Source organism: Vreelandella titanicae BH1 (genome assembly GCF_000336575.1).
Taxonomy (GTDB): domain Bacteria; phylum Pseudomonadota; class Gammaproteobacteria; order Pseudomonadales; family Halomonadaceae; genus Vreelandella; species Vreelandella titanicae.
Window position 1 is genome coordinate 343520 of sequence record NZ_AOPO01000002.1, and the last position, 57311, is coordinate 400830.

Consider the following 57311-nt stretch of genomic DNA (forward strand, 5'->3'; position numbering starts at 1 on the left):
AAACGCACTTCTATCGGTGCCTATGACTCCCACGCATGCACGCACCCGAGGATTTAACCAGTCGCACTGGTTGGCCGAACATCTCAGCCGCCAGCTTGGAATTCCAATGGTGTCGGCCAAACGGATAAAGGATTCCCCCTCCCAGCGCACGTTGAACCGCCGCCAACGGGCTGCCAACCTGGCGGGTGCCTTTGTCTTTGAATCACCGCCTCCGGCGCATTTGTTAATAATCGATGATGTGGTCACCACCGGATCCACAGGCAACGCATTAGGGCGCGCTGCGCTGGAGGCAGGTGCCAAACGTGTTGATATTTGGGCGGCCGCACGGACACCGTTAGGTAAGGATTGATAGAATAGTCTTTTCGCTTATTCATTAGCTCTTTCGCCAACCCAGGAGTGGCCTATGTCACACCCGTTTAGCTCTCTTTCGCCTGATTTAGTGATGTCTGCAGTGGAGTCGCTGGATATTTGGCCTGCAGGCGAGCCTTTTGCGCTAAATAGCTATGAAAACCGTGTACTGCTATTTCGCGATGACGATGGCAAGAACTGGATTGTTAAGTTTTATCGGCCTGATCGTTGGTCAGACAGTGCGATTCAGGAAGAGCATGATTTTCTGCAGGAGCTGGTAGATCAACAGGTGTCGGTCGTTGCCCCTTGGCGTGATAAGGCGGGGGCGTCTTTACACTATTTTAAGGGCTTTCGGTTTACGCTGTTCCCCCATTGCCCCGGCCAGGCGCCAGAGCTTGATAATCCATCGCACCTATTTGCCATGGGGGAGTTGCTGGGGCGGTTGCACCAAGTGTCAGCTAAAAAAACCTTTCAGCATCGCCCGCGTTTAGAAATGGCGAGCGGTATTCTTGATGCTCAGCAGCGCGTGCTGGCCAGCAATTGGATGAGCCGTCATCAGCGCCGGGCCTATGACCGTGTGATCGAAAAGGTTCACCAGCAGCTCCTAAAACATAATGTGCCCGCCAGCAGCATGATTCGCTGCCATGGCGACTGCCATTTGGGGAATGTGCTGGGGCGTGACGAGCAGTTTACCCTAGTCGATTTTGACGACTGCACCATGGCGCCCGCCATGCAGGATATTTGGATGCTACTGCCCACCGATGACCCGCAGGGATGGCGATCGCAGTTAAGTGAAATTACCGAAGGGTATGAAGAGACGTGCCCGTTTCCTAGCGAGCAGATGGCGCTTATCGAGCCGCTTAGGAGTTATCGGCTGATCAGGCACTCAGCGTGGCTGGTATCACGTTGGGAGGATCCCGCTTTTCCTCGGGCGTTCCCCTGGCTGGCGGATAGTGGCTACTGGGATCAGCATATCCGCCAATTAGAGCAGCAGTGCCTGCAGTTAGAGAACCCACGCTGGCTGGCGTAATGAGCTTTCAGCCCACCACTGACTTGTTATGGCGATATTAGAACAAGGTCAATCAGGCACGGCTTCGTCGCGCGGCACAGGGTTGGCAATACCTTCTCCGTCTGCTTGGCGACGCTGTTCGTTAAGCTCTGCAGACGGATTGTCCAGTTCTTCAATCTCTACGGGTTGATCCAGTGTGAGAAGGAATGTCTGACCAGGGGAGAGTGCGCACTGTGAACCTTCGCAGGCGATACCATATTGGCCATCTTCGCCATAAGCGCTGGCGCTAAATTCGCCAGTGAAAATATCGCTGTCAGCGTCGTGTGTTTCAATACAGGTCGCCTCTTGGGTGGTAACGCGAATGCGCTCATCAACCCGTTGCGCCCTGCCTACGATAACGCAGTATTCCGGTAAAGAGTGTGAGGCGCTAGCAGCCTGAGTAGGGTGTAGCAAAATATCGTTAAGGCGCGTTTGGTTTGATTCAAACGCAAGCTCTTCCACAACCTCTACGCCGACGGTTGCTTCATTGGGCAGCGAAAGTGTAGCGTCTGCAGCGGTAGCCAAGAGCGGTGTAGCAAGAAAGGGGGCTGCAAGGGCAGTTAACCACAAAGGCGTTGGCTTGAATGACATGGCGAGCTCTCAATGTTGGCGCCTGCAATAAAGGCAGTTAAATAAAAACGCTTTATTATATCACAGGCATTGGGGGGACAAATTGAGTGGCGCGGCGCTCTGACGCAGTTCAAGGCTGCGCAAAAAAGCCCCTGAGTGAGGGCCAGCAGTTTTCGTACAAAGCCTGGGGAGCCACAGGCAGCCTAGATGCGGTAAAATGCACTCTTTGCTTAATACTCATTGTGCAGTGCTTTTTTAAAGTATACCTTTTGTACAATGAAGGTGGTGGATGATGCTGATTAATGTCCTCCTAATAATGATGTTACTTTTTCATGCGCAAAAGGGGATGACCTTGGTGACCACCTGGAAGCGATTGCGCATCGTTTTTGAGATAGCTATTGATGAGGCTAAATATGTCCGATGATATCGCCGAGCACTACCGCCAGATAATCTCAGCACTTGGCGAAGACCCCGCCCGGGAAGGTCTGCGAGATACGCCTAAACGTGCGGCCAAGGCCATGCAGTTTCTCAATGCGGGCTACACTCAGTCATTGGACGACATTATCAATGGGGCGGTGTTTGAGTCGCAAACGGATGAGATGGTGTTGGTAAAAGACATTGAGCTCTACTCAATGTGCGAGCACCACCTGTTACCGTTCATAGGCAAATGCCATATCGCCTATTTGCCTAACGGCAAAGTGTTGGGGTTATCTAAATTTGCCAGAATCGTCGATATGTATGCTCGCCGTATGCAGATTCAGGAGAACCTAACCCGCGAGATTGCAGAGGCGGTGCAGGAAGTGACCGAGGCAAAGGGCGTTGCTGTGGTTATTGAAGCGCGGCACCTCTGCATGATGATGCGTGGCGTGGAGAAGCAAAACTCCAGCATGACATCGTCTGTCATGCTGGGTGGATTTCGTCAAAACCAAGCAACCCGGCAAGAATTTTTAATGCTCATTAGCTAACGTGTACGGTTGTCATTGACCGATTATGCACGCCGTAAATTTGGTTTAAAGGGGTGTTTCGTCTTAGCATGAAGACGTTAATGAGCCTACAAGGCCATCATTTTTGGTCAGGAGCCTGTCATGGAAGCGCTTAAAGAAACACAGCTATATTGCCCCTTTGCCTATATTGACGGCAGTTGGGTCGCGGCAGATAGCGGTGAGCAGATCACGGTATTGAATCCGGCCACCGGTGAAGCGATTGGCGATATACCTCGCTTGGGTAAAGCCGAAACCGAGCGGGCCATTGATGCGGCGGACGCTGCGCTACCGGCTTGGCGGGCGTTGACTGCTCAAGAACGCGCTGACTTGCTGATGAAGTGGCACGACCTGATGTTGGAGCATCAGCAGGATTTAGCCATGCTGATGACATTTGAGCAGGGCAAGCCACTTAAAGAAGCCGCGGGCGAAATTGCCTATGCAGCCAGCTTCTTACGCTGGTTTGCCGAAGAGGCGCGGCGCGTTTATGGCGAAACGATTCCCGCGGCTAACGCCAATCAACGCATTGTGGTTGCCAAGCAGCCAGTCGGTGTTGTTGGTGCGATCACGCCCTGGAATTTCCCTGCGGCGATGATTACCCGTAAAGCCGGGGCTGCATTGGCTGCTGGCTGCACGATAGTGGTGAAGCCCGCTAGCCAAACGCCGTTTTCCGCAACAGCCTTGGCGCTGTTGGCTGAGCGGGCAGGCATCCCACGCGGTGTCTTTAATGTGGTGCCAGGTAGCGCTAGCGATATTGCCCAAGCGATGACCCAATCTCCCAAAGTGCGCAAGATCACCTTTACGGGTTCGACTGAAGTGGGGCGCAAGCTGATGGCCCAAGCGGCGGAACATATCCAAAAAATATCGCTAGAGCTAGGCGGCAATGCGCCCTTTATCGTGTTTGAGGATGCCGATTTAGACGCCGCTGTGGAAGGCGCCATGGCCGCTAAATTCCGTAACGCCGGGCAAACCTGTGTCTGCACTAATCGCTTCCTGGTTCAGTCCAGTGTAATTAACGCCTTTTGTGAAAAGCTGGCTGTTGCCATGAACAGCGAGCTGCATGTGGGTGATGGCACCAAGCCCAATATTAATATTGGGCCGCTTATCGATGAAAATGCTGTTAAGAAAGTCAGTGAGCATGTGCAGGACGCCATTGATAATGGCGCTGAGCTGCTGTTAGGTGGGCATCCGCACCCGCTGGGCGGTAATTTCTTCACGCCTACGCTGATCAGTTTTGCCACTGACAAGATGAAGGTGGCCCACGAAGAGACCTTTGGCCCGCTAGCTGCTGTCTTCCCGTTTGATGATGAAGAGACCGCTATTGAGATGGCCAACGATACCCAGTATGGCCTGGCGTCTTATTTCTACTCCCGTGATCTTGCGCGCGTATGGCGTGTCGCCGAGGCGCTGGAGTACGGTATGGTGGGTATTAATACTGGCGCCATTTCTAACGCTGCTGCGCCCTTTGGTGGGGTAAAAGCCTCGGGCCTAGGCCGCGAAGGTGGTCATCAGGGCTTGGAAGAGTATCTGGAAACCAAGTATCTGTGTATTGATCTGGGCTGAAAGGCTCAATATTGGCTAGAAACTCGATATTGAGTCGATAGGCAGTGATTGATTAGCGTTTATTGATGATAGTAAGAAAGCCCCTTAGGCATGCTCCTATCAAAAGAGCGCCTAAGGGGCTTTGTGTTTCTAATCTGGGTTATTTAGCGGACTTAGTGGCGGAAGTGGCGCATACCGGTAAATACCATGGCAATGCCTGCTTCGTTGGCGGCGTCGATCACTTCCTGATCACGCATGGAACCACCGGGCTGAATAACCGCGGTAATACCTGCCGCTGCGGCAGCATCGATGCCGTCACGGAAAGGGAAGAAAGCATCAGACGCCATCACCGAGCCGGGAACCGAAAGGCCTTCGTCTGCGGCCTTGATGCCTGCAATTTTAGCCGAATAAACACGGCTCATTTGACCCGCGCCAACGCCCACCGTTTGGCCCTCTTTGGCATACACAATGGCGTTGGACTTAACGAATTTAGCTACCCGCCAAGCAAAAGCAAGGTCACGCAGTTCCTGCTCGCTGGGAGCGCGCTGACTGACCACGGTCAATTCGTCGCGGGTGACCATGCCGTCGTCGCGCTCTTGTACCAGCAAACCGCCGTTGACGCGCTTAAAATCCAGCGCAGGCTGCTGCTCGCCGGGCCAGTGAGCGCTGACGTCCAACAAGCGTACGTTTTGCTTATTTGCCACAATGGCGGCCGCTTCGTCGCTGACGCCTGGGGCAATAATCACCTCGACAAACTGGCGGTCAACAATCGCCTGGGCGGTTTCGGCGTCCAATGGCTTATTGAAAGCGATAATGCCGCCAAACGCGCTGGTAGGGTCGGTGGCAAAGGCTTTGTCGTAAGCGGCTAAGGCGGTGGCGCCAATGGCGACGCCGCAGGGGTTGGCGTGCTTAACAATGACGCAGGCCGTCTCACTAAAGGCTTTTACGCACTCAAAGGCGGCGTCGGTATCGGCCACATTGTTATACGAGAGGGGTTTGCCCTGAAGCATTTTTGCCGTGGCAACGCTGGGTTCGCTTGCCTGGGGGGCAACGTAGAAAGCTGCCTTTTGGTGCGGGTTTTCGCCGTACCGCATATCCTGCTTTTTCTCGAGCTGCAGGTTAAAGGTGCGTGGGAACGCTTCATCAGCGGCATTGACCTTACGGCCTAGGTAGTCAGCAATCGCGCAGTCATAACCGGCGGTGTGCTCAAAGGCTTTAACCGCTAAGTCAAAGCGCGTAGCGCTACTGACCTGACCATCTTGGGCGGCCAGCTCGCCCAGCACTCGCGCGTAGTCATTGCTATTGACGACGATCGTGGTGTAGGCGTGATTTTTGGCGCAGGCGCGAACCATGGTGGGGCCGCCGATATCGATATTCTCGATAGCATCTTCAAGTGTGCAATCGGGCTTGGCTACCGTGGCGGCAAAGGGGTAGAGATTGACCACCACCATGTCGATCGGCGTGATATCGTTCTCAGCCATGACTGCATCATCCTGGCCGCGACGAGCCAAGATGCCGCCGTGAATTTTCGGGTGCAGCGTTTTAACGCGGCCATCCATGATTTCGGGGAAGCCTGTGTGCTCAGACACTTCTTTCACGGCAATAGCATTTTCTTGCAGTAGACGGAAGGTGCCACCAGTGGAGAGGAGTTCAACACCGTGCTCAGTGAGGCCCCGAGCAAATTCCACAATGCCGGTTTTATCAGAAACGCTCAGCAGGGCGCGGCGGACGGGAGTGGCGTTGCTGTCAGTCAGGGAAGGATTATCAGCCATGAGAGGGGTATCAGCCATTAGAGTGCTCGTGTGCAGAGTCGAGAATTAAAAACAACAACGCCCCTGGTTATGGGGCGTCACCTTCGATAAGTCCGTATAGCTTGAGTTTTTTGCGCAGGGTGCCACGGTTTAGCCCTAGCGCATCGGCGGCACGGGTCTGATTGCCGTCGGTGTGCTCCAAGACGCAGGCAAGTAAAGGCGCCTCAACTTCGGCCATCACCATGGCGTATAGATCGGTCGCCTGGCTGCCATCTAAATGTTCAAAGTAGCGTCGCATGGCCGTTTCCACTGCCTCCCGAAGCGGCTGCGGCGGTGAGTTGGCTGCAGGATCCGCTAGCGTGCCTGCTAAATGGGAGTAACTATCGCTGGAGCCGACATCATTGGAATAGCTATCGCTTGAATAGGTGTCGCTAGAGAGAAGATCGCGTTCGGTCATGCAGCATGGTTTCCTTTGGCTAGCAAACGCGAGGCGGCGCCGGGGGCCATCGCGTCGTTGATCCAATCAAATTGCGTTTCAGGTGACGCTAACGCATTGAACTGCTGCTTAAGCGCGCGCTGTTGGGGCGGCGTAAAGCGTTGGTCATCGCTGAGGTACCAGCCGACATGCTTGCGCGTGATACGTACACCCATGGTGGTGCCATAGAACTCATGCAGCGCCTCAACGTGCCCATGGAGCACTTGGTGACGCTCCGAAAGACTTGGCAGTGCCATCCGCTCTCCATGCTGGAGGTAGTGGCTGATCTGTTGAAATATCCATGGGTTGCCCTGCGCAGCGCGGCCTACCATCACGGCATCAGCGCCGGTATAAGCGAGTACCTCGGCGGCTTTTTCCGGACTTGTTATGTCGCCGTTGGCAATCACCGGGATCGATAGGTGCGACTTAATCTCGGCAATTGTGTCGTACTCTGCTTTTCCAGTATAGCGCTGCTGGCGATGACGGCCATGTATCGCTAACGATTGAATGCCGGCTGACTCGGCGAGCCGGGCAATGCGCAGGGCGTTGTTGGATTCGGCACACCAGCCCGTGCGTATTTTTAGCGTCACGGGTATATCAACTGCTGCCACTACTGCATCGAGAATTTCGGCCACCAAGGCTTCATCTCGAAGGAGCGCCGACCCTGCCGCCTTGTTACATACTTTTTTAGCTGGGCAGCCCATATTGATATCGATAATCTGGGCGCCCAGCTCGGCATTCAAGCGCGCCGCCTGGGCGAGCATTTCAGCGTCGCCTCCGGCAATTTGCACCACTCGCGGGTCAGGTTCACCGCGGTGATCCATGCGCAGCTGCGATTTGCGAGTATGCCACAAACTAGGGTCTGAAGTGACCATTTCGCCCACTACCCAGCCAGCCCCAAGCCGCCGACATAGCTGGCGAAAAGGTCGGTCAGTGACGCCAGCCATGGGCGCAAGCATTACTCGATTAGGTAATGCAAACGGGCCAATGCTGGCAGGTAGTGTGGTTAACGTCATGGCGTCAGACTTTGTTGGTTTTAAGCTATGGGTGCAGTGCTAACGGCGAGTAGGCGTTTCAAGGAGGCGTATGATACGCCTACTCGGTGGTGGGGTGAAGGCCAATTGCCGCTTTAACGTGGACGCAAGCCACTAAGCCGCACCCAGCCTTCGCGAATCACCGGTTCATCCATAGCAATGCCTTGCGCTGCATAGGCCTCGTAAACCTCATTGGCCTGGTTTGCCAACACCCCCGATAGCGCAATGCGCCCACCTGGCGCCACGTGTCCGGCAATCATTGGCGCTAGTTCGACCAGCGGCCCCGCTAAAATATTGGCGGTTACGATAGGATAGTCACCGCCGTCGCTTAACTGCTCAGGGTAGTAGAGGTTTAGGTTCGACTCGGCAATACCATTCCGTTCGGCGTTGTCTCGGCTGGCCTGCAGCGCCTGGGGATCAATGTCGGTGGCGTCGGCGTGGCTAGCGCCCAGTTTGAGCGCGGCGATAGCGAGAATGCCAGAACCGCAGCCCACATCCAGTACGGTTTGCTGAGCTAGGTGACCGGTTACGGCCAGCTCATCCAGCCACTCAAGACACAGCGCTGTGGTGGGGTGCGTACCGGTACCAAAGGCGAGGCCCGGGTCGAGTATCAGGTTAACGGCGTCGGCCTCGGGTGGTTCGTGCCAGCTGGGTACAATCCACAGGCGTTGACCCATGCGCAGCGGCGTGAAGTCATCCATCCACTCGCGCTCCCAATCTCGATCAGCGAGCAGCTCATACTCGATGGTCGGGCAGGGCTCTCCAGGCATCTGCTCTGACCAGGCGGCCTCGATACGCTCCAGCATGCTCTCGACCCCCTCCAGGTCATCGTATAAGCCGGTAAGGATGGTATCTTCCCACAGCGGTGTGGTGCCACGCTCTGGCTCAAATACCGGATCATCGTGGGCATCCTGAAGACCAATAGCCGTTGCGCCTTCGTCAAGCAGTAGTTCTTCTAGGAACTCTGCCTGTTCGGGGGCGACGTGGGCTTTGAGTTGAAGCCAGGGCATGGAGGTTCTCCGCAAGGCGAATTAAAGACAAATACAGTACAGACACATGAAGTAAAGACAAGGACGGGGTGGACATGGCCACCCCGCTGGGTATCACACAGTGCGCTGGAAAGCGCTTGGCTGCTGCATTAGCTGCCGAGTTTCTTTTCCAGGTAGTGAATGTTGACACCGCCTTGACGGAAGTAGCTGTCGCGAACCAAATCCTTTTGTAAGTCGATATTGGTTTTAATGCCTTCCACCAGCAGCTCGTCGAGGGCGTTACGCATCCGTGTCAGGGCTATTTCACGATCCGCGCCCCAACTGATCAGCTTGCCGATCAGAGAATCATAGTGCGGCGGCACGGTGTAGCCGGTATAGAGATGGGAATCCATCCGCACGCCGAGGCCACCGGGTGCGTGGAACAGCGTTACCTTGCCGGGAGACGGCATAAAGGTGCGCGAGTCTTCGGCGTTAATACGGCATTCGAAGGAGTGGCCGTTGAGCTGCACATCTTCCTGGCGAATCGACAGCGGCAGGCCTGAGGCAATACGCAGCTGCTCTTTGACGATATCCACGCCAGTGACCATTTCGGTGACCGGGTGCTCGACCTGAACGCGGGTATTCATCTCGATGAAGAAGTATTCACCGTCTTCATACAAGAATTCGAAGGTGCCCGCACCACGGTAGTTGATCTTGATACATGCCTGGCGGCACGCTTCAAGCACCTGGGCGCGGGCGTCTGGGTCAAGGCCTGGTGCCGGGGCTTCTTCAAGCACTTTCTGGTGACGACGTTGCAGCGAGCAGTCGCGGTCATAAAGATGGATCGCGTTACCCTGGCCGTCGGCTAATACTTGTACTTCGACGTGGCGCGGCTTCTCAAGGAATTTTTCCATGTAGACCGTGCCGTCACCGAAGGCGGCGTGGGCTTCAGTGCGAGTAACGGTAATCGCTGAAAGCAGATGGCCTTCAGTGTGCACCACGCGCATACCACGACCGCCGCCGCCAGAGGCAGCCTTAATGATCACCGGGTAGCCAATGCGACGTGCCGTGGCGAGATTCGTTGCGTCATCATCACCCAAGGGACCGTCTGAGCCTGGCACCGTGGGAACGCCCGCTTCCTTCATCGACTGGATGGCGCTGACTTTGTCGCCCATCAGACGAATCGTCTCGGCGCGGGGGCCAATAAAGGTAAAGCCTGAGCGCTCAACCTGTTCAGCAAAGTTGGCGTTTTCAGACAAAAAGCCATAGCCGGGGTGAATGGCGGTCGAGTCGGTGACTTCGGCTGCACTAATTAGGGCCGGAATGTTTAAGTAAGACTGCGCTGACGATGCCGGGCCAATACACACGGCTTCATCCGCCAGGCGAACGTGCATCAGTTCACGATCAGCTTTGGAGTGTACCGCTACGGTTTTGATGCCGAGTTCTTTACAGGCCCGTAGGATACGGAGGGCAATCTCGCCGCGGTTGGCGATAAGTACCTTGTCCAGCATGGGAGAGTCCACCCGTGTTGAAAATGAAAGATTAAGCGATAACGATCATGGGTTGATCGAATTCTACAGGCTCGCCATCTTCCACCAGGATGGCTTCCACTACACCGTCACGGTCAGCTTCAATCTGGTTCATCATTTTCATGGCTTCAATGATGCATACAGTGTCACCTTGTTTGACGCTATCGCCGACTTCCACAAACGATTTGGCGCCCGGCGCTGGGCTGCGGTAGAAGGTGCCTACCATGGGAGAGTTGACTGCCTCGCCACGGTAGCTTGCGCCCTGAGGCTCTGCTTCAGCAGCCGGTGCTGATGCTGGAGCGCCCGCTGCGGGGGGAGCAGGCGCATAGCCAGGTTGCTGCGCATATTGCGGCATCGGCTGTGGCTGCCACGAAGCGCCATTAGGGTGACGGCTGATGCGGACTGACTCTTCGCCTTCCTGAATTTCAATCTCGCTAATATTGGACTCTTCGAGTAGCTCAATCAGTTTCTTAACTTTGCGGATATCCATGGCATAGCCCCATCAATGTCATAAAAGGTAGTCACAAAGCGCGCGAGCATAAGTGCAGGAAGCTCTTTATGGCGCGTACGTTGCGCAGTAAACCAAATTTAAAAATGAAGAGAACGCTGCATGTTAGCGAACGTTACCCCGTTCTCACCGTTAAAAAAGCAAGTTTTTAGCTAATATGGGAGCGGAGTTTGCCGAAAAAGTGCCAGGATGTCCAGCAACTGCCTACGCCAACGTCCAAGCCATCATGTAGTTAAGAATTAAACAACTGTTTGACGATGTTCGCGTCAGAAAGCGGCTTTAGTGCCTCAATGAGTAGCCAGCATAGGGTTTGAGCTTAGCTATTTGCTAGCCACTGGCTAACTGACTCCAGATGTTCGCGCAACTGATCGGCGGTCACTTCGCCTTGAATGCGTGCATCGCGAATCTCCTCACCCTGGCTGAAAAAGAGCAGGCTGGGTGGGCCGAAAAGATTATATTGGTTGAGCAACTCGCGACTTTGAGAGTCCGTGCGGGTGACGTCGGCGGCGATCAAGGTGTAATCATTAAGCGCTGCGACGACCTGCGGGTCGGGGTAAACATCCCGCTCCAGCAGCTTGCACGAAATACACCAGTCGGCGGTAAAGTGGACAAAGACGGGCTGGTTGGCGTCTTCAGCTTGTGCAATAGCCGCATCAAGCTCAGTTAAGCTGTTTACCTCGATGAAGTCGAGTGCTTCTGCCTGAGGTTCGCCGGAAATGCTGGAGGTTGCCGCAAGGGGGCGCAAGGGGTTACTACCCCCCTGAGCGGCGCCAATCACCAACACTATCCCCCAAGCTAGCAGCATAAGCCCCAGCGTTTGGCGTGCCCGCGGCCACCCCTGCGGCTGATTGAAATTCAGCGCCCCAAGTGCCAGTGCCGTGCCGATCGCAAGGGCTGCCCATAGCAGCAGCGCAATAGGCGCGGACACTAAACGCTCGACCATCCAAATCGCTACGCCCAACAGTAAAAGGCCAAAGGCAATTTTTACGCCGTTCATCCAGGCGCCGGAACGGGGCAGCAGCGTGGCGCCAAAGGTACCGACCAAAAGCAGTGGCACGCCCATGCCCATGCCCAGCGCAAACAGCACCGCGCCGCCCATCGCGGCATCCCCTGTTGAAGAGATAAACACCAGCGCGCCGGCCAAAGGCGCCGTTACACAGGGCGATACCACCAATACCGAGAGGGCGCCAGCCAGCGCTAGGCCGGCCGGGCCACTGCGCTGAGCGCGTGCCTGCCAAGCGTCAACACGGTTGGCTAAACGAGGCGACAGATTGAGGTTAAATGCCCCAAACATGGCCAGGGCAAAGAGCGTGAAGAGTACTGCAAAGATGATCAATACCGGTGCTGACTGCAGTCGCGCCTGAAGATTAAGCCCGGCGCCAAACAACCCCATTAACACCCCGACCAGGGCGTAGGTCAGCGCCATGCCGAGCACATAGCTTAACGAAAGGGCAAAGGCGCGGGGGCGTGTGGGGTTCTGGCCAACCACGATCGATGACAAGATTGGAATCATCGGCAGCACGCAGGGGGTAAAGGTAAGCCCCAGGCCGGCAATAAAAAACAGCCCCAGCGCCAGTGGTAGGCTAGCATCGCTAATCAAGGCGCTAAAGCGGCTATCTTCGCTTTTGGGGGCGGCGAAACCATTCTGTTCAGAGGTGTTAGCGGCTGAAGTGTTGGCTGCTGGACTAGATGCCGTACTATCGGCTTGCCAATCGGAAAACTGGCTGGGGGGTTGGGTTTCGCTGGCCTCTAGGGTTGTTTGCTCTGGAGGGTAGCAGAGCCCGGCATCTGCGCAGCCTTGAAAGGTCAGGGCAATATTGAGCGGGCCTGAGTAGGGTGCTTTCAGCGGTACTTCAAACACTACCTGATCGCGGAACACATACACATCGCCCATAAACTCATCGTTGGTAAAGATGCCTTGGGGGATAATGGGGTCGCCGAGACTGACATCCTCCGTTTGGCTGACTACCGCGAACTGGTGGCGATATAGGTAGTACTCATCTGCGATATCCATGCCGATATAGAGCGTATCGCCATCATGCCAAGCAGTCGGCTGAAAGGCTTCCATAACCGGCAAAAATTCGTCTTGGTTGCTAGACGATGAAAACCATTGGGCGTTTGCACTTAGCGGTAGCAAGCCAAGAAAGAAAATCAATAATGTAAACAGGCTCAGGCGTTTAAGAGATAACACGGTGCGTCCTTAATCAATGGCATCGCAATGAAAGGCTAGGGCCTGTTGATGTTTCATCGCGAACCGCGTTGAACCATAAAGCGCGCCAGACAAGGCGCAAAACGCGGGGAAGGGTGGTTCCCTTTTCAAGTTTTGCAACGCCGTATGGCGCGCTTTATGGTGCAACCCGTAGGGCTGGGCCCGTTTTTACCCTCGGCGGCGTTAGTCGTCGTTCATTTGGAATCACCAAACGTCTCTCCTCCTGCCTTGCCGCGAATAAAAATGGGCACCAGCGCGGCCGTGAGTGAAACGTCAACAGGCCCTAACAGCATACCGCAACCTTTAGTCCTTGGCGTATACGCTGCGGTGACGTGACGCGGCCCCTAACAGTGACTTAATCCTGCAGCTATAAAAAGACCGCCCGAAGGCGGCCTTGTATCCCCATTGGCGGCAAAAAACTCACCGCAATGCAATGGTTACGCTTTTTGATAGGCGGTAACGGACTTCTCGATCGCCTTGCGAGCAGCGTCTGCGCCTTCCCAGGACTCGACTTTTACCCATTTACCTTTCTCAAGATCTTTGTAGTTCTCGAAGAAGTGCGCAATCTGCTGGCGCAGTAGCTCAGGCAGGTCGGTAACTTCATGAATATCGTCATAGAGCGAGCTTAGCTTGGCGTGAGGTACGCAGATCAACTTCGCATCTTCACCGGCTTCGTCGGTCATGTTCAGAATGCCTACCGGGCGCGCGCGAATAATGCTGCCAGGTTGAACCGGGTGCGGGGTAACCACCAAGGCGTCCAGCGCATCGCCATCGTCGGCGAGGGTATGCGGGATAAAGCCGTAATTGGCGGGGTAGAACATGGGAGTGGCCATAAAGCGGTCAACGAGTAGCGCGCCCATGTCCTTATCAATTTCATATTTGATCGGGTCGTGGTTGGCTGGAATTTCGATCACCACGTAAACGTCGTTGGGGAGATCCTTTCCAGCAGGGATATTATCGAAGTTCATCGTTGATTCCTTGGTAGTGCTGTGGCTAGAGTCGTGCCGTGGTTAGGCAAACGTGTCAGAGTCGTTTATGGCGGAGAATTATACGAACATGACTGCACGATTACCAATGCGACATAGGTTGTTCGTGGGTGATCATTCATATGTCCTGCCATTTGGACGAATACGATAGAGACGTTTGGTGGGCATCGTTTCTGTTCCGCTGCGTGTATCATAGCGCTATTGGTTGGCAGTGATGTCCCTCGATCGAGTCGGCAGCCTAGGAGGATGACTTGTCGCACGCCCAGTTGCTCATTAGTTATGGTCAAGCGTTTGTCGCGCCCGATCGGCGCCTGCATCGCAGCTCAATGTCAGTTCGCTTTCCTGAAGCGCCGCTGCTTCGCGCCAAAGGCGGCTGTGCGGTGATCAGCGACTCCATTTCACGCAATACCATGGCCAAACAGGCCGGTGATATCAGCGTGCGCGGCTTCCTGGCCGATTACTTCTCCACCCCCGATCACTGGGACGTAAAAACCTCTGCCACCCGCGTACTGCGCGCGCTTAATAGCTGGTGCTACAGCCAAAGCCAGCATGTGAAAGAGGGGAGTTTTGTTTCATCCATGTCGGCGATGGTGTTTCGTGGCCGTGAAGCCCACCTGTTCCATATGGGGGATACGCTGGTCTTTCGCTTACGGGGTGCCGAGTTTGAACAGCTAAGCCGCGACCATGTGACTGATTTAGGCGGCTATCGTTACCCTTCACGGGCACTGGGTCTGGATGGCAGTGTCGATATCGATTACACCCACATTGCGCTTAAGCAGGGCGATCTGTTCCTGTTTACTACCCAGGGCGTGCGCGGCACGCTGCTACCTTCCGACTATGTGCGCTTGATTCGCCAGGATGCCAGTGATCTGGATGCCGCCTGCGAGCGGCTAGCTGATGAGGCGAAGCAGCGCGCCCAGGAGCGTGGCTATGGCGGTGATCAGTTCTGCTTTCAGCTGGTACGTATCGATGAATTACCCGATGAGGTCGCCGAGCACCCGGGGCAGCTCTACGGTGATCTACCCATTCCCCCTGAGCTGGCGCCGGGTGAGCGTTTAGATGGCCTGGAGGTTCTCGCCGTGCTATCGCGAACGGCGCAGTCGCGGGTGTACCGTGTCCGTGATGTGCATAGCGAACGGGAAATGGTCATGAAAGCGCCCAGCCCCGAGCTCTCGTTGCGCAATGCCTATCTTGAGCACTTTCTGCTCCAGCAGTGGGTAGTGGAGCGGGTTAACTCGCCCTTTGTGGTTAAGGTGATGGAGCCATCTCGGCCACGACGCTACCTCTATTATCTGATGCAGCATATTGAAGGCGAGACGCTGCGACAGTGGGCAGAGCGCCATCCTCAAGCCAGCTTGACCCAGCGCCTGGACATTGCCAATCAGTTGGGTAAAGCGGTGCAAGCGCTGCATCATCGGGACATTATTCATCAGCAGATCAATCCCGATAATATTTTGATCGACCCACATGGCAAGCTCGTGCTCACCGATTTTAGTGCCTGCCATATGCGTGATGGGGAAGGGCATCGCCACTCAGGTGAGTTGCTCAGGCAGATTGGCTTTAACGAACACAGCGCACCTGAGTATGCCTTGGGCGACAGCATCGGTCGGCGTAGTGATCAGTACTCGCTAGCCTCCACTACTTACTGGCTTTTGACCGGCGCGTTACCTTACACACTGACACCCAACAGGCTGCGCAGCCATACCGACCTCGAAGAGTTGACCTATCGTAGTGCGCGAACAACCAATCCTGAAATCTCCCAGGAATTAGACGATGCACTACGCCGCGCCTTGGATCCACAAAGGGCGTTGCGGTTTAGGCGTATGTCTGAGTTTTTGCATGCGCTTAGGGTGCCGCTCGGGCGGCTGCCCAATCGGGAAGAGAGCCGCCAGGAGCCGCGGCGTTTCTGGCAGGGTGTGGCGGGAATTCTGTTATTGCTGTTAGTGCTTTCCTGGTTGCTACGCTAACTCCAAGTAGTAAAGGTGGATAAATAAGATTATGTCATTGCGAGGAGCGAAGCGACGCGGGAATCTAAGTGTATTGTGGCAGCCAACCCCGAGATTGCTTCACTGCGTTCGCAATGACATAAGGGTAGGTCATTGCGAGGAGTGAAGCGACGAAGCAATCTCAGTTCGCAATGACCGGTGATCCGTTAACCGTTTACAGCGTAAAAATGGGCAACTTGCGTTCTGCTTTGGCCAGTTTCAGTTTGGCGACTTTGGGTAGGCCATTCTCGAACGGTGGGAAGTCCTCGCCCTGAATCAGCGGTGAGAGGTAGTCCCGGCAGGTCTGGGTAATGGCAAAACCGTTTTCGCTGATAAAGTCCCGGGGCATAAACTTCTCTTGGTTGGCCACCTGGGAGAGCGGGGCAGAGATCACATCCCACTGGTAGGGCGCCTGAGAGATGCGGCGAATGGCGGGCATCATGGCGTTTTTACCCGCCAGCGCCAAGGTTACCGCTTCGCGACCCACCGCATAGGCTTGTTCAACGTCGGTTTTAGACGCCAGGTGACGCGCCGCGCGCTGCAGATAGTCGGCCACTGCCCAGTGATACTTGTAGCCCAAATCCTGCTTGATCATACCGGCAAGTGTTGGTGCCACGCCGCCAAGCTGGCGGTGGCCGAACGCATCGGTGTTACCTGCATCGGCCAGGAAAGTGCCATCTTCGTAGCGAGCGCCTTCAGAGACCACAATAACGCAGTAGCCATACTGTTTAACGCTCTCTTCAACCCGCGCCATGGCGGCCTTACGGTTAAAGGGGATTTCCGGGAAGATAATCATATGCGGCGGCTCGCCTTCGGCTTCGCCGGCTAAACCACCTGCAGCGGCAATCCAGCCCGCGTGGCGGCCCATCACTTCGAGCACAAATACCTTGGTGGAGGTAGCGCACATGGAGGCGATATCCAGCGATGCTTCCAGCGTTGAGGTGGCAATATACTTGGCTACGCTGCCAAAGCCCGGGCTGTTATCGGTAATCGGTAGGTCGTTATCGACGGTTTTAGGCACGTGGATAGCGGTCAGCGGATAGCCCAGCTTCTCGGAAAGTTGAGAGACCTTTAAGCAGGTGTCGGCGCTATCGCCGCCGCCGTTATAGAAAAAGTAGCGAATATCGTGGGCTTTGAAGACTTCGATCAAGCGCTCGTACTGGGCACGGTGGGTGTCGATGTCTTTGAGCTTATAGCGGCAGGAGCCAAAAGCGCCGCCCGGCGTATGGCGCAGCGCTGCAATTGCCTCATCACTCTCCTGGGTAACGTCGATAAGGTCTTCCGTTAAGGCACCGATAATGCCGTTATGACCGGCGTAAACCTTGCCTATTTGATCGGGGGCTTGACGGCAGGCTTCGATAACGCCGCAGGCGCTGGCATTGATCACGGCGGTGACGCCACCTGATTGGGCGTAAAAGGCATTATGCTGGGCCATGGAAACGTCTCATCTCCTAAAAACGGATAGTTTTAATCGATATATTTATCACCGCCAAATACCCGCTACCCGGCATTGTCGGTGCTAAACCAGATTGCTGTAATGGGGCGAAGTTTAGCGTAAAGCCCAGTTCTCTGCATCAGCGGCTACGTTGTTGACGGCGAGGTGTTAATCCGCACCATCCATCTCTTGCTCGCGCTGGGCAAGCTGCCAGCCACCCAGGTCTTTATAGCGATTAACCATCGCGCAAAACAGTTCGGCAGTGCGCTCGGTGTCATAACGAGCGGAGTGAGCGGCTTTGTTGTCAAACTCGATGCCTGCGGCACGACAGGCCCGGGCAAGTACCGTTTGACCATAGACCAGGCCTGCAAGGGTGGCGGTATCAAAGCTTGAGAATGGGTGAAAAGGATTGCGCTTAATGCCGCAGCGATTGACCGCCGCGTTCAAGAAGCCTTGGTCGAACGCCGCATTATGGCCGACTAAAATAGCGCGCGTGCAGTCGTGGGCTTTGATCGATTTACGAATCGGACGGAAAATTTCGCCCAGCGCTTCAGACTCGCTCAGCGCCACCTGGCGACGCAGGGGGTCGTCCAGGTTGATACCGGTAAAATCGAGCGCAGACTGCTCTACATTCGCCCCTTCAAAGGGCTGAATGTGGTAGGCATAGGTGGCATCAGGAAGCAGGTTGCCCTCCGGATCCATGGTCAGCGTGACGGCGGCTATCTCGAGTACAGCGTCGCCTTGGGCATTAAATCCCCCGGTTTCTAAATCAACGACCACAGGCAGGTAACTGCGAAAACGTTGGGCCATTAATTCGCGGGCAATAGCCTCGCTCATGCAGCTCTCCTTGGTTTAAAGCGAGTAATAGTAAAGCGAGTCATCAGTCAACATCAGCGGCAAACCACCGCTTTGAATGGGGAGATTCTAGCAGCTTTAGCCCCCAGGCGTCGTTGACGGTATTCGCTGGGCATTGAGAACGCTATACTCAACGTCAGTCTCAACGGTTTACTCCAACGAGCTATCAAATACGAGCTATCACATTCGCCAGGCGCTAGTGGCAAGTGTAGTTTTTACTAATGAATATCTTATGGTCAACGAGGAGCAAAGAATGTCCGATGTCAAAAAGGTTGTGCTGGCATATTCAGGCGGCCTGGACACATCCGTTATCGTTAAGTGGTTGCAAGAAACCTACAACTGCGAGGTAGTGACCTTTACTGCCGACATCGGTCAGGGCGAAGAAGTCGAACCGGCGCGAACTAAAGCGCAAGCGCTTGGCGTGAAAGAGATTTACATCGAAGACTTGCGTGAAGAGTTCGTGCGCGACTACGTCTACCCGATGTTCCGCGCCAATACTATCTATGAGGGCGAATACCTGCTGGGTACCTCTATCGCTCGTCCGCTGATTGCTAAGCGGTTGATCGAAATTGCCAATGAAACGGGTGCCGACGCTATTTCCCATGGTGCTACGGGTAAAGGCAACGACCAAGTGCGTTTCGAACTTGGCGGCTATGCCCTGAAGCCCGGCGTAAAAGTGATCGCCCCTTGGCGGGAGTGGGATTTAACTTCCCGCGAAAAGCTAATGGCGTATTGCGAAGAGCATAAAATTCCGGTCGATTTTTCTAATAAAAAGAAAAAATCGCCCTACTCAATGGATGCCAACCTGCTGCACATCTCCTATGAGGGCGGCATTTTGGAAGATCCCTGGGCCGAAGCTGAAGACGATATGTGGCGCTGGAGTGTCTCTCCTGAAGCCGCGCCCGACCAGCCCACCTATGTTGAGCTGACGTTTGAAAAGGGCGATATCGTGGCCATCGACGGCGAGCCGTTGAAAGCCCATGAAGTGCTCGAAAAGCTCAACAAACTGGGTGGCGACAACGGTATTGGCCGTTTGGATATTGTTGAAAACCGCTACGTGGGCATGAAATCTCGTGGCTGTTATGAAACGCCAGGGGGCACTATTATGTTGCGTGCTCACCGTGCCATTGAGTCGCTCACCCTAGACCGCGAAGAAGCCCACCTAAAAGATCAGTTGATGCCGAAGTACGCAGAAGTGATCTACAACGGTTACTGGTGGAGCCCTGAGCGTCGCATGCTGCAGGCGGCCATTGACGAGACCCAAAAGAATGTAGCGGGTGTCGTGCGTATGAAGCTCTACAAAGGCAGCGCTACCGTAGTGGGCCGCAAGTCCGATGAGTCGCTGTTTGATGAATCAATCGCTACCTTTGAAGATGATGCTGGCGCTTACAATCAGAAAGATGCCGAAGGCTTTATTAAGCTAAACGCGCTGCGTTTGCGCATTGCCGCAGGCAAGGGTCGTAAGCAGAGCTAATTAAGCGCTGATAAAAGCAGCTTATATCTTGCAGGGTGGCCATCTCCTTGCCGCCCTGCAAGCAAAGGAGCCATTATGCTTAAGAAATTATTTTCCGGTCTCTTCGGTAGTGATCGTCAGGCTGAGCCAGGTGCTACCACCAAAGCTGCTGAGCCGGTGGAATACAAAGGTTACGAGATTGTCTCTCAGCCAGACAATCAGAGCGGTCAGTACCGCGTCAGTGGCTGGATTCGCAAGGCCGACGCCAGTGGTGAAACTCTTGAGCACCGCTTTGAGCGTTCCGATATGCTCCCAGGGCGAGAGGCCTGTGATGCCATGATGATCACCAAAGCGCAACGCTATATTGATGAAGTAGGTGAAGCGATGTTCGAGCCAGACCCGCGCAGGGCAGGCGAGGGCGAGTAGCAACAACGCCATCATATCATTCTAGTAAAGGAGAGGCGTATGCGTTTAGTACACCAAGCCTCACCCTGGCGCTCTCTGTTCCATGAGGATGGAACGTTTAATGCCTCGGCGCTTAATGCGCCGTTAGATCATCTCTTCTCGAAACTCTTCTCTACATTCCCCTCGCCGCAAACCTCATTAGCTGACGTCTATGCGTGGCAACTGCCGCTGGTCGAAACGTTGGTGCATTATGATTTACCCGCCTGGCGTATTAGCCAAATCATCAGCGACCACAATGCTTTACTTTATCGTCAGGCTATTGCGCAATCCCTGGACGAAATGCAGGCGCAGGGGTGGGGCGCTCCGCCAGTCGACTACTGCATACTGCTACTAGGTTCCGCGGCGCGTTTTGAGAGCCTGCTAGGCCCCGACCAGGATAATGCGCTGATTATTGACGATTATCCTGACCATCGCCACGTAGAGATCGACGGCTACTTTCAAGCGCTGGGTGAGCGGTTTACCCAGCGCCTGGATGAGGCCGGTATTCCGCTCTGCAATGGCCATGTCATGGCGCGATGGCCGATGTGGCGCAAACGGCTGAGTGAGTGGCACGCGCAGCTAGACATTTGGAGCGCTGACCGCCGGGTAAAGCGCGTACAACAGACTAATATCTTACTCGATTTTGCCCCGATCGCTGGTAATCCGGCGCTTGCTAAGCAGTTGGGTGAGAGCATCGCTTCGACACTTCCCAAAGCGCCACTGTTTATGGATGAAATGGCGGCGCTACTGGATGAGTTGCCGGTGGCGCTGGATCGCTTTGGGCGGCTTGCCTCAAGCCCGGGCCTGGATGCCCCTCACGAACAAGCCCTTAATCTTAAGCATCAAGGCTTGTTGCCGTTGATTAGCGCTGCACGCTTACTCTGCTTGCGGTACGGGCTGCGCGATATACCCACACGCGAGCGATTGATCGCGCTAAGCCATGCAACGGATGCGCTAACGTCGGCTGAATCGGCGTTGCTTGTAGCCGCTTTTGAGCGACTGCAGCAGCGCCTATTGGATCAGCAGCGGTATAACAAAGCTCGCGGTCAGGCTGCAGATGGCTGGGTTGACCTGCGGCGCCTGCGCGAAGACGAGCGATTACTGCTGAAGTTTGATCTACAGCAGATTAAACGTTTGAGTGCTAGCGCTCAAAGCAGCGTATAAAATAAATCAGCTAGCGTCGGTATAAACAAGCGAGCGCGCTTTAGAAGCCGCTTGGAGCATGACGTCGGATGGAAAATCTAGAGGAGAAAATTGACTCTCTGCGGCCTCCACATCATTAAGTAACTTACCTAATGAGCCTATACGCTGATTGATAGCATCTTCAATAAAGCGCCCAAGCCTGATTTCATTCTTCATGAGTTCGGCACTAATCCCCAGGATGGTAGGCATTAGCGAGAATAAACCCGCGATAAAGCTTTCCTGTTCATCGAGTCTACGTTGGTCGGCCATCATTTCACATGCAAATGCCCGGGTTAACCCTTTGATAAGGTTAAGTTTGCTCACAGGGCTGTTGTTAGCGAGCATAACAATGGTAACCAGGGTACGTAGCTCCCTCAGCCCTATAATATGTAAACAATCAATCAGTTTCGTCGTGGGACGACGTGAGCCCTTCTCCGCGGAGTTTGCGCGCTTGAATATTGCGCTCAGTAAGTAAGGATCCCTAGCCACTAACGTACTGATTTCAGAGAGACGCACATTGTCACTATACAGTGCGGAAAGTAGCTGCATTTGATTGGCGCGTGACGTTGAGAGACGAGCTGTTTGAGTTAGTTGGGTTTTGGGGCGCTCATAAAAATAGCCCTGGAAAAGAGTAAAACCTAGCGCTTTACACTGCTTGAACTCTTCCTGTGTCTCAACTCGTTCAGCCAGAAGCGTAATCCCTTCTTTGTGTAGCTTTTTTATTAGTTTTTTAGGTAAGTCGTTGGATATGTCAAATTTGACGATGTCGCAGAAGGGCAGAAATGCATGGTTATGTTCATCTAGGATAAAATCATCTAACGCTAATTTATACCCTTGGCTTTTAATGTAGTGCAAGGCATCAATAACTTCTTTAGTAGGCGAAGTATCCTCGAGAACCTCAATGACTATTTGTTGACTAGGTAGCCCAGTCAGGTCTGGATTGATGAGCCAGTCTGCAGAAGCATTTATAAACAGCTGGCGTGTGCCGCAAAGTTTATCCAGGCCAATTTCATAGACAGCAATAGCACATGCTCTGGCGGTGGCTTGGACATTATCAAAAACGTTAGCAGTCTGATTCGTTTCATTAGCCCGATAAAGAAGTTCATCGGCGACATGACGTAGCTGAGCATCCACTATTGGCTGGATCGCAATAGTGTACTCATTTGTGTTCGCTTTTTGAGGAAGGTGACACTCATTTTTCATCGGCTCATCCACGACATGCTTCTTTAGGCGAAAGTAGAACTCTGGAGTAAAGAATAACTTAGTTTTAGTGAGCAAGGCTAGCCGTTGTCACCAATAAGGAATCAACGCTTTATGTTGGAGGCGCAGCGGGGAGTTCTAGCGTTAAGCAGGCACCGCCTAAGGTTTTAGCATCTTCGACCCAAAGCCGTCCCCCCAGGTGGGCGATAATGCCCCGGCTAATCGGTAGCCCTAAGCCACTGCCCCTTGGCCGACCACGGGGAATATCATCGCCTTGCTGAATTTGATGGAATTTTTCAAATACCCGCTCACGCTCATCTTCGCTAATACCCGCACCGTTATCCTCTACACTCAGACGGAAATGACGCCGATGACGATAAAGCGTGAGGCGCACTTTTGGCTGCTCCCGATCGGCAAACTTACCCGCGTTATCAAGCAGGTTAATAATCACCTGTTCTAAACGGTCATGATCGCCAACCACCATCGCAGGATCAGCTTCTAAGCTAACGTCTAGCACTATGCCGCGCTCCTCATGCAGATGCGCAATAGCATCAATGCTATGCCGAGTCAGGGCGGCAAGATCAAGAGGAACGGGGTTAAGCGTTAAACGGCCGCTCTCCAGACGGGCAAGATCCAGAATTTCTTCAATTAAACGTGACAGGCGCTGGCTCTCGTGGACGATCACGCCAAGAAAATGCTGACGTTTTTCATCAGGCAGTTGGCTGCTATCGCGCAATATTTCGGCAAAGGCGCGAATCGAGGTGAGCGGCGTGCGTAGCTCGTGGCTGACCATGGCGACAAACTCATCTTTCAAGCGATCCAGCTCACGCAGGCGCTCATTGGCACTACGCAGTTCTTCGCCAATTTGCACCAGCTCCTGAGACTTCTGCTCCAAACGGCGGTTGTACTCCAGAGTTTGTGAGGTCGTGTCCAGAATGCTCAGAATCGACTCAATATCCAGTGCTTCGCCGCGTACCACCGAGTTGATCAATACTCGCGCTGAGGAGCTACCCAACGCCCCCGCCAGTGCCTGTTCGGCGCGAGTAATCAGCTCCGCGGTGGCGGGCTCGTCCGCTGCATAAGCGCTTTTGGCTCCGCTATGGCTAAATACACGGCGGGTGGTCGGGGTGCCAAGATAGCGAACGAGTAGTTCTTTGAGTGCACCCTGGGTAGTTTGCCCGCGCCATAGTGACGAAGATAGTGAGGTGGTTTGCAAATTGGGGTGCATCGCTTCGGTGAACAGTGCCGCCTGAGTTTGCTCAAGGGGCGTAGGGCGGGTAAACAGCGATACCCCCACCAATAGCCCCACGTTGGCCAACATGCTCCAGAGCAGCGAATGGGTATAAATATCCCAATTTTCGAGCCCGAATAAGCTGTAGGGCACTAGCCAACCGATGCCCCATGGCCCCTCGGTGAGCAGTGCTGTATCCAACCAACCGGATTGAGCAAACCCGGGTAGCAGCAGGGTATAGCACCAGATTAAGAACCCGGCGATTAAACCAACGGTGGCGCCTTGGCGAGTAGCGCCACGCCAATAGAGTCCAATCAAAAGCGCTGGAGCAAACTGCGCGGCCCCAGCGAAGGAGACCAAGCCAATAGTGACAAGGCTATAGGAGTCACCAATCAGAGCATGATAGAGATATCCGAGCAGTAGAATCAGCACGATAGCGATGCGGCGAATACCCAACAGCCAACCGGCAAGCTCCCCTTTGGTACTCAGGTGCAGGCGCCGTGAGCGCAGCAGCAGTGGCATCACCAACTGATTGCTAACCATAGTGGAAAGCGCGATTGTCTCCACAATCACCATGCCTGTCGCCGCAGACAGACCACCAATAAAGACCAGTAGCGGCAGCCCTTCTAAACCAGCTGAGAGCGGCAGCGTGAGTACGAAGCTGTCTGGATCACCTGCGCTTACGCCTAACAGCAGGCCAGCCAGCGCAATGGGAATAACGAACAGATTAATCAGCAGCATGTAGAGGGGGAATAGCCAGCTTGCTCTGGCTAAGTGCTGCTCATCGACATTCTCCACCACCAATACCTGGAATTGGCGAGGCAGAGTTAAGAAGGCCAAAAAGGCCAGCACCAGCATGCCCACCCAGCCGGTGACCCCACCAGGAACACTATTCAACCGCATGCTATCGACAAGGGCCGGCGTGGCCGCTACCTGGGCAAACAGCGCGGCGGGGCCTTCAAACATCACAAACACCACGAACACGCCAACGGCCATAAAGGCTACCAGCTTAACGATAGATTCCACGGCGATCGCTGCCACCATGCCTTCATGGCGCTCGCTGGCATCCAGGTGGCGTGTGCCAAACAGAATAATAAACACCGCCAACACCAGGGCGACCCAGAGGGACTTATCCATCCAGAAGTGTTCATCCACCAACGTAGTGTCGGCCGCGTGGGGATAATTGATCAGTACCGCATGGCTAACAGTGATGGCTTTTAACTGCAGGGCAATATAGGGGGTGATGCTAATGAGCGCCATCAGTGCCACCAGCGCGCCTAAACTGGTGCTTTTGCCATAGCGGGCGCTGATAAAGTCGGCAATGGAAGTGATTCGCTGCCGCGCGGCGATGCGCACCATCTTGCGTATAACAAAAGGGGCCAACAGCATCGCCAGCGTCGGCCCCAGATAGATGAGCATAAAACTGGGTCCATACTCAGTGGCGCGCCCTACGCTGCCGTAGAACGTCCAGGCCGTGCAGTAAACAGCAATAGAAAGGGCATATACCGTTGGCGAGCCAATGATGGAACGACCCTGCTCTGCCCGCCGGTCGCCCCAGGCGGCGACCACAAACAGCAGCGCCAAGTAGCCAAAAGCGGTGCCGAGGATAATCGCCTCACTACGCATGGTTAGCGGCCTGCACGCTGTTCCATCAGCCAGGCGGTTAAGCCGATCACCCCAGCCCAGGCGATAAATAGATAGAGCGGTAGCCAGCCCACGCTAAACGCGGGAAGGCGATCCACCACGATAATCAGCGGCGGGCAGAACAGTAGCAGGGCAATCGCCACCAGAGCCATTAGGCGCTCTGTTTGGCGTGATTTAACACCGAACGGTTTCATTAGGCACTGGCATCCTGTCGGTCGAAGGCGTTGGCTTGCAGCGCTAACAACTGCTCGAGGGTATCGACGCCGCGGGCTTCTAGGCGTGGCAGCAAAGCTAGCCATAGCTCGGCGGTAACACGAGCATCGCCTAATGCAGTGTGGCGGGTGCCCGGCGGAAAAGCCAGATCATAGCGCTGGGCAAGGCTATCCAGATCATGCCCAGCGAGTGCTTCGTCCAGTGCCCGTGAAATCAGTAGGGTATCGATCACAGGGATATCAAAAACGACCCCTTTGTGGCTAATGGCAAGCAGATCAAAGGCGGCATTATGGGCCAGCAAGACGGCTTCGCCGACATAATCACGAAAGCGGGTAAGCACAATATCCAGCGGTGGCGCACCGATCACATCGGCATCGGTAAGGCCGTGAATCGCGGTGCTAGCCGGCGGGATCGGCCGCTGCGGATCAACTTTTTGATCGAAGACCTCGCTTGCCAATAAACGGGCGTTGACCACGCGGCAGGCGCCAAGACTGATGACGGTGTCGCCTCGGCGTAGCTCAAGCCCGGTGGTTTCCGTATCAAAGGCGACTATTTCCAGGCTGCGCAGTGTTCGGCTGGCCAGCGCTTCATCTGGTGGAGGCAGGTCGGCAATGCCAAAGTCATGGAATTCAGGGCGCGGCGGGGCGGTTTCGCGTGGGGCGCCGACGCGCTCCATGGCGGGCAGGGGGAGTCGCAGGCGTGAATGAACGCCGTCATCGTCGGCAAGGCTCCAGATGTCGCTGGCGTGTTGGCGCAGCACATCCGCGACGCTTGGCGTCAATGGCAGGGAGTTTAGCGGCTGCTGGCGCCACTCCGCCAGTTCGTGTTCAGGGATTGCTTTGCCACGCCAAATAAGGTCGAGATAGACGCGCTTATTGCCCAGGCACATCTCACCCTCAAAGCCACTGTCAGGCAGATGGGTATTGAGGTGTTTGACTAAAGAGTCGAACAGCGCAATGAGTGCCGGAGCGTCGCCTTTAAACCAGGCTGGCATGCCCACCGGGGTGATTAGGCGGTGCTCCGGATCAAGACGCTCATCCAACGCTTGCCAGAAATCGTTTGACCACATGGGCGTCAAGCGCTCGCCCTGGTGTTGCATATCGTCGAGTAGCTGGCCGATTTTAGCCACGTTGTCGCCAAGCGTAACGCCTTCCTCGTGGATTACCCGCTCAAAACGCTGGCGTAAAGAGGATGTACTGGCGTCATTTTGATCGCGCAGCTGTATCAGCGCATCAGCAGCGCTGGTCAGGCTGGCGGTATGCTGGCGAAGCGGGGTCAGCATGGCCGCCAGTTCCGCTCTAACGCCCATTTCGCTCGACCAAGAGGCGGTGGCGTCACTAAAAGTCAGCAGTGTTTCGCCATCGCTACCCGGTACGCGGCGTAAAATGACTTTGAGCCAGCGGTCATCACAGGGAGCGAGTAACTCGCGCGGGGAGCCGTCATTAGGCAGTTGACCGAGCATTTGCTGTAAGCTTACTACTGGCAGCAGCGCCTCCAGGCGTTTACCCAGCCCTAACCCGGTATTACCCTCAAAAAAGTCCTCGGCTGCCTGATTGAACAGCATGAGCCGGCGGTGGTGATCACACAGTAGCAGCGGTGTTTCGAGCACTTGCAGCAGCGTTTCCAGCTCCTGACGAATACGTGCAGCGCTGCGGGCGCCGTCAGCGTGAGCGGTGGCAAGGCGACTGCGATCTGATCGCCAACTTTCGCGTACTCGACGTAGGTCGGGCCCCAGCCCTTTTAGCCAACCTTCGGGTGGGTGCTCGTCTCGGGCGTCCGGGTTGGCGACCAGGCGTGCCAGCTGCACCTGTAAATGGCGCAGCGGGGTAAACAGCATGCGCTCAAGCAGCAAACCGACTAAAAAAATCGTCGCACCACCGGAGAAACTGCCTAGCCAGAGAGCGATGCGCGTTACGCCTGTGGGAGCAAGCTTGGCATCCAGCCAAGCGGCGAAAATGGCTCCACCCAGCAGGCTGATGCCGCTAAGTAGCAACCAGAGGCCAATCAGGCGCTGACGCTTGGGCAGCCCGCCTCGGGTCATGGCTGCTCCTCAATCAGTAGCGCTTTGACTTTTTCGACCAGCGACTGAGTAGAGAAGGGCTTGGTGATGTAATCATCGGCGCCCAGCGCCATGCCTTTTTCCCGCTCAACGTCACGCCCGTGAGCGGTCAACATAATAATGGGAAGCTGGGCAGTAGCCGCTTCGCTACGCAGCCGCTCTAAAACGTCAAAACCGCTAATCCCGGGCAGGCTAATATCAAGTAGCAGTAGATCAGGCTGGCTATCATTCACTCTTGCCAGGGCCTGTTCACCATCTTCGGCAGTGACGACCTCAAACCCCGCTTGCTCCATCAGGAATTCTAGCGATAAAACAATGTTGGGTTCGTCATCGACGACGAGCACTTTAGCCATGGAGCTCTCCTGCTTTTATTTGTTTTAACGTTTATTTGTTTTAAAGCCGTATGAATGCAGTCTAGATAGATCTAACAGGTCAGCCAAGACGACCTTGGCCGAATGCGTGCAAGTTCAGGGAGCTATTGCAAAAGAGATAGGGTTTGCACGAAAAGTCGGCGAGCGAAGACTAGACAAGGCAAAAATCAACGAGAAAGCGGAGTTTACGGGGTGTAAATGAGCATTTCGAGGCGATTTTTAACGCAGTATTGTCGAGCGCAGGCAGTTTTCGTACAAAGCCTAGTAAGCGCGCTTTGTTACACTGCACACCTCTGTGCCATTGCTTAACATGTTATGGCGTTCCACTGATCTGGCTGTTAGGGCTGTAAATGCGCGTTCTCCTGTTATCTGCCTACGAGGCGGTGAGCCATCGCTACTGGGCACAAAGTTTAATGGCGCAGCTTGAGGAGGTGTCGTGGACGCAGTTGAGCCTGCCGCCACGACATTTTGCTTGGCGTATTCGTGGCAATCCGCTGAGCTGGATGCTCAAAGAGCACGATACTCTCAGCCAGTCGTTTGATGTAGTGCTAGCCACTTCGATGGTTGATCTGGCAACGCTGGTAGGGCTGTTCCCGCATCTGGGTCGAGCAAAAAAGGTTGTCTACTTTCATGAAAACCAGTTCGCCTATCCTGAGTCGAGCGATCAAATGCCACAAGTAGAGGCCAAAATGGTCAATCTCTATACGGCGCTGGCGGCGGATAGCGTGGTGTTTAACAGCGCCTATAACCGTGACTCCTTTATTGATGGCGCGCGAGCTTTTTTGAAAAAAATGCCGGAAAACCTTCCGGCAGCTAAGCCATTAGAAGCGATACGCGAGCGGGCTATGGTATTGCCGGTGCCCATTCCTGATAGCACAGCCCCTGAAAACTTAGCACCTGAAAACGTAGAGCTTGAAAACTTAGCATCTAAAAACTTAGCACCTTGCCAGCAAACGGCTTTTCAAAAAATGGTGCCACAGCGAATTATCTGGAATCACCGCTGGGAGTATGACAAAAATCCCGACGACTTCTTCACCGTGTTGTTTGCGTTAAGCGAAGCCGGTGTAGCGTTTGAACTGGCGGTGCTTGGTCAGCGTTTCCGCCAAGTCCCCGCTATTTTTGCCGAGGCCGAGCAGCGCTTAGCCAAGCATATTGTGGCTTGGGGGCCACAGCCGGAGGAGGCCTACCGTGAGTTGTTGGATAGCGCGGATATTGTGGTTTCGACCACTTGGCATGAATTTCAGGGGTTGGCGATCATGGAGGCGGCCCAGCGCGGGGCGTTGCCGCTGGTGCCTCATCGGCTCTGCTTCCCGGCGCTTTATCCGCCTGCCTATCGCTATGACGGTACCCGGGAAGGGCTTTACGACCGGCTCAGTGCTTGGCTTAACGATCCAGCGACTCGCCCTGAACTACTTGATACTACCGCTTGGGAGTGGCCCGCTTGGCGTGAGGCTTACCGCCAGTTGCTGATGAGTTCGACTTGATGGCCTAGCCGTTAAGCAAGTTCGGTTTTGTCTTTGTAGTCGCACAGATCCTCGATAATGCAGCTACCACAGCGGGGTTTGCGCGCGATACAGGTGTAGCGGCCGTGCAGAATTAGCCAGTGGTGAGCATCGTGCAGAAACCCTTTTGGCACATGGCGCAGCAGTTTTTGCTCCACCTCAACGACATCTTTGCCTTTAGCGATGCCGGTGCGATTGGATACCCGGAAAATATGCGTATCCACCGCCATGGTGGGCTGACCGAATGCCGTGTTGAGAATCACATTGGCAGTTTTACGGCCTACGCCGGGTAAGGCTTCCAACGCTTGGCGGGTGTCGGGCACTTCGCCACCGTGCTGATTAACGAGGATGTGGCAGGTTTTCATCAGGTTTTCGGCTTTGGTGTTGTACAAGCCGATGGTTTTGATATGCGCTTTAAGCTCATCGATACCTAAATCAATGATCGCTTGGGGCGTGTTAGCGACCGGGTAGAGCCGCGCCGTGGCTTTATTGACGCCTACATCGGTGGCTTGAGCAGAAAGCAGTACGGCAGCCAGCAGCTCAAAGGGCGTGTTCCAGTTAAGCTCGGTGGTGGGGTGCGGGTTCTCTGCCTGAAGGCGAGCAAAGATTTCATGACGCTTTTGGGCATTCATGGCGGGTCTCTTAATAAATACGCGTTATAAATACAAGCAGTTGCTTACATGTGTACTTTCGGCATCTTGCCAACTATTTAATCGTGCCGGTAACCCGTACGCGGCGCTCAGTTCGGGGTGCTGCCGCGACTGGCTTGGCACGGGCAGCATTGCGTTGATCGATAACGTTTTTCAGCGCGATTAACAGGCCCGCCACAAAGAACGCGCCGGGCGGCAGCACGAAAAACAGGAACTGGTAGTCGTCGGCAATCGTCAGCTGCCAACTGGCCGCTTGCGGCCCAAACAGTAGCGCCATATCGCTAAACAGCGTGCCTTGGCCCAGCAACTCGCGCAGAGCGCCAAGTAACACCAGTACCGCAGCAAAACCCAACCCCATCATAAAGCCATCGATGGCCGCTGGAAGCACCGGCTGGCGGGAAGCAAATGCATCGGCTCGGCCAAGAATGGCGCAGTTGGTCACGATCAGCGGAATAAAAATCCCCAATACCTGATAGAGCGGGTAGGCGTAGGCGGCCATGAGCAGTTCAGCGCAGGTAACAAAAGCTGCAATCACCATTACGAAAGCGGGCAAGCGCACCGCGCTGGGCACCTGGTGACGAATCAGCGAAATCGCCGTGCTGGCGCCTACCATTACCAGTAGCGTAGCCAGCGCCAGCCCCAGCGCATTGACGACATTTCCACTCACGGCTAGCAGCGGGCAAAGTCCCAGCAGTTGCACCAGCGCGGGGTTATTCGACCAAAGGCCGCTTTGGGCTAGTTCGCGCCACTGGCTCATAAGGTGGGCTCCTCAAATGACATCGGTAGCGGTGTATCGGCGGCGTACTGAAGCGCTTTATGGACAGCGTTGACCACGGCTCGGGGCGTAATCGTTGCACCGGTGAACGCATCAAAGTGACCGCCATCTTTAGCTACCGCCCAGCCTTCTGGTGGCAAGCTATCTAACCTTAAACCATTAAACCGGGTGATCCAGTCGCTGCGGCTGCGCTCAATGTCATCGCCTAGCCCAGGCGTTTCCTGGTGCTGGGTAACGCGCACGCCGCTGATACGCTGGTGCTCATCAATGCCAATCAGTAGGTGGATTTTGCCGTTATATCCCTGGCGGGTTACCACCGGCAAGATCACTGCGCTGCTTCCGTTTCGGCTCGGGTTATTGTTCTCGCTGCCACTTACCCACCAGCCTTGGCTATCACTCGCCAACCCTAGCGCTTGTGGGTTGGGAAGGGTAAAGGTGCTCTCCAGTACCTGGGTGACGGGGGTATTCGCCAGCGCTTGGGGCAGTACTTCCTGCAACTGGCGGTGTTGGTAAGCCAACTGATGTGTCTCTATACGTTCGGCGGTTAGCGCGCGGGTAAGCGCGACACTGCCGGCGGTAATCAGTGCAAAGGTGCCCAGCGCGAAGGCGCCACGCCGCATGGCCTGGAGCAGCGTCATGGCTGTTCTCCTGGCTTACCCGGTGAAGCTTTTTGCTGGCCAGTGGGCCGCGGCACGCTATATATATCCAGTAATGGTACGCACAGGTTCATCAGTAAGACCGCAAACGCCACAGCATCGGGGTAGCCGCCAAAGGTGCGAATAATGATAACCAGCGCGCCGATCCCCGCGCCATAAATAAGTTTGCCGCGTTGGCTGGTGGCAGCGGAGACCGGGTCGGTGGCAATAAAGAACGCCCCGAATAGCGTTGCCCCGGTGAGCAGGTGAAACAGCGGTGAAGCAAAGTGGCTGGGGTCGCTGAGATAAAACAGCGTGTCCAGTAGTACTAGGCTGCCAAGCATCGCGATCGGAATATGCCAACTAATAATCCGCTTCGCTAACAACACCACACCACCTACTAGCCAAGCAAGTGCTACCCATCGCCAGGCAGTTAGGGTTCCATTCGGCAGTGGGTTAGCCGCCCAAAACTCGCTGGCAAGCACGGCGTCCCCTTTGTGCTTAAAAGCATCTAGCGGTGTTGCGCCGCTCAAACTATCTAGTTGGGCGGTCGGTAGAGTTCCGGTGATTTGCGCCCATAAATCATTAGGTAGCATTTCCTGGGGCGGTGCCCATAGCGTCATGTAGGTAGGAAACGACACCAATAGCAGCGCATAGCCCACCATGGCGGGGTTAAACGGGTTATGCCCCAAGCCGCCGTATAGCTGCTTGGCGACTACAATTGCCGCGATCATACCCACGCCGACAAGCCACCAGGGGCTAGCGGGTGGCAGTGACGTGCCCAGCAAAACGCCGGTAAGCAGGGCACTTGAGTCATTCAGCGTCACACGAATGGGGCGCTTGCGTAGCCGTAGCACGGCGGCTTCAAGCGCAATACCAAAAGCGGCGGCTAACAGTACATTGCTGATAACTCCAAGGCCAAAGAAGTAGCTCATGGTGGCGATGCCTGGCAGGGTTGCTGCAATTACCCAGCGCATTAAGCTTGCCGTTGGTGGCACCGCGGTTGCCGTCATGGCATCTTTAACGCCTGAGGCGTGCATCATGCTCATGGCGACTCCTCGTTAGACTGCTGTTCGCGCGCCTGGGCAAGCTGCAACTCGGCTGCTTTCAAGTTCTCCTGGGCGGTGGCAAGCTGCATTTCTAAGTCATCCAGGGATTGTTTAGGATCTTCCTGAGCGACGCGCGCCAGGGTTTTTTCAGCCTTTTTGACCGATGCTTTGGCGGCGGCATGGGCGATGCGCAGACCGCGTAAGTCGACCTTTTCGCTGTTGGTTGCGGCAGTGTTAGAAGGGCGCCGCTGTTGCGCCTGGCGGGCTTGCTTGCGTGCCTGTTTCTCAGCCTCCTCCCGAGCAAGCCGCGCTTGGCGAAACTCAAAACGGTGCTTGGCGTGCTCCGCTTTTGCTGTCTCAATTCGCTGCAGGCGTAACCGGCTTTTAGCTTCCCGGTAATCCACCACGAGCGGAATATGGCTGGGGCAGACGTAGCTGCAGGCACCGCACTCAATGCAATCAAATAGGTGGTAGCGCTCAAGCTTGGCATCATCCTGAGCGCGGGCGTACCAGTGCAGCTGTTGCGGCAGCAGTGCTACCGGGCAAACGCTTTCGCACTCACCGCAGCGAATGCAGGGCGATTCTGCTGGGGGCGGCGGTAACTCTTCAAGCGTTGCCGCGATTAAACAGTTGGTAAGCTTGGTGACCGGCGTATCGAGCGTTAGCAGTGGCGTGCCCATCATGGGGCCACCTTGAATCACTTGGTGTAACTCTGGGGTATTTAACCCTGCCTGCTCCAGCAGCTCTCTAACCGATGTGCCCAGACGCACCCAGCGATTGCCGGGCTGGGTGATGGCCTCTCCAGTCAGCGTGACCACCCTGGAAACCAGCGGCTGACCATCGCGCACTGCGTGTAGTATCGCCAGTAGCGTGCCTGGGTTGTGGCACAGCACGCCAACATCAGCAGGCAGCCCGCCACTGGGTACGTTGAGGTCTAGCAGTTTTTTAATCAGTTGTCGTTCGCCGCCGCTGGGGTAGCGGGTGGCGATCACGGCCAGCTCGACGGGGACTGGCTGACTATTGGTTAGGGCTTGCTTCAGCGCGTCAATGGCCTCGGGTTTGTTATCCTCGATGCCAATAACGATATGCTGCGCGCCACACAGTTTGGCGATTATCTGTGCGCCTTCAAGCACCTCGTTAGCGTAGTGGCGCAGGGTAAGATCATCGGCGGTGATATAGGGCTCGCACTCGGCGGCGTTAATCACCAGGGTGTGAATCGTATGTTGTTCGACCACCCGCGCTTTAATATGGGTGGGAAACCCGGCGCCACCTAAGCCGACGATGCCGCTCTCGTTTAAACGCTCAAGCAGCGCGTGGGGTTCGACATTTTGCCACACCAATGGTGGCAGTCTAAGCCACTCATCTTGCCCGTCACCCTCAATGCTGATTTGGGTAGTGCTAACCTCGCTCACCGTACCGCTAATGCTGGCGTGCAGGGCACTAGAGACCATACCTTCACGTTTGGCAATCACGCTGCCCACTTTTACCGCATTTCCTTGCGCCACACAGGGCTTCGCTGGCTGACCGCTGTGCTGCTGAAGGGGGAGAGTGACCCGGCGGGGCAGTGGCGTTTCAATCAGCGCGGATTGGTTTGAACGCTGTTTGCGTTCGGGGGGGTAAATCCCTCCCGGGAAGTCAAAGGCGTTCGACATCAAGACACCCTTGAAGCGGGTTGGCGGTCGCTGGCAATCATGTTTGATGAGTGCGCCACTACCGGCTGCCACTGGGTGAGCGGGGCTGAGCGTGGCAGCATATCGATACAGTCCACGGGGCAGGGGTCAAGGCAGAGATCGCAGCCGGTGCACTCGTCTTCAATCACGGTATGCATTAATTTAGCCGCGCCGATAATCGCATCGACCGGGCAGGCCTGGATGCACTTGGTGCAGCCAATGCACTCCGCTTCGCGAATAAATGCCACCTTGGCTTCGCTTTGCGCTTCGCCATCCAGGGGCTCGGGGTCGCGCCCGAGAAGATCGGCAAGGGCGTGAATCGTCGCTTCGCCACCCGGAGGGCATTTATTCAGCGCATCACCCTGGTTAATGGCTTCAGCGTAAGGGCGGCAGCCTGGGTAGCCGCACTGGCCGCACTGGGTTTGCGGCAGTAGCGCATCAATTTGCTCAACTAGCGGGTTATCTTCGCGCTTAAAGCGCTCGCTCACCAAGCCCAGCAGGGCGCCAAAACCGATACCCAAGCCGGTTAATACCGCGACGGCGCTGAGGATTCCAATGATATCAATGGTGCTATTCATTGCGCGCTGCCTTCATCCCTGCACCAACCCTGAAAACCCTAAAAATGCTAACGACATAAGGCTGGCGGTGACCATAGCAATCGCGGCGCCTTGGAAGGGTTTGGGAATATCCGCCCCCGCTAAACGTTCGCGCATCGCGGCAAACAGCACCAAAATAAGCGAGAAGCCCAGTGCTGCGCCCAATCCATAAAGGGTGGTGTGGAAAAAGCTTAATTCACGGTTTAACGACAGCAGGGCTACACCCAATACCGCGCAGTTGGTGGTGATCAGCGGCAGGAAAATGCCCAGCACCTGGTGCAGCAGCGGACTCAGTTGGCGCACCATGATTTCGGTAAACTGCACCACGGCGGCGATCACCACGATAAAACTAATGGTACGCAGGTAGGTTACATCCAGCGGCACAAGCAGGCCGTGATAAACCACGAAGCTAGCGGCCGATGCCAGGGTCAGCACAAAGGTAGTGGCCAGGGACATGCCCATGGCCGACTCCAGTTTATTGGAGACGCCCATAAACGGGCATAGGCCCAAGAACTGAACCAGTACGAAATTGTTGACCAGGGCAGTGCTGATCAAAATGATAAATAACTCACTCATGGCAGCGTATTGTGCGAAGAAAAGGCGGCGCTGGCTAGTGGGAGGCAAGGAAGTTTGATGTGTGAAAAACCTATGCAGGAGGAAGTTTGAATAAAATTGCCGCTGTAATAAAAATGCAAAGGGCAGAGCGCTTTTGAGTCTCTGCCCTTTAACCTGCTTACCGCTTATGCGACGGGTTAGGTTACCCGCTGACCCGGCTCGGCACCTGCATCGGGAGAGAGCAGGTAGATGCCATCTTCGTTAGCAGAGGCCAGCACCATGCCTTCCGATACGCCGAAGCGCATTTTGCGCGGAGCCAGGTTGGCGACCATGACCGTTAAGCGGCCTTCCAGGGCTTCCGGGGCGTAGGCGGAGCGAATGCCGGAGAAGACGTTGCGGGTTTCGCCACCCAGGTCGAGGGTCAATTGCAGCAGTTTGTCGGCGCCTTCTACGTATTCGGCTTTGGCAATACGCGCAATGCGCAGGTCGACTTTAGCAAAGGCGGCAAAGTCGATTTCCTCGGCGATAGGCTCTTCCACCAGCGGGCCTTTGGGTGCTTCTTTCAATTTTTGCTCTTCCACGAGATCTTCCTTCGACGCTTCAATCATGGCATCGATTTTGTCACGTTCAACGCGGGTCATCAGCGGCTTGAATTTGTTGATTGTGTGTTCGGTGAGCACACTCTGTCGAGTGTGCCAGTCCAGCGACTCAACGTTAAGAAAAACACGGGCCTCTTCAGCCATGGCGGGTACCACAGGAGCCAAATAAACCATCAACTGGCGGAACAGATTAATGCCTACCGAGCATATCTCAAGCACCTCTGTGTCACGGCCATCCTGCTTGGCCAGCGCCCAGGGTTCTTTATCAGCAATGTAGGTGTTGGCTTCATCCGCCAGTTCCATAATTTTGCGCATTGCCCGGCTAAATTCCCGGGCTTCAAAGTCTTCGGCAATATCATCACCGGCGGCAATAAAGCGGGCGACCATCTGTGGCTCAGCGCAGTGGCTTGAGAGGCTGCCACTGCCGAGCTTTTTAACAAAACCGGCGCAGCGGCTGGCAATGTTGACCACCTTGCCGACTAAATCTGAATTTACCCGCGCGGCAAAATCGTCCAAATTCAGATCCAGGTCATCAACTTTGGAAGTAAGCTTGGCGGCAAAGTAGTAGCGCAAGTATTCCGGGTTGAGATGATCGGCGTAGGTGGCGGCTTTAATAAAGGTGCCGCGGGATTTCGACATCTTGGCGCCGTCTACCGTCAGGAAACCGTGGCAGTTGACGGCGGTGGGGGTGCGCAGATCCGCGCCATGCAGCATGGCGGGCCAGAAGAGCGCGTGGAAGTAGACGATATCTTTGCCGATAAAGTGATATACCTCGGCATCAGAGCCTTTGTTCCAGTAGCTGTCGAAGTCGATACCTTCGCGGTCACACAAGTTCTTGAAGCTGGCCAAATAGCCAATTGGCGCATCCAGCCAGACATAAAAGTATTTGCCCGGGGCATCGGGAATTTCGAAGCCGAAGTAGGGCGCATCCCGGGAAATATCCCACTCGTTAAAGCCAGACTCAAACCACTCCATCAGCTTATTGCGGATTTGCGGCTGCACATGGCCGTCGTCAATCCAGCCCTGCAGGAAGTCGGCAAAGTCAGGCAGTTTAAAGAAGTAGTGGGTCGATGTACGTACTTCGGGCGTTGCGCCTGAAATGGCTGAAACGGGGTTGATCAAGTCGGCGGGAGTATAGGTAGCGCCGCACTTTTCGCAGTTATCGCCATACTGGTCTTCAGCGCCACATCTAGGGCAGGTGCCTTTAATAAAACGGTCAGCCAGAAACAGGCCTTTCTGGGGGTCAAACATCTGCTCGATATCACGGGTGGCAATATGGCCTTTATCCCGTAAGCGCTTATAAATCATTTCGCTGAAGTGGCGGTTTTCAGCGGAGTGGGTCGAGTGGTAATTGTCGAACCCAACGCCAAAGCGGGCAAAGTCTGTTTGGTGATCGTTGGAAACCCGCTCAATCAGGGCTTCAGAGGTAATACCTTCCTGCTCGGCACGCAGCATAATGGCGGTGCCATGGGCGTCATCGGCACATACGTAGTAGCACTGCTGGCCACGGCTTTTCTGGAAACGTACCCAGATATCAGTCTGGATATACTCAAGTAAGTGACCGAGGTGAATGGCTCCGTTGGCGTAAGGGAGCGCGCTAGTCACCAAAATGTTGCGCGTGGCGGTAGTAGACATGGTGAAGGTTAATTCCGAGTGAATAAGGGTGCCGGTCAGGCGATAGTAAAAAAGACGGCGAAGTCGCTAAACGCTTCGCCGATACCGTTACGTCCTAGCAACGATTAATAAAGCGCTTGCTCTTCTTGAACGACTTCACGCAGCAGTTCTAAAAAGAGCTTATCAGCCTCAGAGTGTTCAGCCGGGTCTTCCGGTATATGCACGCTGGTGGTATCGGAAATTTCGTTGGCAATCCGCGCCATCACCGCAGGGCTATTGCCTTCGGTCAGCTGTTCTCTGGCAATCGCCAGTGATTGCTCAAGGATCTTTGGATCTTGCAGCAGCTTACGAATAAAGCCACGTAGCTCGTTGATGATACGTGTTTTCTGAATTTCTGAACCGGACATGGGGGTCTCCTTAGGATCGCAATTGACGACAGCGCCATGCGAAACCAATCAATGCGTCGACCATAGCATTTTTTCCGCCAACGGGCATGAATTGCCCGTTATTAAAATGGCAGCTTAAAACGCTGATTTAGAGCGTCAGTCGCCCTGCCTTGTGTTTAACAGGGTTCGCGTACTGGGCAAGCCAGTAGGGGCGCAGAGGCTCCGGCACTTCGGCAAGCCGGGCATTAAAGCGTTCACGGTCTTGTCGAGTGATGGCTTTGCGTGCCACCAGCTCCGGTGCTTCGCCCAGCGCCTCTAAAGCCAAATAATGACTGGGGAACAGTCGATAGCCACCAATCACCTGGCGGTCAATCTCAGCAGCGACTTCGTCGGGCGTGGCCATATCAGAACCTACCGGTGTGCCAAAGTGCAGCCGTACACGCCCTTTGGAGCCGGTAATGCCGGCTACAATGGAGCGAATATCTTCAAACTCACTTTTAGCGTAGCTACCCAGTGTGTCGATATCGTGCAGCTCCTGGGCTTTTTGGACATCGCAGGGGTCGTATTCATAGCTAATCGATACCGGTACCAGCTTTAACTCAGCAATTGCCTCGCCAAATACCATGTCTCGTTCTGCGGCTCGCCTGGCCATGATCAACATTTTGATAATGGCGGGCTCAGTGTGATCGATGCCGTTCTTGGCCCGCCCTTCCCGCTGTGCCATCCAGATTGAGTGCTGGTCTTCGGTAATGGTATGGCGAATATAAGCGGAAAGTTGCTGGTATGCTGCCAGCATAGCCCGCTTACCTCGGGCGCTGCGTGGCACGATAAAGCTTTTATTAAGCCGCATTAGATCTGTGACATAGGGCTTTTTAAGCAGATTGTCACCGATCGCGATACGCACGGTATCGCGGTTTGCTTGATACAGCGCATAGTTGACGAACGCGGGATCCAGCGAGATATCGCGGTGGTTACCTATGAACAGGTAAGCGCCGTTGGCGTCGAGTTTGTCGAGGCCGGTAACTTCAAAGGCATCCGTGGTGGTGCGAATCATGCGCTCCATGTAATGGGCAATACGCATTTGAAACTCATAAACCGTCGTTACGTCTTTGACTTCACGACGTACGGCACGGCTGGCAAAAACACGCGCCAGGGATGGTGCCCAGCGCGCCATGCGAGGCAGCCGAAAGCGGGTCAGTGCATCCAGCAGCTCGTTGTCCCGTGAGAGTCTGGCCAGCACATCGGCCACTTCATGATCCATAAAGGGCCGAATATCGGCCCACGGGTCTGTCTCGGTAGAGGCGTTGGTAGCGTTGTTGTGATGAGTCATGCGAACCGTTGGATGATAAATAGTAAATATCGATTAATAACATCGAGGCGAAAAGACGACTTCGGATAACAGTCTTGAATGACTATAGAGCCCTTACTGCGCCGCGGGTTCCCGCTGTGTCTCGCCGCCAAGCCACTCTATCAAGCGTGGAATATCGGTAGATAGCGCCTGCGCCATTAGAATAAAGTCTGTTTCCAGACGGGCAAGCGCGTCGTCTCCGTCGTCAGCGTGATCGGCTTCTTCAATCAAGGCATCGCCAAAGCGCAACGATTTCAGCGCCAAATCATCGTGTAACACACAACTTAGCCGTCCTTCCAGGCTAATCGCGAGTTTACTGGCTTGGCGGCCGGTCTCAAGCAGTTGCTGAATTTCATCGCTGTCTAAATCGACCTGACGAGCGCGCAGTACACCGTCATCACCTTTAGCTTTGAGTTCAACCTGGTCACCAAGCTGAAGATCGGCCGGGCGACTGGCCGCGTCACCTAGCCAAGTGGTCATGGCGCGAATAGGCAGCGTCTGTGAACTCAGTGGGGTGACTTTTAGGCTGCCCAGGGTTTCGCGAAGCAAATCCAGAATATCTTCGGCGCGGGTGCGTGAACTGGCATTGATGCCTATCATCTGGCCGCGAATGTCCCACCAAAGATCAATTTTCTGACTACGCACAAAAGCGCGGGGCAATAAATTCTCGGTTACCTGCTCTTTTAACGCGGTCTTCTCTTTGCGGGTCACTTTGCGGCCTTCGCTGGCCTCAATATCCGCCACCTGCTCATCGACTTCCTCTTTTACAACAGAGGCGGGCAGTAGGCGCTCTTGACGCAGCGCTGAAAGCAGCCGATGTGATTGAATTTCGTGAACAAGCTGCCCTGCGCCCAAACGTCCAGCAGGTGCAGTCCAGCCCAGGCGGCGTGCGTCGGCGTTGCCGAGTGGTTTGGCGGCATGCTCTTGTAAAGCGCTAGCGAGCTCATCGCTGGATAATTCGGGCGCGTCGTGCAGGCGGTATAAATGCAAGTGCTTAAACCACATGGAGCCAATCCTGTTTAAAAGGTGGCACATTATGGCGAAAGCGGGGCATTCCTACCAGCGGCTGTCACCAATCGTCTCTGTTGCACGTGTTTCAAACTTGTGTTTGATTGAATCGTTGCCAATCACTATAGAGGAGTCGATATGAGTGCATCGCTGTCGCGAGTTCATTTACGCGTTAGAGGCTATCATCTGGATGGCTATGGGCATGTCAATAACGCTCGCTATCTTGAGTTTATGGAAGAAGGGCGCTGGGACTTCTTTGATCAACACCCAGAGATGATCAAAGAGCTCCATCAGGCCGGGCGGGCATTCGTCGTCGTCAATTTGAACATTGATTATCTGGCCGCTGCCCGCCAAGGGGATGATTTGGAAGTGATGACCGGGATCATCGACGTTGGTGAGCGCAGCGGGCTTTGCCACCATCGTATTGTGCGTAAGGATGGCGCCGTCATCGCCCGTGCGGATTTAACCTTCGTGCTACTCGATATGCGCGCCAACAAGGCCGCTGCAATCGAGGGAGAGGTGCGTGAGGCGTTGGCTGCATTAACCTTGGGGAAAGAGGCATTTAGCGTCTAAACGGCTTTGGTGAGCTCCCTGGCTGCCCTTGCTGCTTTTGCGGTGGTATGATGTCGCAGTATTTGCGCGCCGCTCTATGGTAATTTCAGAGCGGTGTTTACCAGCGCTTTCAACTCTCGCAGTGCCAATGCAGTGCAAAGGATCTGACTTTCATGGGTGACATCGCCAGAGAAATCTTGCCCGTCAATATTGAAGACGAGCTTAAACAGTCGTATCTCGACTATGCGATGAGCGTCATTATCGGCCGCGCGCTTCCAGATGTGCGGGATGGCCTTAAACCGGTTCACCGGCGTGTGCTGTTTGCCATGCATGAACTGGGTAATGATTGGAATAAACCGTACAAAAAGTCGGCGCGTGTCGTCGGCGATGTCATCGGTAAATACCATCCGCACGGTGATAGCGCGGTATACGACACTATCGTACGTATGGCGCAGCACTTCTCGATGCGCCATGTCCTGGTCGACGGTCAGGGCAACTTCGGTTCTATTGATGGGGATAACGCGGCCGCCATGCGTTATACCGAGGTGCGTATGTCGCGCCTTGCCCACGAACTGCTTGCTGACCTTGAAAAAGATACCGTCGATTGGGTGGATAACTACGACGGTACCGAGCGTATCCCCGCCGTATTACCCACCAAGGTACCCAACCTGCTCATTAACGGCTCGTCGGGTATCGCGGTAGGTATGGCGACCAATATTCCACCGCACAATATGCGTGAAGTGATTGACGGCTGTTTGGCCCTCATCGATGACTACACGCTGTCGGTGGATGACTTGATGGAGTATATCCCCGGCCCTGACTTCCCCACCGGCGCGATCATTAATGGTCGCGCGGGTATTTTGTCGGCGTACCGTACAGGCCGTGGGCGTATTTATGTGCGCGCTTGCCACACCATTGAGCACCACGACAAAACCGGTCGCGACCACATCATCATCACCGAGCTGCCTTATCAGGTGAATAAGGCGCGGTTGATCGAGAAGATCGCCGAGCTGGTGAAAGAGAAGAAGATTGAAGGTATCGCCGAACTGCGCGATGAGTCGGATAAAGATGGCCTGCGCGTGGTGATTGAAATCAAGCGCGGTGAGTCCGGCGAAGTAGTGGTCAATAACCTGTTTGCTCAAACGCAGCTGCAAAACGTGTTCGGGATTAACATGGTGGCGCTGGAAAATGGCCAGCCACGCACGCTCAATCTTAAAGAGATGCTGGAAGCCTTTATTCGTCACCGGCGCGAAGTGGTTACCCGGCGCACGCTGTATGAGCTGAAAAAAGCCCGTGAGCGTGGGCATCTGTTGGAAGGCTTGGCCGTCGCTATCTCGAATATCGATGAAGTGATCGAGCTGATCAAAGCCTCACCCAACGCGGCTGAAGCGCGTGAAAAGCTGCTCGCCAAGACTTGGCAGCCCGGTCAGGTGACCGCCATGTTAGAGCGGGCCGGGGCTACTTCTTGCAAGCCAGAAGAGCTGGAAGAGGGTTTTGGTTTAAATACCGCGGCCACCTCTTATCGGCTCTCGCCAGCCCAGGCGCAGGCGATTCTGGAGCTGCGCCTGCACCGCTTGACGGGTCTTGAGACCGAGAAGCTTCTTGATGAATACCTGAGCATTCTTGAGAAAATTGCCGAGCTAACCGAGATTTTGGCCTCTGCCGACCGCTTGATGGAAGTGATTCGCGAAGAGCTGCGAGCGGTGCGTGATCAGTTTGGCGATGACCGTCGTACTGAAATTCAGGCTAGTCACCTCGATTTGTCGATGGAGGACTTGATCGCCGAAGAGGACATGGTGGTAACCGTGTCGCGTTCAGGCTATGCCAAGACGCAGCCGCTGTCGGATTATCAGGCCCAGCGCCGTGGTGGCCGAGGTAAGTCCGCTACCGCCATGAAAGACGAAGATGTGATAGAGCACCTGCTGGTGGCTTCTACTCATGACACCGTGCTGCTGTTCTCAAATCGCGGCAAAGTGTACTGGCTGAAGGTGTACGAAATGCCCAATGCCAGCCGTGGCTCGCGGGGTAAACCGCTGGTGAATATGTTGCCGCTGGAAGAGGGTGAAGCGGTTAACGCCATCTTGCCGGTGCGCGACTACAACCCTGATAACTACATCTTCTTTGCCACGGCTAAAGGTACCGTAAAACGTACCAGCCTTGAGCAGTTCTCGCGCCCACGCAGCGTCGGTCTGATTGCGATTGATTTGGAAGAGGGCGACCGCTTGGTTGGCGCGGCGATTACCACGGGTAATGACCATGCCATGCTGCTGTCGTCTAACGGCAAGGCGATTCGCTTTGAAGAGGGCAAAGCCCGCGCCATGGGGCGTACTGCCCGCGGGGTGCGTGGTATGCGCCTAGCCGGCGACGCGGAAGTCATTAGCCTGATTATTCCTAAAAGCCAGCAGATCGACGCCGAGGCGGATGCCGAAGGGGAAACGCAAGACGGTGCCCAAGAGAGCACTGTAGCCGAGACCGCCGTTGGTCAGATCTACATTATGACCGCCAGTGAGAATGGTTACGGCAAGCGCACGCGCCTGGAAGAATTCCCGCTGCGTGGTCGTGGTGGCCAGGGTGTCATCGCCATGCAAACCAGCGAGCGTAACGGTTCGCTCGTGGCGGCGATGCAGGTCTATGACAGCGATGAAATGATGCTGATCACCGACCGCGGCACGCTAGTGCGTACCCGTGTGGAAGAGGTCTCGACCACATCACGGAATACCCAGGGCGTGATGCTGATTCGTCTTGGCAAAGAGGAGAAGCTGGTCAAGACGGTGCGCGTTGATGAACCGGAAGAGAGCGACGAGCTAAGCGCTCTTGAAGACGCCCAGGCGAATGAAACATCCGATGATGCACAGGAAACGGGGACTGATGACACGTCACTATAATTTCTGCGCAGGGCCAGCGGCCCTGCCAGTGGCCGTGCTAGAGCGCGCCCGGGAAGAGTTGCTGGACTACCAGGGGCGCGGCCTTTCAGTAATGGAAATGAGCCACCGCAGCGATGAATTTATTGCCATTGCCGAGCGTGCCGAAGCCGACTTTCGTCATCTGTTGGGCGTGCCGGATAACTACCGCGTGCTGTTTCTACAGGGCGGGGCCAGCTTGCAGTTTGCCATGCTGCCGATGAACCTGTTGGGTCAAGGCGGTAGAGGCAATTTTATTCAGACCGGCATCTGGGGCAAGAAGGCGCTCAATGAGGCCAAGCACCTTGGTTTTGATTGCCATGTGGTTGCCAGCAGTGAGTCCAACGGTCATACGGCGGTACCCGCACAAGACGAACTGCGGGTGAGCGCAGATGCTGCCTATTTGCACTACACCTCTAACGAGACAATTGGTGGCTTGGAATTTGATTATACACCGCATATTCAGCGTGCCGATGGTGCTCACGTGCCGCTGGTCTGCGATATGTCGTCGAACATTCTGTCTGGGCCCATCGACGTTAGCGAATTTGGCGTTATCTACGCTGGGGCACAGAAAAATATTGGCCCCGCCGGGTTAACGCTGGTGGTGGTGCGTGACGACCTGCTAGGTAAAGCTAGGGCCAATATACCTTCGCTATTTGATTATCAAATGCTGGCGGACGCTGGTTCGATGGTCAATACGCCCCCCACTTACGCTTGGTATTTAGCCGGGCTGGTGTTTCAGTGGCTGAAGGACGATATTGGCGGATTGGCGGCGATGGACGCTATCAATCAGCGTAAGGCAGATAAACTTTACGCAGCGATTGATGCCAGCGAGCTTTATAGCAATCCAATTGCTAAAGCCAACCGTTCGCGCATGAACGTGCCCTTTGTACTGGCCGATTCGGCACTGGATAAAGCGTTTTTACAGCAGGCCGATGCGGCGGGGCTGCTTAATTTGAAAGGTCATCGCAGTGTGGGCGGTATGCGTGCCAGCCTTTACAACGCGGTGCCTGAGTCTGCGGTAGATGCCTTAATTGCATTTATGGCCGATTTTGAAAAAACAAGGGGCTAAATCACGATGTCCGACACGTCGATCAATCTGGATGAGTTGCGCCAGCGTATCGATCAGCTCGATAGCGATATTCTGAACCTGATCAGTGAACGCGCCAGCTGTGCCCAGCAGGTGGCCCATGTCAAGCTAGCTGAAGATAAAGATGCGGTGTTTTATCGCCCTGAGCGAGAGGCGCAGGTGCTTCGGCGCATTATGGCGTTGAATAAGGGGCCGCTCGATTCAGAAGAGATGGCGCGGCTGTTTCGCGAAATCATGTCGGCGTGTTTGGCGCTTGAGCAGCCGGTAAAAGTTGCTTACTTAGGCCCTGAAGGTACCTTTACGCAACAGGCGGCGCTCAAGCACTTTGGTGAAAGCGCTGTTAGCCTGCCCATGGCAGCCATCGACGAGGTATTTCGTGAAGTAGAGGCGGGGGCCGTACACTACGGCGTCGTGCCGGTGGAAAACTCCACCGAAGGGGTGGTTAATCACACCCTGGACACCTTTATGGATTCCTCGATTAAAATTTGTGGCGAAGTAGTACTGCGTATTCACCACCATTTGCTGGTCAGTGAAACGACGCGCCGCGATAAGGTCTCGCGTATTTACTCGCACCCGCAGTCGTTTGCCCAGTGCCGTAAATGGCTGGATGCTCACTATCCCCATGCGGAGCGCGTGCCGGTTTCCTCTAATGCGGAAGCGGCCAAGTTAGTCAAAACCGAGTGGCATAGTGCGGCGATTGCAGGTGATATGGCGGCCAAGCTTTATGGGCTTGAGCACATTGCCGAAAAAATTGAAGACAGCCCGGATAACTCCACGCGGTTTTTGATTATTGGCAACCAGGATGTGCCCATGGCAGGAGAGGATAAAACCTCTATTGTGGTTGCCATGCGCAACCAGCCGGGGACGCTGCATGCGCTGCTGGAGCCTTTTCATCGCCACCAAATTGATTTAACGCGCCTTGAAACGCGTCCTTCGCGTACCGGTGTGTGGAACTACGTCTTTTTTATCGACTTTAAAGGCCATCGTGATGAGCCTGAGGTCGCGGCAGTGCTTGAAGAGGTGCAGCTACGAGCGGCAGATCTACGCGTGCTGGGCTCTTACCCCATAGGCGTGCTGTGACGTTAATGGCCGAAGACGGTGTGAAAACATCAGGCTGTCATGAGTCGCGTCTATTGATTGTTGGTCTGGGATTGATTGGTGGTTCGCTAGCGGCAGCGCTGCGCGCGGTAGGGTTTCAGGGTCAAATTGTTGCCTGTGACCCTGACGAAGCTGAGATTGCACGCGGTATTGAGATGGGGCTGATCGACTCAGGCAGTACCCACCTTGATGAGCAAGTCAATGACGCCACCATGGTAGTGCTGGCAGTGCCGGTGCTCGCCATGGAGAGCGTGATGGCAAGCTTGGCCGAAGCGCTACCTAACGCGTCGGCTGACGTTGTGATTACCGATGTTGGTAGTACCAAGGCGACTATCCGCGCCTGCGCTCAGCGTGTATTTGGCCAGGTACCCACTAATATGGTGCTGGGGCACCCTATTGCCGGTTCAGAAAAAAGCGGTGTGGCAGCGGCGAATCCGCGTTTGTATGTAGACCACAAGGTTATTTTGACACCTGAGCTGAACGTCGACCGTGAGGCTTTGCAGCGCGTGCGCTGCTTATGGGAAGCCTGTGGTGCCGATGTGCTGGAAATGGACGTAGAGCGCCATGACCAAGTGTTGGCGCGTACCAGCCATTTGCCGCACTTGCTGGCATTTTCGCTGGTGGATACGCTGGCCCGTCAGGATGAGCGGCTAGATATTTTTCGTTACGCAGCGGGCGGCTTTCGCGACTTTACCCGTATCGCGGGAAGCGACCCGGTGATGTGGCGAGATATTTTTATTGCCAACAAGCAGGCGGTTTTAGCATCGCTGGATGATTTTGAAGCGGGGCTTTCTCGATTGCGTCATGCGGTAGAAGCCGGTGACAGCGATGCGCTGATTGCCACCTTTGATCGGGCTAGCCACGCCCGGCACTATTTCGACTCTTTATTGAACAAAACCAGTTATCAGGCGGAATATCATATGCAACCACAAGGTAAGGTCACCTACCGTGTGCAGCCGGGCGGTCAAGCCCAGGGGCGTTTGCGCGTACCTGGCGATAAATCCATGTCGCACCGCTCTATCATGTTGGGCGCGCTGGCTGAGGGTGTCACTGAAGTAAAAGGCTTTCTGGAAGGTGAGGATAGCCTGGCGACCCTGCAGGCGTTTCGGGAAATGGGTGTGGCGATCGAAGGGCCGCACCAGGGCCGCGTGACGATTCACGGTGTGGGTATGCATGGCTTAAAAGCCCCCGCAGGCCCGCTCTATGTAGGTAACTCGGGCACCGCCATGCGGCTTTTTTCAGGACTGCTGGCAGGCCAAGCGTTTGATAGCGAGCTGACCGGCGATGAGTCACTAACCAAACGGCCTATGGGGCGCGTGGCTGACCCGCTGCGCTTGATGGGCGCAACCATTGATACCGCTGAGGGCGGGCGTCCGCCGTTGAAGATTCATGGTGGCGCCAAGCTTAAAGGCATCCATTACGATATGCCCATGGCCAGTGCCCAGGTAAAATCTTGCCTGTTGCTGGCGGGGCTGTACGCCGAAGGCGAAACTCGAGTGCGCGAACCTGCGCCGACCCGCGACCACACCGAGCGTATGCTCAATGGTTTTGGCTATGCGGTTTCCCGTGAGGGCGATACCTGCTGGCTCAAAGGGGGCGGTAAGCTCACCGCAGGCCCCATTGATGTGCCTTCGGATATTTCATCTGCAACCTTCTTCTTAGTGGCAGCTGCCATTACCCCAGGCTCAGATATCACCCTTGAACACGTCGGCATTAATCCCACCCGGATTGGCGTAATCAATATTCTTACCCTGATGGGGGCGAATTTGGCGTTAGAGAATGAGCGCGAAGTGGGTGGCGAGCCGGTGGCCGATATTCGTATTCGCTATGCGCCGCTGAAAGGCATTGATATTCCCGAAGAGCAAGTGCCGTTAGCCATTGATGAATTCCCCGCGCTGTTTATTGCCGCCGCTAATGCCGAGGGTGTGACCCGTCTTAGAGGTGCTGAAGAGCTACGGGTCAAAGAGTCTGATCGCATTCAGGCCATGGCCGATGGCTTGGCTGTGTTAGGTGTGCAGCACACCGTTGTAGACGACGGCATCGATATTGTCGGCAATGGCGATGCGCAAAAAGCGAGCTACGGCGGTGGGCGTGTCGATAGTCTGGGCGATCACCGTATTGCCATGGCGTTTGCGATTTCATCACTACGTGCAAGTGCAGAAATTGTGATTGAAGACTGCGCCAATGTGGCGACCTCATTCCCTGACTTTGTCGAATTAGCCACGCGTATTGGCATGGGCGTTAGCGTGGAGGGCGCGCATGAATGATCGTGTTGCTGCTGCTCCCGTTGTCACCATTGATGGGCCTGGCGGCGCAGGTAAAGGTACGATCAGTGGCTTGGTGGCAGAGCGCCTAGGCTGGCATCTTCTCGATAGTGGCGCACTTTATCGACTGACGGCTCAAGCAGCAGTTAAGCACAACGTAGCCGTTGACGACGAGTTGGGCCTGGCACGCTTGGCAGAGCAGTTAGATGTGGCGTTTCCTGTGGAAGAGGGGCAGCCACGTACACTGCTTGAGGGTGAAGATGTTGGCCAGGTGATTCGCACCGAACAGGCCGGCGAGCGAGCTTCTCAAGTGGCGGCACTGCCTGCGGTGCGCCAAGCCCTGCTACAGCGCCAGCGCGATTTTTGCCAAGCGCCGGGCTTGGTGGCGGATGGTCGTGACATGGGTACCGTGGTGTTTCCTGACGCGGCGCTGAAGATTTTTTTAACCGCCAGCGCCGATGAACGGGCGCGTCGACGCTATCTGCAGTTGCAGGAAGCCGGGGTGGATGCTAGTCTTTCGAGTCTTTTAAAGGAGATTCAGGCACGCGATGCACGCGACACGCAGCGCAGTGTGGCTCCTCTCAAGCCGGCAGATGATGCCATTACGCTTGATACCACGCGCCTGAGCATACCGGAAGTGGTTGATCGACTGACCGAACTGCTCGCCCAAAAAGGGCTGGTAAGCGGCGTCTGATTCTCCCTTGCGGCGCTTTTGGATAGGTGTCACGACGTGGCAGGGCACTAAACTCACATCGGTGAGCCCGGTCAGGTCTAACCAGCGTTAACACCCCCAAAGGCTGAGTGACATTAGGCCCGCACTTGCTGGTGGTGCGGAGAAGGCATTTATGCCTCAACAACGTAATTACGTAGGAACACCATGAGCGAAAGCTTTGCTGAGCTGTTTGAACAGTCTCTTAACGACATCAACATGGAGCCAGGCGCTATTGTCGCGGCTCAGGTTGTCGACATTGACGGTGACTGGGTTACTGTCAACGCTGGTCTGAAATCTGAAGGTCAGATCCCTGCGTCACAATTCCGCGATGAGCACGGTAATCTGAACATCGCTATCGGTGACGACGTGCACGTTGCACTTGAAGCCGTAGAAGATGGTTTCGGTGAAACGCGTCTGTCTCGTGAAAAAGCCAAGCGTGCAGAAGCTTGGAAGATTCTTGAAGCAGCCTTCGAGAAAGACGAAATCATTAAGGGCGTTATTAACGGTAAGGTTAAAGGCGGCTTCACTGTTGAAGTTGACTCTATCCGTGCCTTCTTGCCGGGCTCGTTGGTTGACGTTCGTCCAGTTCGCGACACTGCGCACCTGGAAAACAAAGAGCTGGACTTTAAAGTCATCAAGCTCGATCCGAAGCGCAACAACGTTGTGGTATCACGTCGTGCGGTTCTGGAAGCAGAGAACAGTGCCGAGCGCGAAGCGCTGCTGGCAACTCTGCAAGAAGGTCAGCAGATCAAGGGTATCGTTAAGAACCTGACAGACTACGGCGCTTTCGTAGACCTGGGTGGTGTTGACGGCCTGCTGCACATTACAGACATGGCGTGGAAGCGTATTAAGCATCCGTCCGAAATCGTTGCCGTTGGCGATGAGATCAACGTCAAAGTTCTGAAGTTTGACCGTGAGCGTAATCGCGTTTCACTGGGTCTGAAGCAGTTGGGCGAAGATCCGTGGGTCAACATTAAAGAGCGTTATCCAGAAGGCATGAAAGTACACGCGGTCGTCACTAACCTGACTGACTACGGCTGCTTTGCCGAGCTGGAAGAGGGTGTTGAAGGTCTGGTTCACGTTTCTGAAATGGACTGGACTAACAAAAACATCCATCCGTCTAAAGTCGTTCAAGTGGGCGATGATGTTGACGTCATGGTGTTGGATATCGACGAAGAGCGTCGTCGTATTTCTCTGGGTATCAAGCAGTGCACTGCTAACCCGTGGGAAACCTTCAACACTGACTACAACAAGGGTGACCGTGTTTCCGGTACCATCAAGTCAATTACTGACTTCGGTATCTTTATCGGCCTAGAAGGCGGTATTGACGGTCTGGTTCACTTGTCTGACATTTCTTGGACTGATACTGGCGAAGAAGCTGTACGCAGCTTTAAGAAAGGCGATGAAGCTGAAGCCGTTATCCTGTCTATTGATCCTGAGCGTGAGCGCATCTCGCTGGGCATCAAGCAGATGGATTCTGACCCCGTTGCTGAGTACCTGTCAGTCAACGATAAGGGCAGCATCGTAACGGGTCGCGTCATTGAAGTTGATGCTAAAGAAGCTCAAGTTGAATTGGCGACTGACGTTATTGCTGTGCTGAAAGCCTCTGAAATCAGTGCTGACCGCGTAGAAGACGCGCGCAATGTGCTGAATGAAGGCGACAGCGTAGAAGCCCGTATTGTAAGTGTTGATCGTAAGAGTCGTCAGATCAATCTGTCGGTAAAAGCGAAAGACCAAGACGATACGCGTCAGAACCTGAAGAAGATGCGTGAGCAAGAGCCGGAAACTGCAGGTGGCCCGACCACCATCGGTGATTTGATCAAGCAGCAGATGGGCCAAGACTAATTATCGATTAGTTATTGGTTTGTAAAAGCGCCGCCCTTATGGGCGGCGCTTTTGTTTGTAGTGGTTGAGTGCTTGTAATAGCTCTACGGTAGGTGTGTATAGTCGCCATGTTCTATTAGGGTTAAACTCTTTAAGCAGCAATTGAGTTTTAAAAAAACGATTAGTAATTGAGTGAAAATCAACTAGACTGTTGTCAGTTACTCTTTTTACAGGAATAATGTCCCTGCATTCTGAACTAGTGGGTGTCAAGGTTGTCAATCTGCACCTCAGTTAGATCCCATTCAGCTGAGCCCCATTCAGTTGGATAAGCTATTAAAGGAACCTCGATGTCATTACTTAACGAATATATCCAAAAAGAGCAGCAGCTAAAGCAGCTTCAGGAAGATTTGCAGCGCTTAGAAGGCGACCAGCGTCTAAAAAGCGAGTTGGAATTTAAGGCCAAACTTGAAGCGCTAATGACTGAGTTTGGCAAGCGCCCAGGCGATGTCATTGCCTTATTGGATCCGGCTGCTGACCAGCGTACGGCTAAAACCACAGCCAGTGGCAATGCACGTCGTAAGCGTCGTCTTAAAATTTACAAAAACCCCAAAACGGGGGAAGTCATTGAGACTCGTGGCGGCAACCATAAGGGTCTGCGTAGCTGGAAAGATCAGTATGGCGATGAAACCGTCGAGTCTTGGCTGGAGCGCATGGAAGACTAAGTTAGTTAACAACCGGCATTTCTGTACAGGAATGCCGGTTTTTTATTGCCCTGTGTTCAGCTATATCGCTAAGACGTGACCATCACTGCTAGGCTATTAAGGGAATACGAAGTTCTAAATGGTTCGCTTTCCATAATACCTGCGGAGGGTGGCCGCTAACGTGACAGACATTTTTCTTGTGAAGTAGATACATGATGGTATGCATCAACGCGCTATTTAGATCAGCTAAGTCGTCAAAGCACGTGCTCGCGTAGTGGTGGGTGGGAATGTCGACCCGCCGGTAGTGCACTGGTAACGCAATGTCTTGTGCATTGTCCGTATCCGATAGGTAAAGACCAAAGTCGGTACGGTATGAATGAAAAAATTCACTATTAAGTGCATTAACCTTATCTGCGAGTATGTCGGGCAGTGCAATGACGGTCGTTGATAGTCTAAGGCGCGCCTGTAAGCGCGCTAGCTGCTTATTCTGATAGCTGGCATCCCCTAGCCCCTTAATATGCGTGGGAGCTTTGTAGAGGCGCATTAGGATCATTTGGCGGTCATTGCTTTTTTCGATGCGCGTGTTAAAAACAGGATGCGGTTTTGGCTGAATGAGCGCGGTTTTCAGGGTTTGTCGAAAATGGCGCGGACTCAGCTGATAGCGACGTTGAAATGCCCGGGAAAACGACGAGTGGTTATGGTACCCGCAACGTATCGCAATTTGCGCTATATTGAGAGGAGTAAGCCCTAGCAACACCGCTGCGCGCTCCAATCGCCTTATTTCACGGTAGGCGCTAGGTGAGATGTCAAAGCTTTGGCGAAATTGGCGCCGAACTTGGGAAGATGAATACCCTATGTGATTCGCAAGGTCTTCAATACCGAGTGGCTTATCAAGTGTGTCCTGCAGCCAGATCTCAGCTCGTGTCATCGCGTTGAACATTATCTGGCCTCTAATACGTGAATCATACAGGTCGTGCTTATCTTGCCTGTAATGCACTCTCCCAGTGCGTTAGTGTTGGTAACCTGGCTGAAAGGAAAAAGTTCAGCTTACTGATGAGAGTGGAATCTCTATTCAGGCTACTTGTGGGTAATGTTGATGCGAGGCATCAATTAATGCGTTGTCGCTGACTGTGACGTGTTTGATAAATGTGTGGGTTACCCTCATATACCTAATAATGATGCCTTTATGCTGGTAATTGGGTGGCAAAGGCAAGTTTGCTCGTTAGCTTTACGCGTTTGTGCACAGTTTTTGCCAAAAAAAGCGACATTGGCAGTCATATCGACCATTTCAAGCAAGGTGTAAATGAAACATCGATGAAATATCAAAAGGTTCAAAAGCCGATAGATGAGCGCGAGAAGCTGCGTAAGTTTCGTGAGTTAGACGATGCTTTTGCGCAGGCTTTACGCCAATTAGATGACCCAGAGAGCGGTTTCGATATACCGACAGGCCCGCCGGTACGCTCGCTTGCGGCATTGGAGCAAGAAGATTTAGAAAGCCAGCAGGAGGAACAGCAACAAGAGCGGGAGCGTATTTTTAAACAGCGCTTTGAAGCTTTGTTGAGCGAGTATGGTGTGGATCATTACGACCTGGCCGAGCTGATCGAAGCGCTGCTTGGCTATGGGGTATGGCAGCAGGATGTAGTGCCTGCAGCTAGCATATCCAAAACACCGTAGAAGTCTTTGCAGGTGCCTTTATGCTAACGGTAGCGATAAATCCTCAAGCTCGGTAGAAATACATCCTGCTCTAGTTTCTCATCGCGTCGTCTTGCCCGTGTGCGGGCAGTGGGAGGTTCTGGCGTAGGCAGGTTAATGTGGGGCAGCCGCTGGTTATTGTCAGGCACAAAAATAGGCATAGCGGCATTCAGTGCCCGTCGTGTATGCCCATCGTCGAGTGGTTCGGTAAAAAACAGGTTTGCCCGCATCAGCGGGGCCTGAGTTTGCACCTGGGCAAGCACTTCGCCGCTTGGAATACCGGCTAGCTTGCGTAGCTGAATACGAATATGCGGTGCATCAGTATCAAGCTGCAATAGCTTATGTTCAGCTTCTTGAACTGACAGGCGTTTAATAGAGCGACCACTACTGTACCAAGCAAAGCGAATGCGTGAGACAGGCGCTTGTGCGATAGGTAGCTGCCGCCAGCTCTGTTTAAGATGTAAACGGGCAAGTCCATTGCGGCGTAACACTTCATCAACGTGAGGGTGGCGTTGCGGTAGGCGACTTTTTGCATCGCTAAGTGTTTGGGGAAATGCCTGTTTGATATGTTGTAATTGGTCACTAAAACTGACCTTGGCTTGATTTACAGCGTCTATTGTCATTAGTAGCTCGTCATTAGCGGCTACTACGGCAATATAGTTGCGCGTCTCACGGCCATCTTGATCCTGCTCATGCCACATATCGAACAGGGCTTTACGCAACCAATCGCTAGACGGCGCCGTTTGATGAAAGAGCCATGTTGCCGGTAGTTGCTGTTCGTATAGTGAAACAGCGGCTTCAATGGTTGCAAGTAGATGATCAAACTGCTGCTCCAGTTGAAGCAGCAGATGATAGGCCGAAGGCGATGATGGGTTAGCGTTTATCTCGGCCATAGTCAGTGTCAGTGCTCGTTAAGTCAGTTTTCGTAAAAACTAGGTCAGTGGTGCATCCTTGTCGGCTTGCGCCAGTAAGGTTTCTATATCGGCTTCATCCATGGCAGATTCGCCCGATATGCGATGTGACTCATCGGCCCAGGCACCCAAATCCAATAGTTGGCAACGCTTACTGCAGAAAGGGCGGTAAGTGCTTTCTGGTAACCAGGGCACGCGCTTAGCGCACTGCGGACAATTAACTTCTAGCGGGGAATCGTTTGCAGGGCGAGCCATAAAAAAACTCCAATTGCGTTAACAAGTGCGATATCTCAGTAGTTAAGCTGTCGACGGTAGCGTTCATCAAGCCGTGCCACTTGTTCCATCATGCTGGCGTGGTCACCGCTGTTATCTATCACGTCATCTGCCTTTGCTAGCCGTTGTTCGCGGGAAAGTTGGGCGGCGAGAATAGCACGCACCTGGCTTTCACTCACCCCATCACGCTGTTGGGTTCTCGATAATTGTAGCGCTTGGGGCACATCGACAACCACCGCGCGGTTTACTAGTGTGTTTTGACCCGACTCAAACAGTAACGGTGACACAAGCAGCACGTAAGGCGCTCCCTGGGCTTTGAGCCGCGCTAAATGCTGCAATAGCCGCTCCCTTATTCTGGGGTGTGTGATGGATTCTAGCCACTGGCGTTGTTTTGGATCGTTAAAAATAATCTCGCGCAGGGCGGCGCGATTAAGCGTGCCATCCTGGTGCATGACCTGACCGCCGAAGCGATTTCTAATGGCTAGCAGTGCCGGTTCTTCAGGTAAGACTATTTCCCTGGCGACATCATCGGCATCGACCCAGGCAGCGCCAAGCGTTTCGAAGGCGCGAGCGACGGTCGATTTTCCCGATCCAATGCCACCCGTTAATCCGATAATCATCTGCTGCCTCATATAGCTAAAGTTTATAGGGCCACGTTTCACATGGCCAAAGTTCACATGGCTCAATTTTACATAAGCAGGTTGAGATACATTGCCATTATTTCATCACCGACTAACAACGCCACCCAGCCGGCGAGGGCGAGAAAAGGGCCGAAGGGAAACGGTGTGCCGCGTAGGTTAGGTGAGTAGGCCTGGGCAACTATCCCAACAATGGCCCCAAGCCCTGCGGAAAGTATCAATATTAGCGGTAAAAAACTCCAACCCAGCCAGGCGCCTAGTGCTGCCAGCAGCTTAAAGTCGCCATAGCCCATACCCTCTTTGCCGGTGGCCAGTTTGAATAGCCAATAAAAGCTCCACAGTGAAAGATAGCCTACCATTGCGCCGATAACGGCACTTGGCAGCATCAGTGGCTGGAAGAGGAGCTGAAACAGTAACCCTGCCCAAAGCAAGGGGAGGGTGATGATGTCGGGGAGAAGCTGGGTGCGAAAGTCGATCACGGCGAGCACTAACAGCATCAGACAGGCCCCGTAGACGAAGACTGATTCTGCCGTAAGCCCGTGGAGCGCTAGCACCGCCATGGCCAGTAAGCCACCGGCTACTTCTACCAGAGGATATTGAACGCTAATCGGTGTTTGGCACTCAGCGCAGCGGCCGCGGCGCTTTATCCAGCCAATCAATGGCAGGTTGTCGTGCCATGCAATGGGGGCTTCACAGCGTGGACACATAGAGCCTGGTGTGGCCAAATTAAAGCGTGGTGAGTGTTCAGCGCTAAGCTCAAGTGCTTCGCGGGCTTCATTACGCCAGCCACGCATCAGCATCACCGGCAGGCGCGTAATCACCACATTTAGAAAACTGCCCAGGCATAGCCCAATCAATAAAACGATTAACCACAGGATAAACGGAGGGTGATGCATGGAGCTCCTTAGGTTTCTAGAAATTAGCGTTTTTTTAGGCTCTGTCTGAAAAGTCGGCGAGCGAAGGCCAGACAAGGCAAAAATCGGCGAAAAGACAGAGTTTACATGGTGTAAATGAGTACTTTGAGCCGATTTTTAACGCCGTATGGTCGAGCGCAGCCAGTTTTCTGACAGAGCCTAAGCATTTGGTGCTTAGAGGGCTGCGCCCAAGTCGAAAATGGGTAAGTACATAGAGACAACCACACCGCCAACGAGCACGCCCAGTACTACAATAATAACCGGCTCCATGAGCGAGGTAAGAGCATCGACCTTATTGTCGACTTCTTCTTCGTAGTAATCGGCAACACGATTAAGCATGGCATCCAGCGACCCCGCTTCTTCACCGATACTGACCATTTGGATTGCCAAGGGGGGAAAGCGGTTGGTCATCCGCATGGCGAAGTGTAGCTGTTGCCCGGTGGCTACGTCCTGGCGCGTTTGTACCACCGCGCGTTCGTACACTTTATTGCCAGTGGCACCGGCGGCGGTATCTAAGCCTTCTACGAGCGGTACACCGGAGGCAAAGGTCGTCGCTAACGTGCGAGAAAAGCGCGCGATCGCGGATTTATGCACGATGTCGCCAATGACCGGTAACCGAAGCAGCAGTGCGTGCATGCGGTAGGCGACATTGGGCGAGCGCTGAATGCTTATTTTGAGCAGGAGCATGGCGGCAAACACTGCGCCGAGTGCCACTAGCCAATAACGCTGGGCAAGCTCGGATAAATTCACGGTCAACTGGGTCAGTGCTGGAAGTTCAGCGCCAAAGCTCTGGAACATGCTTTCAAATTCAGGCACCACTTTAATCAACAGCAACATGGTCACAGCAATGCCAATCGTCATAACGGTGGTGGGGTACCAAAGCGCTTTTTTTACTCGCGCTTTCAGCGACTCAACCTTCTCCTTATAGGTCGCAAGACGATCAAGCATTTGATCCAGCGCACCTGACTGCTCGCCGGCGCTGACTAGGTTAACAAACAGGCGATCAAAGTGTTTGGGGTGGCGGTTCAATGCATCAGAGAAGCTGGAGCCCGATGATACATCGCTTATCATCTGTTGCATTAGGGCAACCATAGCAGGTTTTTTGAGGCTCTCTGCCACCACTTGAAGCGCCTGTAGCAAGGGGATACCGGCGCGAACCATTGTGGCCATCTGGCGCGCAAAGACCATAACGTCGTTGGGGTTAACTCGGCCGTTGCCGCCTAGGTTGCCTTTTTTACTAATCCGGCGGATAACGATATTTTGCTTGGTGAGTTTAGCGGCTACTTCGGCTTTACTGCGGCCAATCATCTCACCGCTTAGCGCTCTATCCTGGGG

Annotated in this window: 51 protein-coding genes (2 of these 51 running past the window's edge); 18 read left to right on the top strand and 33 right to left on the bottom strand. The window is 54.5% G+C overall.

What is annotated here, in order from left to right:
• Window positions 1–349 carry the final stretch of a ComFC family protein gene (locus tag HALTITAN_RS06055; protein ID WP_039858340.1) on the top strand. Its footprint begins 356 nt before the window's first position, so the window shows 349 of its 705 coding nt (coding positions 357–705); its start codon lies beyond the left edge, outside the window; it ends in the stop codon at window positions 347–349.
• A gap of 54 nt (window positions 350–403) precedes the next feature.
• On the top strand, window positions 404–1378 hold the full coding sequence (locus tag HALTITAN_RS06060) for a serine/threonine protein kinase (protein WP_009286566.1): 975 nt from the start codon (window positions 404–406) through the stop codon (window positions 1376–1378).
• A 48-nt stretch (window positions 1379–1426) separates the two neighbouring features.
• On the opposite strand, the gene HALTITAN_RS06065 is transcribed toward HALTITAN_RS06060, so the two are convergent.
• On the bottom strand, window positions 1427–1987 hold the full coding sequence (locus tag HALTITAN_RS06065; protein ID WP_009286567.1) for a hypothetical protein: 561 nt from the start codon (window positions 1985–1987) through the stop codon (window positions 1427–1429).
• A 392-nt stretch (window positions 1988–2379) separates the two neighbouring features.
• On the opposite strand from HALTITAN_RS06065, the gene folE reads away from it, so the two are divergent.
• Complete coding sequence (gene folE / locus HALTITAN_RS06070; protein ID WP_022523664.1) at window positions 2380–2931, top strand: GTP cyclohydrolase I FolE; 552 nt, start codon at window positions 2380–2382, stop codon at window positions 2929–2931.
• A 120-nt stretch (window positions 2932–3051) separates the two neighbouring features.
• Window positions 3052–4509: an NAD-dependent succinate-semialdehyde dehydrogenase gene (locus HALTITAN_RS06075; protein ID WP_022523663.1), complete on the top strand. Its 1458-nt coding sequence runs from the start codon at window positions 3052–3054 to the stop codon at window positions 4507–4509.
• A gap of 152 nt (window positions 4510–4661) precedes the next feature.
• Here the strand turns inward: HALTITAN_RS06075 and purH are convergent, their stop codons facing one another.
• The 8 genes from purH to ppa form a co-directional block, all read right to left on the bottom strand.
• Window positions 4662–6278 carry a bifunctional phosphoribosylaminoimidazolecarboxamide formyltransferase/IMP cyclohydrolase gene (purH, locus tag HALTITAN_RS06080; protein WP_009286569.1) on the bottom strand — a complete coding sequence of 539 codons (1617 nt, stop codon included), beginning with the start codon at window positions 6276–6278 and terminating at the stop codon, window positions 4662–4664.
• Window positions 6279–6327: 49 nt separating this feature from the next.
• Entirely contained in the window at window positions 6328–6696 is a 369-nt protein-coding gene (fis, locus tag HALTITAN_RS06085) for a DNA-binding transcriptional regulator Fis (RefSeq protein ID WP_022523661.1), read from the bottom strand.
• Window positions 6693–7730: a tRNA dihydrouridine synthase DusB gene (dusB, locus tag HALTITAN_RS06090; RefSeq protein ID WP_083868715.1), complete on the bottom strand. Its 1038-nt coding sequence runs from the start codon at window positions 7728–7730 to the stop codon at window positions 6693–6695. Before dusB ends, fis begins: the two co-directional genes overlap by 4 nt.
• A 113-nt stretch (window positions 7731–7843) precedes the next feature.
• Window positions 7844–8758: a 50S ribosomal protein L11 methyltransferase gene (gene prmA, locus HALTITAN_RS06095; RefSeq protein ID WP_027959282.1), complete on the bottom strand. Its 915-nt coding sequence runs from the start codon at window positions 8756–8758 to the stop codon at window positions 7844–7846.
• A 128-nt stretch (window positions 8759–8886) separates the two neighbouring features.
• A complete protein-coding gene (gene accC, locus HALTITAN_RS06100) occupies window positions 8887–10227 on the bottom strand; it encodes an acetyl-CoA carboxylase biotin carboxylase subunit (protein ID WP_027959283.1) in 1341 nt (446 codons plus the stop codon).
• 31 nt (window positions 10228–10258) lie between these two features.
• The gene (gene accB / locus HALTITAN_RS06105; RefSeq protein ID WP_022523657.1) at window positions 10259–10735 is read right to left on the bottom strand and encodes an acetyl-CoA carboxylase biotin carboxyl carrier protein; all 477 of its coding nucleotides are present in this window, start codon (window positions 10733–10735) and stop codon (window positions 10259–10261) included.
• A gap of 334 nt (window positions 10736–11069) precedes the next feature.
• The gene (gene dsbD, locus HALTITAN_RS06110) at window positions 11070–12944 is read right to left on the bottom strand and encodes a protein-disulfide reductase DsbD (protein WP_027959285.1); all 1875 of its coding nucleotides are present in this window, start codon (window positions 12942–12944) and stop codon (window positions 11070–11072) included.
• Between the two features lie 455 nt (window positions 12945–13399).
• A complete protein-coding gene (gene ppa, locus HALTITAN_RS06115) occupies window positions 13400–13930 on the bottom strand; it encodes an inorganic diphosphatase (protein ID WP_009286571.1) in 531 nt (176 codons plus the stop codon).
• Window positions 13931–14199: 269 nt separating this feature from the next.
• On the opposite strand from ppa, the gene HALTITAN_RS06120 reads away from it, so the two are divergent.
• Window positions 14200–15915 carry a bifunctional protein-serine/threonine kinase/phosphatase gene (locus HALTITAN_RS06120; protein ID WP_009286572.1) on the top strand — a complete coding sequence of 572 codons (1716 nt, stop codon included), beginning with the start codon at window positions 14200–14202 and terminating at the stop codon, window positions 15913–15915.
• Window positions 15916–16108: 193 nt separating this feature from the next.
• Here the strand turns inward: HALTITAN_RS06120 and HALTITAN_RS06125 are convergent, their stop codons facing one another.
• Window positions 16109–17368, bottom strand: coding sequence for a 6-phosphofructokinase (locus tag HALTITAN_RS06125; RefSeq protein WP_009286573.1), 1260 nt, complete (start codon window positions 17366–17368; stop codon window positions 16109–16111).
• 168 nt (window positions 17369–17536) lie between these two features.
• On the bottom strand, window positions 17537–18205 hold the full coding sequence (rnt, locus tag HALTITAN_RS06130) for a ribonuclease T (RefSeq protein WP_009286574.1): 669 nt from the start codon (window positions 18203–18205) through the stop codon (window positions 17537–17539).
• Between the two features lie 271 nt (window positions 18206–18476).
• On the opposite strand from rnt, the gene HALTITAN_RS06135 reads away from it, so the two are divergent.
• The 3 genes from HALTITAN_RS06135 (at window position 18477) to HALTITAN_RS06145 (ending at window position 21284) form a co-directional block, all read left to right on the top strand.
• The gene (locus HALTITAN_RS06135; protein ID WP_027959286.1) at window positions 18477–19697 is read left to right on the top strand and encodes an argininosuccinate synthase; all 1221 of its coding nucleotides are present in this window, start codon (window positions 18477–18479) and stop codon (window positions 19695–19697) included.
• 75 nt (window positions 19698–19772) lie between these two features.
• On the top strand, window positions 19773–20102 hold the full coding sequence (locus tag HALTITAN_RS06140) for an HlyU family transcriptional regulator (protein ID WP_022523652.1): 330 nt from the start codon (window positions 19773–19775) through the stop codon (window positions 20100–20102).
• Between the two features lie 39 nt (window positions 20103–20141).
• Window positions 20142–21284, top strand: coding sequence for a DUF294 nucleotidyltransferase-like domain-containing protein (locus HALTITAN_RS06145; protein WP_039858345.1), 1143 nt, complete (start codon window positions 20142–20144; stop codon window positions 21282–21284).
• 6 nt (window positions 21285–21290) lie between these two features.
• Here the strand turns inward: HALTITAN_RS06145 and HALTITAN_RS06150 are convergent, their stop codons facing one another.
• The 5 genes from HALTITAN_RS06150 to HALTITAN_RS06170 all read right to left on the bottom strand — a co-directional run bounded on the left by HALTITAN_RS06150 (window position 21291) and on the right by HALTITAN_RS06170 (window position 28002).
• A complete protein-coding gene (locus HALTITAN_RS06150) occupies window positions 21291–22517 on the bottom strand; it encodes an EAL and HDOD domain-containing protein (RefSeq protein WP_236614931.1) in 1227 nt (408 codons plus the stop codon).
• Between the two features lie 97 nt (window positions 22518–22614).
• The gene (locus tag HALTITAN_RS06155; protein WP_009286577.1) at window positions 22615–25359 is read right to left on the bottom strand and encodes an ATP-binding protein; all 2745 of its coding nucleotides are present in this window, start codon (window positions 25357–25359) and stop codon (window positions 22615–22617) included.
• Between the two features lie 2 nt (window positions 25360–25361).
• A complete protein-coding gene (locus HALTITAN_RS06160; protein ID WP_022523648.1) occupies window positions 25362–25571 on the bottom strand; it encodes a hypothetical protein in 210 nt (69 codons plus the stop codon).
• Window positions 25571–27631 (bottom strand): 3'-5' exonuclease, encoded by a 2061-nt coding sequence (locus tag HALTITAN_RS06165; RefSeq protein ID WP_039858347.1) that lies wholly within the window; start codon window positions 27629–27631, stop codon window positions 25571–25573. Before HALTITAN_RS06165 ends, HALTITAN_RS06160 begins: the two co-directional genes overlap by 1 nt.
• Window positions 27628–28002: a response regulator transcription factor gene (locus tag HALTITAN_RS06170; protein WP_022523646.1), complete on the bottom strand. Its 375-nt coding sequence runs from the start codon at window positions 28000–28002 to the stop codon at window positions 27628–27630. Before HALTITAN_RS06170 ends, HALTITAN_RS06165 begins: the two co-directional genes overlap by 4 nt.
• 368 nt (window positions 28003–28370) lie before the next feature.
• Between HALTITAN_RS06170 and HALTITAN_RS06175 the strand changes: the two genes are divergently transcribed.
• Complete coding sequence (locus HALTITAN_RS06175) at window positions 28371–29504, top strand: tRNA-queuosine alpha-mannosyltransferase domain-containing protein (protein ID WP_039858348.1); 1134 nt, start codon at window positions 28371–28373, stop codon at window positions 29502–29504.
• Window positions 29505–29515: 11 nt separating this feature from the next.
• Here HALTITAN_RS06175 and nth read toward each other — a convergent pair whose 3' ends face one another.
• The 11 genes from nth to HALTITAN_RS06230 form a co-directional block, all read right to left on the bottom strand.
• Window positions 29516–30154, bottom strand: a complete 639-nt coding sequence (gene nth, locus HALTITAN_RS06180) for an endonuclease III (RefSeq protein ID WP_009286578.1) — start codon at window positions 30152–30154, stop codon at window positions 29516–29518.
• Window positions 30155–30227: 73 nt separating this feature from the next.
• The gene (locus HALTITAN_RS06185; RefSeq protein ID WP_009286579.1) at window positions 30228–30929 is read right to left on the bottom strand and encodes an electron transport complex subunit E; all 702 of its coding nucleotides are present in this window, start codon (window positions 30927–30929) and stop codon (window positions 30228–30230) included.
• Complete coding sequence (gene rsxG / locus HALTITAN_RS06190) at window positions 30926–31585, bottom strand: electron transport complex subunit RsxG (RefSeq protein WP_009286580.1); 660 nt, start codon at window positions 31583–31585, stop codon at window positions 30926–30928. The genes HALTITAN_RS06185 and rsxG overlap by 4 nt, the downstream gene beginning before the upstream one ends.
• Window positions 31582–32631, bottom strand: a complete 1050-nt coding sequence (locus HALTITAN_RS06195) for an RnfABCDGE type electron transport complex subunit D (protein WP_009286581.1) — start codon at window positions 32629–32631, stop codon at window positions 31582–31584. Before HALTITAN_RS06195 ends, rsxG begins: the two co-directional genes overlap by 4 nt.
• Entirely contained in the window at window positions 32628–34283 is a 1656-nt protein-coding gene (gene rsxC / locus HALTITAN_RS06200) for an electron transport complex subunit RsxC (protein ID WP_039858350.1), read from the bottom strand. Before rsxC ends, HALTITAN_RS06195 begins: the two co-directional genes overlap by 4 nt.
• On the bottom strand, window positions 34283–34879 hold the full coding sequence (gene rsxB / locus HALTITAN_RS06205) for an electron transport complex subunit RsxB (RefSeq protein ID WP_039858351.1): 597 nt from the start codon (window positions 34877–34879) through the stop codon (window positions 34283–34285). Before rsxB ends, rsxC begins: the two co-directional genes overlap by 1 nt.
• Before the next feature lie 12 nt (window positions 34880–34891).
• Window positions 34892–35473, bottom strand: coding sequence for an electron transport complex subunit RsxA (rsxA, locus tag HALTITAN_RS06210; RefSeq protein WP_007114112.1), 582 nt, complete (start codon window positions 35471–35473; stop codon window positions 34892–34894).
• Between the two features lie 176 nt (window positions 35474–35649).
• Entirely contained in the window at window positions 35650–37686 is a 2037-nt protein-coding gene (metG, locus tag HALTITAN_RS06215; RefSeq protein WP_009286583.1) for a methionine--tRNA ligase, read from the bottom strand.
• 104 nt (window positions 37687–37790) lie between these two features.
• Window positions 37791–38072, bottom strand: coding sequence for a hypothetical protein (locus HALTITAN_RS06220; protein ID WP_022523639.1), 282 nt, complete (start codon window positions 38070–38072; stop codon window positions 37791–37793).
• Window positions 38073–38199: 127 nt separating this feature from the next.
• On the bottom strand, window positions 38200–39381 hold the full coding sequence (locus HALTITAN_RS06225; protein ID WP_009286584.1) for a 1-acyl-sn-glycerol-3-phosphate acyltransferase: 1182 nt from the start codon (window positions 39379–39381) through the stop codon (window positions 38200–38202).
• A 93-nt stretch (window positions 39382–39474) separates the two neighbouring features.
• On the bottom strand, window positions 39475–40404 hold the full coding sequence (locus HALTITAN_RS06230; protein WP_027959295.1) for a recombination-associated protein RdgC: 930 nt from the start codon (window positions 40402–40404) through the stop codon (window positions 39475–39477).
• A 141-nt stretch (window positions 40405–40545) separates the two neighbouring features.
• Here HALTITAN_RS06230 and HALTITAN_RS06235 point away from each other — a divergent pair, with 141 nt between their 5' ends.
• From HALTITAN_RS06235 to HALTITAN_RS06270, 8 genes are all read left to right on the top strand, one after another.
• Window positions 40546–40980, top strand: a complete 435-nt coding sequence (locus tag HALTITAN_RS06235; RefSeq protein ID WP_009286586.1) for an acyl-CoA thioesterase — start codon at window positions 40546–40548, stop codon at window positions 40978–40980.
• A gap of 152 nt (window positions 40981–41132) precedes the next feature.
• Window positions 41133–43844 (top strand): DNA gyrase subunit A, encoded by a 2712-nt coding sequence (gene gyrA, locus HALTITAN_RS06240; RefSeq protein ID WP_039858353.1) that lies wholly within the window; start codon window positions 41133–41135, stop codon window positions 43842–43844.
• Entirely contained in the window at window positions 43828–44931 is a 1104-nt protein-coding gene (serC, locus tag HALTITAN_RS06245; RefSeq protein ID WP_022523604.1) for a 3-phosphoserine/phosphohydroxythreonine transaminase, read from the top strand. Before gyrA ends, serC begins: the two co-directional genes overlap by 17 nt.
• 6 nt (window positions 44932–44937) lie before the next feature.
• Window positions 44938–46029: a prephenate dehydratase gene (gene pheA, locus HALTITAN_RS06250; RefSeq protein ID WP_009286587.1), complete on the top strand. Its 1092-nt coding sequence runs from the start codon at window positions 44938–44940 to the stop codon at window positions 46027–46029.
• Between the two features lie 5 nt (window positions 46030–46034).
• The gene (locus HALTITAN_RS06255) at window positions 46035–48314 is read left to right on the top strand and encodes a bifunctional prephenate dehydrogenase/3-phosphoshikimate 1-carboxyvinyltransferase (RefSeq protein WP_039858355.1); all 2280 of its coding nucleotides are present in this window, start codon (window positions 46035–46037) and stop codon (window positions 48312–48314) included.
• Window positions 48307–49005, top strand: coding sequence for a (d)CMP kinase (gene cmk, locus HALTITAN_RS06260; protein ID WP_022523601.1), 699 nt, complete (start codon window positions 48307–48309; stop codon window positions 49003–49005). Before HALTITAN_RS06255 ends, cmk begins: the two co-directional genes overlap by 8 nt.
• A gap of 183 nt (window positions 49006–49188) precedes the next feature.
• A complete protein-coding gene (gene rpsA / locus HALTITAN_RS06265; protein WP_008957327.1) occupies window positions 49189–50868 on the top strand; it encodes a 30S ribosomal protein S1 in 1680 nt (559 codons plus the stop codon).
• A 326-nt stretch (window positions 50869–51194) separates the two neighbouring features.
• Window positions 51195–51569, top strand: a complete 375-nt coding sequence (locus HALTITAN_RS06270; RefSeq protein ID WP_022523599.1) for a histone-like nucleoid-structuring protein, MvaT/MvaU family — start codon at window positions 51195–51197, stop codon at window positions 51567–51569.
• An 88-nt stretch (window positions 51570–51657) separates the two neighbouring features.
• On the opposite strand, the gene HALTITAN_RS06275 is transcribed toward HALTITAN_RS06270, so the two are convergent.
• Window positions 51658–52476 carry a helix-turn-helix transcriptional regulator gene (locus HALTITAN_RS06275; protein ID WP_236614932.1) on the bottom strand — a complete coding sequence of 273 codons (819 nt, stop codon included), beginning with the start codon at window positions 52474–52476 and terminating at the stop codon, window positions 51658–51660.
• A 386-nt stretch (window positions 52477–52862) separates the two neighbouring features.
• On the opposite strand from HALTITAN_RS06275, the gene HALTITAN_RS06280 reads away from it, so the two are divergent.
• Window positions 52863–53222, top strand: a complete 360-nt coding sequence (locus tag HALTITAN_RS06280) for a hypothetical protein (RefSeq protein WP_039858361.1) — start codon at window positions 52863–52865, stop codon at window positions 53220–53222.
• Window positions 53223–53245: 23 nt separating this feature from the next.
• On the opposite strand, the gene HALTITAN_RS06285 is transcribed toward HALTITAN_RS06280, so the two are convergent.
• The 5 genes from HALTITAN_RS06285 to HALTITAN_RS06305 form a co-directional block, all read right to left on the bottom strand.
• Window positions 53246–54133, bottom strand: coding sequence for a DNA replication terminus site-binding protein (locus tag HALTITAN_RS06285; protein ID WP_009286590.1), 888 nt, complete (start codon window positions 54131–54133; stop codon window positions 53246–53248).
• A 39-nt stretch (window positions 54134–54172) separates the two neighbouring features.
• Window positions 54173–54406 carry a DNA gyrase inhibitor YacG gene (gene yacG, locus HALTITAN_RS06290; protein WP_022523595.1) on the bottom strand — a complete coding sequence of 78 codons (234 nt, stop codon included), beginning with the start codon at window positions 54404–54406 and terminating at the stop codon, window positions 54173–54175.
• Between the two features lie 35 nt (window positions 54407–54441).
• Window positions 54442–55044 carry a dephospho-CoA kinase gene (coaE, locus tag HALTITAN_RS06295; protein ID WP_039858363.1) on the bottom strand — a complete coding sequence of 201 codons (603 nt, stop codon included), beginning with the start codon at window positions 55042–55044 and terminating at the stop codon, window positions 54442–54444.
• Between the two features lie 68 nt (window positions 55045–55112).
• The gene (locus HALTITAN_RS06300) at window positions 55113–55958 is read right to left on the bottom strand and encodes a prepilin peptidase (RefSeq protein ID WP_039858364.1); all 846 of its coding nucleotides are present in this window, start codon (window positions 55956–55958) and stop codon (window positions 55113–55115) included.
• Between the two features lie 192 nt (window positions 55959–56150).
• Window positions 56151–57311, bottom strand: the 3' portion of a protein-coding gene (locus tag HALTITAN_RS06305) for a type II secretion system F family protein (protein ID WP_009286592.1). 72 nt of this gene lie beyond the right edge of the window; only the last 1161 of its 1233 coding nucleotides appear in the window; its start codon lies off the right edge, out of view; it ends in the stop codon at window positions 56151–56153.

What these genes read in the sequence shown, in the direction of transcription:
- HALTITAN_RS06165 (WP_039858347.1), bottom strand. Translation starts at nt 27,631, where the DNA reads ATGACCCGAGGCGGGCTGCCCAAGCGTCAGCGCCTGATTGGCCTCTGG.
- accC (WP_027959283.1), bottom strand. Translation starts at nt 10,227, where the DNA reads ATGCTGGACAAGGTACTTATCGCCAACCGCGGCGAGATTGCCCTCCGT.
- pheA (WP_009286587.1), top strand. Translation starts at nt 44,938, where the DNA reads ATGTCCGACACGTCGATCAATCTGGATGAGTTGCGCCAGCGTATCGAT.
- fis (WP_022523661.1), bottom strand. Translation starts at nt 6,696, where the DNA reads ATGACCGAACGCGATCTTCTCTCTAGCGACACCTATTCAAGCGATAGC.
- rpsA (WP_008957327.1), top strand. Translation starts at nt 49,189, where the DNA reads ATGAGCGAAAGCTTTGCTGAGCTGTTTGAACAGTCTCTTAACGACATC.
- HALTITAN_RS06280 (WP_039858361.1), top strand. Translation starts at nt 52,863, where the DNA reads ATGAAATATCAAAAGGTTCAAAAGCCGATAGATGAGCGCGAGAAGCTG.
- HALTITAN_RS06300 (WP_039858364.1), bottom strand. Translation starts at nt 55,958, where the DNA reads ATGCATCACCCTCCGTTTATCCTGTGGTTAATCGTTTTATTGATTGGG.
- rsxC (WP_039858350.1), bottom strand. Translation starts at nt 34,283, where the DNA reads ATGTCGAACGCCTTTGACTTCCCGGGAGGGATTTACCCCCCCGAACGC.
- HALTITAN_RS06285 (WP_009286590.1), bottom strand. Translation starts at nt 54,133, where the DNA reads ATGGCCGAGATAAACGCTAACCCATCATCGCCTTCGGCCTATCATCTG.
- HALTITAN_RS06160 (WP_022523648.1), bottom strand. Translation starts at nt 25,571, where the DNA reads ATGAAACCGTTCGGTGTTAAATCACGCCAAACAGAGCGCCTAATGGCT.
- ppa (WP_009286571.1), bottom strand. Translation starts at nt 13,930, where the DNA reads ATGAACTTCGATAATATCCCTGCTGGAAAGGATCTCCCCAACGACGTT.
- HALTITAN_RS06195 (WP_009286581.1), bottom strand. Translation starts at nt 32,631, where the DNA reads ATGAGCATGATGCACGCCTCAGGCGTTAAAGATGCCATGACGGCAACC.
- prmA (WP_027959282.1), bottom strand. Translation starts at nt 8,758, where the DNA reads ATGCCCTGGCTTCAACTCAAAGCCCACGTCGCCCCCGAACAGGCAGAG.
- HALTITAN_RS06075 (WP_022523663.1), top strand. Translation starts at nt 3,052, where the DNA reads ATGGAAGCGCTTAAAGAAACACAGCTATATTGCCCCTTTGCCTATATT.
- HALTITAN_RS06155 (WP_009286577.1), bottom strand. Translation starts at nt 25,359, where the DNA reads ATGCGTAGTGAGGCGATTATCCTCGGCACCGCTTTTGGCTACTTGGCG.
- metG (WP_009286583.1), bottom strand. Translation starts at nt 37,686, where the DNA reads ATGTCTACTACCGCCACGCGCAACATTTTGGTGACTAGCGCGCTCCCT.
- HALTITAN_RS06185 (WP_009286579.1), bottom strand. Translation starts at nt 30,929, where the DNA reads ATGAGCCAGTGGCGCGAACTAGCCCAAAGCGGCCTTTGGTCGAATAAC.
- accB (WP_022523657.1), bottom strand. Translation starts at nt 10,735, where the DNA reads ATGGATATCCGCAAAGTTAAGAAACTGATTGAGCTACTCGAAGAGTCC.
- folE (WP_022523664.1), top strand. Translation starts at nt 2,380, where the DNA reads ATGTCCGATGATATCGCCGAGCACTACCGCCAGATAATCTCAGCACTT.
- yacG (WP_022523595.1), bottom strand. Translation starts at nt 54,406, where the DNA reads ATGGCTCGCCCTGCAAACGATTCCCCGCTAGAAGTTAATTGTCCGCAG.
- rnt (WP_009286574.1), bottom strand. Translation starts at nt 18,205, where the DNA reads ATGAGCGAGGCTATTGCCCGCGAATTAATGGCCCAACGTTTTCGCAGT.
- HALTITAN_RS06175 (WP_039858348.1), top strand. Translation starts at nt 28,371, where the DNA reads ATGCGCGTTCTCCTGTTATCTGCCTACGAGGCGGTGAGCCATCGCTAC.
- coaE (WP_039858363.1), bottom strand. Translation starts at nt 55,044, where the DNA reads ATGATTATCGGATTAACGGGTGGCATTGGATCGGGAAAATCGACCGTC.
- HALTITAN_RS06275 (WP_236614932.1), bottom strand. Translation starts at nt 52,476, where the DNA reads ATGACACGAGCTGAGATCTGGCTGCAGGACACACTTGATAAGCCACTC.
- HALTITAN_RS06140 (WP_022523652.1), top strand. Translation starts at nt 19,773, where the DNA reads ATGCTTAAGAAATTATTTTCCGGTCTCTTCGGTAGTGATCGTCAGGCT.
- nth (WP_009286578.1), bottom strand. Translation starts at nt 30,154, where the DNA reads ATGAATGCCCAAAAGCGTCATGAAATCTTTGCTCGCCTTCAGGCAGAG.
- HALTITAN_RS06060 (WP_009286566.1), top strand. Translation starts at nt 404, where the DNA reads ATGTCACACCCGTTTAGCTCTCTTTCGCCTGATTTAGTGATGTCTGCA.
- HALTITAN_RS06225 (WP_009286584.1), bottom strand. Translation starts at nt 39,381, where the DNA reads ATGACTCATCACAACAACGCTACCAACGCCTCTACCGAGACAGACCCG.
- serC (WP_022523604.1), top strand. Translation starts at nt 43,828, where the DNA reads ATGACACGTCACTATAATTTCTGCGCAGGGCCAGCGGCCCTGCCAGTG.
- cmk (WP_022523601.1), top strand. Translation starts at nt 48,307, where the DNA reads ATGAATGATCGTGTTGCTGCTGCTCCCGTTGTCACCATTGATGGGCCT.
- HALTITAN_RS06125 (WP_009286573.1), bottom strand. Translation starts at nt 17,368, where the DNA reads ATGGCCCAGCATAATGCCTTTTACGCCCAATCAGGTGGCGTCACCGCC.
- HALTITAN_RS06135 (WP_027959286.1), top strand. Translation starts at nt 18,477, where the DNA reads ATGTCCGATGTCAAAAAGGTTGTGCTGGCATATTCAGGCGGCCTGGAC.
- rsxA (WP_007114112.1), bottom strand. Translation starts at nt 35,473, where the DNA reads ATGAGTGAGTTATTTATCATTTTGATCAGCACTGCCCTGGTCAACAAT.
- HALTITAN_RS06235 (WP_009286586.1), top strand. Translation starts at nt 40,546, where the DNA reads ATGAGTGCATCGCTGTCGCGAGTTCATTTACGCGTTAGAGGCTATCAT.
- purH (WP_009286569.1), bottom strand. Translation starts at nt 6,278, where the DNA reads ATGGCTGATACCCCTCTCATGGCTGATAATCCTTCCCTGACTGACAGC.
- dusB (WP_083868715.1), bottom strand. Translation starts at nt 7,730, where the DNA reads ATGACGTTAACCACACTACCTGCCAGCATTGGCCCGTTTGCATTACCT.
- rsxG (WP_009286580.1), bottom strand. Translation starts at nt 31,585, where the DNA reads ATGACGCTGCTCCAGGCCATGCGGCGTGGCGCCTTCGCGCTGGGCACC.
- rsxB (WP_039858351.1), bottom strand. Translation starts at nt 34,879, where the DNA reads ATGAATAGCACCATTGATATCATTGGAATCCTCAGCGCCGTCGCGGTA.
- HALTITAN_RS06270 (WP_022523599.1), top strand. Translation starts at nt 51,195, where the DNA reads ATGTCATTACTTAACGAATATATCCAAAAAGAGCAGCAGCTAAAGCAG.
- HALTITAN_RS06255 (WP_039858355.1), top strand. Translation starts at nt 46,035, where the DNA reads ATGGCCGAAGACGGTGTGAAAACATCAGGCTGTCATGAGTCGCGTCTA.
- HALTITAN_RS06065 (WP_009286567.1), bottom strand. Translation starts at nt 1,987, where the DNA reads ATGTCATTCAAGCCAACGCCTTTGTGGTTAACTGCCCTTGCAGCCCCC.
- HALTITAN_RS06170 (WP_022523646.1), bottom strand. Translation starts at nt 28,002, where the DNA reads ATGGCTAAAGTGCTCGTCGTCGATGACGAACCCAACATTGTTTTATCG.
- HALTITAN_RS06230 (WP_027959295.1), bottom strand. Translation starts at nt 40,404, where the DNA reads ATGTGGTTTAAGCACTTGCATTTATACCGCCTGCACGACGCGCCCGAA.
- HALTITAN_RS06145 (WP_039858345.1), top strand. Translation starts at nt 20,142, where the DNA reads ATGCGTTTAGTACACCAAGCCTCACCCTGGCGCTCTCTGTTCCATGAG.
- HALTITAN_RS06220 (WP_022523639.1), bottom strand. Translation starts at nt 38,072, where the DNA reads ATGTCCGGTTCAGAAATTCAGAAAACACGTATCATCAACGAGCTACGT.
- gyrA (WP_039858353.1), top strand. Translation starts at nt 41,133, where the DNA reads ATGGGTGACATCGCCAGAGAAATCTTGCCCGTCAATATTGAAGACGAG.